Source organism: Paraburkholderia tropica (assembly GCF_014171495.1).
Lineage (GTDB): Bacteria > Pseudomonadota > Gammaproteobacteria > Burkholderiales > Burkholderiaceae > Paraburkholderia > Paraburkholderia tropica.
The window spans coordinates 2,004,588-2,062,258 of sequence record NZ_CP049134.1; the positions used below are offsets into that span (position 1 = coordinate 2,004,588).

Consider the following 57,671-nt stretch of genomic DNA (forward strand, 5'->3'; position numbering starts at 1 on the left):
GAACGGATCGATGTCGATCTGCGCCATGCCGAGCGCGTCGGTGGCCTCGTTCACGCCGATCTGGATGCTGTAGAACAGCAGCAGCATCAGCACCAGATCGGGCACCGAACGGATCAGCGTGGTGTAGGCCGTCGCGCAGGCCGCGAGCGGCCGGTTGAACGAGAGCTTGGCCGCCGCGCCCGCGAGGCCGAGCAGCACGGCCACGCCCAGCGACAGCAGCGAGAGTTCGATCGTCTGGATCGTGCCGGCGAGCAGCACCGGACCAAAGCCGTAAAGCATCACGCGCGTCTCCGGGGAAGTCGTGGTCGAGATGCCGGGCGCGAAAAAGCCCGGGAAGTGGCGCGGATCGTCGCAGCGCCAAATTGTTTGCTCAAACGCGCCCGGCGCACGTGCTGCATTGCAACAATTCGCGTCGGCGCAGGCTGCCGGGCCCGGCGCGACGGCGTTTCGCCCGCACTGTCAGGGCGCGATGCTTTTGGAAGCTGCAAAGACAACGCCCCGCCAGGCGCAAGCCCGCGGGGCGTTTTGACAAGTTTCGGGTCGCTTTTTCGATAGACGGCGCGATGCCGCGGATGTCAGGCGCCGACGCGAGGCGGCGGTCGAGCCCGCCCTCCTCAGTCGATCCCCAACTGCGCGCGGATCGCGGGCAGCATGTACTGGACCGCCGCGCGGCCCTCGGCGATGGCCGGTCCGGCGCGATGAAAGTCGAAAATCCCCATGCCGCCGAGGCGCGGCTGGATCAGTACATCGGCGGGTTCGCCCGCGAGACGGCTGCGCGTGATGCGCACCTGCATGATGTCGATGCTTTGCGCGATCGAGCTGAGCATCGACGGCACCCGCGCCGAAGGCGGCGGCGCCACGCGCACGTCCGGACCGCCCGCCCCGCCCGGCCCCGACGGTTGCAGCCAGCCCGGAAAACGCTTGCCGTTCTTGCGCATCAAGGGCGCCGGGTCGGCCGCGCCGGTGATACCACTCGCGCCGGTCACGTCGCCCGCCGCTTCGCCCGCTTCCGGCAACACGCCGTCGGTCACGGCGCGGCGCGCGGCGCCCGGCACCGCGCGCGGCACCGTGTCGATCGCGCCGCCCAGATCGCGGCCATTGAGAATGTCGTGATTGAGATCGATGGCGATCACCGTGTCGGCGCGCATCGCGCGCGCGGCGGACACCGGCACCGGATTGCTGAGGCCGCCGTCGACGAGCCAGACGCCGTCGTGCCAGATCGGCGTGAAGATGCCCGGAATCGCAATCGAGGCGCGCACCGCGTCGACCACGCCGCCCTCGCGCAGCCAGACCTCGCGGCCCGTGTCGAGTTCGGTCGCGACCGCCGCGAACGGCATTTTCAGGTCGTCGATCGCGCGGCCGTTGAACTGCTTCGCGAACAGGTCGATGACCTTGCGCCCGCCCAGCAGCCCGCCCGAAAAGCGCAGATCGAGCAGCCGCACCACGGTCTGCCACGTGAGCTTGCCGACCCAGTCCTCGAGCCAGTCCAGATCGCCATTGGCATAGACCGCGCCCACCAGCGCGCCGATCGAGGTGCCGCAGACCACATCGGGCCGGATGCCCGCTTCCTCCAGCGCGCGGATCGCGCCGATATGCGCCCAGCCGCGCGCCGCCCCGCCGCCCAGCACGAGCCCCACGCGGCGGGCGCGTCGTCGTTGCGTCACCATGCCCGCCTCCCGCGTGCCTGTTGCCTGTCTTGTTTCAGAGTCATGGCGTTTTGTCTGTGTTTTGCGCCGATTCGTTCAATGTCCGCGCTTAGTGTCCGCGCTTAGTGTCCACCTTAGTGCCCACCTTAGTGTCCACGTATCACGTCCGAGCGCGATGTCGTCGAGACCAGGCCGTCCGGGCCGAAATGCACGTTGAAATACGCCTCCGGCGTCACGCCGCCCTCGTACCATTTCCAGCTCCAGACGGTCTCCTGCTTGAGCCGGTAGGCGGCTATCTGCCCCGGTTTGCCGAGCAGCGCGCGCACCTCGTCCTGACTCATGCCGATACGCACCTTCGCGAAGTTTTCCGCCGTGAGCGCCTGGCTGATGGCCACGAGCCGTCCGTTCGGGCCGATGTCGACCATGAAGGTCTTGAGGCCCTGCGGGCCGCGCGGATATTCGAGGCGGCGCGAGCCGTCGTCGAACAGGCGCTCGGTCTCCGGCTTGCCCATCTGCTCGCGCACCTGCTCGAGCGTGGACACGCCGGGCGTGAGGCCCTTGAGCAGCAGCGCGTCGGGCTTCACCGAATCGAAGAAGGTCTTGAAGCTCTGGCGGAGCGAATCGAGCATGGCGTCGAACTGGCGGTCGTCGCAGCCGGCGAGCGTGAACGCCGCCAGCGCGGCGCACGCAGCGCTGAGCGTCCGCGTGGATCTGAATGGGGAAGGCATGTTCGGGTACGGCATCAACATGGGCTTGCGCGTGCGCGGCCCCGAGGCCCGGCGCACGCCGGATAGCCACAATGTACCGTCAATGACGCCGGTCGTGTCCCGAAGCCCGCTTCGAAGGTTCGGCAACGCGCGCAACGGCGCGCAGCCCGACGCGCTCCGGCGCGCCGCCGTGCAGCGCGCGGCGCGTGCGCACGATCTCGGCGGCCTGCCAGGAAATCAGCGCGATCACGCCGAACACCACTTCGCGCATGCGCTTGACGAGCGCGAGCGAGAACGCCACGTCCTGACTCACGCCGAACAGTTGCGCGAGCAGCACCACGGCGACTTCCTGCACGCCGAGGCCCGCGGGCACCATGAAGGCGGCGTGGCGCACCGCCTGGGTGATGGCTTCGATGGCGAGCGCGTCGCCGACCGAGACCGGATGGCCGAGCAGCGAGAGCGCCCACCAGGTTTCGAACGCGCCCAGCATGTAGCCGCCAAGCTGCCAGAAGAACGCGCGGAACATCAGGCCCGTGCGCGACATCAGCGCATCGAGATCGGCGTCGAGCCGCTGGCCGTCGATGCCGAGCTTCTGCCACGTTGCTTCGCCGAACAGACGCGCGGCCCAGCGCTCGATCGCATGGAACACGCCGCCGCGACGCAGCAGCACGATCGCGAGCACGGGCAGCGGCGCGCTCAGCACGAGCGCGAGCGCGATCGTGACGATGGTGCGCAGCGAACCGCCGTCGCCGGTCGCCGCGACGATCAGCACCACGCCGAGCGCCGAAAACGCGTACTGCACGGCGATCGTCACGAAGACCTCGACGATCACCGACGCCGTGACCTCGCTCGCCTCGTGCGGCTCGCGCAATTTCCAGCGCGCAAGGCGAATGCCGACCAGCTCGCCGCCCACGCCCACGACGGGCAGCAGGCGGTTGACGGCTTCGCGCACCGTGGCGACCCACCAGAGGAAGGCAAGCGGCGCGCGCCGGTCGAGCAGCAGACGCCACGCGTGCGCGTCGAGCAGCAGCGGCAGCGCATGGAACGGCACGAGCCAGAGCAGCACCGGACCCGCCGCGCCGATCACGCGCATCACGTCATGCGCGCCGTCGTGAACCACGAGGCCGATCAGGATCGCGATCCCGACCGGCAAACCCAGCCATTGAAGCCACTTCATGATGACGCCCGACCCTCCGCCAGCCCGGCGCGCGGCCGCGTCGCTGCGTGAACATCATGACCGTCGCGACCATCGCCGCCATCGAAAAACACGTCGGTGAAGCCGCCGTGACGCACGCCAGCACGCGCGAGCGCGGCGGCCACGCGCGGCGAGACCAGCGCGGCGAGTTCATCGGCGTGGCGATAGCGTTGCATCGACGCGGTGATCGGCCCCTCGCCCACCGCCGGCGCTTCGGCCGGGTGGCAGTAGATTTCGCCGACGCCCTGCGCGGGCAGGCGCGCGATTGCATCGAGCAGCACGGCTTCGTCCATCGCGCCCGTGTTCGCGATGCCCACCACGTAATCGTTATGCGCGATGCCCGCCCGTGCGAGGCGCGCGCGCACGAGCGCGAGCCACGGCTTGAGCGCGGCTGGCGCGCCCGCTTCCAGCGGCAGACGCACCGCGCGCAAACCATACTCGCGGCCGATCGACAGGATCAGCGAAAGCACCGTGGGATGCAGATGGAAATGCTTGTGCGTGTTCACGTGATCGAGCGCGAGGCCCGTCGCCGCGAACGCCTCGAACTGCGCGCGGATTTCGAGCGCGAGCTGCGCACGCACGTGCGGCAGGAAGAAGAAGCGAAAGCCGTCGCGCACCATGTTGTCGCCGAACCGGCCTTGCGCGTCGACGAGCGCGGGAATGCGCGCGCGCGGCAGCATCGACGCGCCGTCGGCCAGCACGAGATGCAGGCCCACGCGCAGCGTCGGCAGGCGTTGCGCGCGCGCCACCGCGTCGGCCGCGGCGGGCGCGGCCACCATCAGGCTCGCGGCATTGAGCACGCCGTCGCGATGCGCGCGCTCCACCGCCGCGTTGACCCGCTCGTGCAGGCCGAAGTCGTCGGCGGTGAAAATCAGCGCGCGCGCGGGCGGCTGCATCATGCCTCGTGGGCGCGCAGGAAGCGGAAGAACTCCACGCCTTCGCGCAGACGGCGCTTCATCATGTCCCAGCTCGTCAGCATTTCGCGGACGATTTCCCAGATCTTCGACGGCCGGAAATAGAACTGGCGATAGAACTGTTCGAGGTGGTGATAGATCTCCTCGCGCGACAGATGCGCATAGCCGATCGCCGCGAGCTGCACGCCTTCCTTGCTCACCAGATTGATGGTCTTGTTCTCTTCCATCCAGCCGTTTTCGACGGCCTGCTTGTAGAGCGTCGTGCCCGGATACGGCGCGGCGAGCGAGACCTGGATCGTGTGCGGATTGATTTCCTTCGCGTACTCGATGGTCTTCCTGATGGTCTCCTGCGTCTCGCCCGGCAGACCCAGAATGAAGGTGCCGTGAATCTTGATGCCGAGGCTCTTGCAGTCCGCGCTGAAACGGCGCGCGAAGTCGGTGCGCACGCCCTTCTTGATGTTCACGAGAATCTGGTCGTCGCCCGACTCGAAGCCCACGAGCAGCAGGCGCAGGCCGTTTTCCTTCATGACCTTGAGCGTCTTGTACGGCACGTTGGCCTTCGCGTTGCACGACCACGTCATGCCGAGCTTGCCGAGGCCGATGGCGATGGCTTCGGCGCGCGGCAGGTCGTCGGTGAAGGTGTCGTCGTCGAACATCAGCTCTTTCACTTCGGGCATGTTGTCGCGAATCCACTTCGCTTCGGCGATCACGTTCTCGACCGAGCGCGTGCGATAGCGATGGCCGCTGACCGTCTGCGGCCACAGGCAGAACGTGCAGCGCGACTTGCAGCCGCGCCCCGTGTAGATCGACACGTACGGGTAGTTCAGATAGCCGATGAAGTAGTTGTCGATCTTCAGGTCGCGCTTGTAAATGGGCGCGACGAACGGCAGCTCGTCCATGTTTTCGAGGATCGGGCGCGCTTCGTTGTGCTCGATCGAGCCGTCCTTCGCGCGCCAGCTCAAGCCCTTGATCTCGGGGAAAGGCTTGCCTTCGGCGATTTCCTTGCAGGTGTAGTCGAATTCCTCGCGGCAGACGAAGTCGATGGCGTCGGACGCCGTGAGCGAGTTGTGCGGATCGACCATCACCTTCGCGCCGACCATGCCGACCAGCAGCGACGGCTTGCGCTTCTTGAGGTCCTCGGCGAACAGCGCGTCGGTCGGAAACGAAGGCGTGCTCGTATGGATGATCACGAGGTCGTAGTCCATCGCGATCTTGAGCGTTTCCTCTACGCCGATACCGTCGGCGGGCGCGTCGAGCACGCGGCTCTGCGGCACCAGCGCCGCGGGTTGCGCGAGCCAGGTCGGATACCAGAACGAGCGGATCTCGCGCTTCGCCTGATAGCGCGAACCTGCGCCGCCATCGAAGCCGTCATACGACGGGGCCTGCAAAAACAGCGTTTTCATGAGATGAATGCTCCGGCAATCCTTGAGTCAATTGTGCTTGAAAGCGTGCGCGCGCGAACGCCGGTTCCAGCCGGCGTGCGCGCGCGACGAGTGGTGCGTATGCGTGTTCTGTTCAGCGCCATCCGTGTCCATCAGCGCCCATCCGTGACCTCGACGACCGCGCGCCGCCGCGACGCGCTCACACGCGGCTCGCGCGCAGTGGACACGGTCGGCGTGACAAGCGTGTGTCCGGGCCCGGCCGCCTCGCCCGTTTCGGGATTGGCCACCGGCACGCGCACGCCGCGCCAGACCACATGCGAGCCGAACACGGCCGCGAGCCACTGCAAGAGCAGCAACGCGTCGCGCAGCGGCACGAGCGGCAAATCGCGCCAGAACACGCGCCAGCCGCCGCTGCTGCGCGCATGCAACGCTATGCGCGCGATGATACCGCCGACCGTGCTGGTCGCCAGCGCGGCCATCGCCGCCCGCGCGCCGGCGCACAGCGCGACGCCGCTGCCGCGAACCGGCAGCAGACCCGCGAGCAGCGCATAACCGAGCGCGCCCGCGACGAGCCACGGAAACGTGAACGTGATGAACAGCGAGGCGAAGCCCGCCGGATTCACCGAGCGGATCGTGCGCAGCCAGCGCGTTTCGCGCAGCCACAGCGTGCGCAAGGTCGGCTCGATCACGTCGGTCGCGACGAGCACGGGCGCGAGCACCGTCGCGAGGCCGTGATCGCGCGCGAAACGGGCCAGCAGATAGTCGTCGGCGAGACAGTCCTTGAGCGCCGCGAAGCCGCCGATGCGCTCGAGCGTCGTGCGCGAAAGCGCCAGCGTGGCGCCGAAACCGAAGGCGCGCGAGCCCGTCGAGTGCGCGACGCGCACCGACGGCGCAAACCATTCGTTGATGAACAGCGCGCCGAGGCGCGGCCAGAAGCCGCCGACGCTGCGTGCGCGATAGAGGCAGGTCACCACGCCCACGCGCGGATCGGCGAGCGGCGCGGTGACGATGTCGAGATAGTCCGGTTCGACGGCGATGTCGCTGTCGGCCACGATCAGCAGGTCATGACGCGCGTGCGCCGCCATATTGATCAGATTGCTGACCTTGAGGTTGCTGCCGTGCACGCTCGCGTCGATCACGAGCATGATGTCGTGGCCCGGATACGCGGCCTGTAGCCGCTGCACCACGGCGATGGCCGGATCGTTCGCCGACGACACGCCAAAGATCAGTTGATAACGCGGATGACGCTGCTCGCAGAAGGTCGCGAGGTTCTCGTAGAGACGCGGCTCGGCGCCGCACAGCGGCTTGAGCACGCTCACCGGCGTGGCCGCGCGGGCGCGCGCGAGACGCGCGGCGAGGCGCACCTGCGTGGCGGAGCCGTGGCGCGGCATCGTCAACGCGGCGCTGATGGCGTAGAACGTGGCGGCGCAGCACAACGCCACCAGCAGCCACCACGCGAACGGCCATGCGGAAAAGAGCGAACCTGTCATGCGAACGCGCCTCGCCCGTCAGTCAGGCGGACGCCGCATGGCGCGAATGCGCACACGACGGCCCGGCATACCGCACCGTCCAGATCAAATGTCTTGCCTGGAACCATTTGCCCTACCCCGAAATTCATCAAAAAACAAACGCGCATCGTATCTGCACTACATATTGATCGCCATAAACGTAACGGGCGACGTCATTTTTAGTGACCCAGCGCAAATTTAAATGATGATTTGATTAAACGACGCCTTAAAACTTGATGCGCATCGCGCGAGTTTCGCAATCTGCGCCCTGATTCGGCGCAAAAATTGTAGCAGCAACGTCCTCAAACAACCTTCCAGTCTTCGCAAAAATCCTTCTCAAAGATGAAAAGATCGGAAAGGTCCGCGATTATTCCAACAGCGAATCTTTTCCACCGACAATATTGCTGTAATTGAAAAAATTCGGTAAGCATATCGCAATGCTTCTTTAACACAATTGAATTAGAGATTGTAAAGTCGGAATAAACAAGAATTATTCCGATTCAATTAAACCGCCATGGCGAGCGATGGAACCCACGCCGCCCGCATGGGTTCCTGGCGGCCGTCAGCAGGTTCCGGAGCGCTTTGGCACAATGGCCGCACCTTGCGCGGGCCTTGCCGCCGCGCCTCATGAATTCCGGAGCGCCACGATCCCCATGATTCCCTTCTCCGTCCTCGACCTGTCGCCGGTGCCCGCCGGCTCGAACGCCGGCGCCGCGCTGCGCAACACGCTCGACCTCGCCCAGCACGCCGAGCGCTGGGGCTACCACCGCTACTGGCTCGCCGAGCACCACAACATGACCGGGATCGCCAGCGCGGCCACCTCGGTCGTGATCGGCTACGTGGCGGGCGGCACCCAGACGATCCGCGTGGGTTCGGGCGGCATCATGCTGCCCAACCACGCGCCGCTTCTGATCGCCGAGCAGTTCGGCACGCTCGAAGCGCTCTATCCGGGCCGTATCGACCTCGGTCTTGGCCGCGCGCCCGGCACCGACCAGACCACGGCGCGCGCGCTGCGCCGCGATCTGCAAGCCAGCGCCGAAGCGTTCCCCGACGACGTCGCCGAATTGCAGCGCCTGTTCGGCGAGCCCGTCGAAGGCCAGCGCGTGCGTGCGGTGCCGGGCGCGGGCCTGCACGTACCGCTCTATATCCTCGGCTCCAGCCTGTTCGGTGCGCAGCTCGCCGCCGCGATGGGTCTGCCGTTCGCGTTCGCCTCGCACTTCGCGCCCGATCATCTGCTCACGGCGCTGCGTCTGTATCGCTCTCAGTTCCGCCCGTCGGCGACGCTCGCGAAACCGCACGCGATGGTCGGCGTCAACGTGATCGGCGCCGAAAGCAACGACGAAGCGCGTCTGCTGTTCACCTCGCTGCAGCAGCAGTTCGTGAATCTACGGCGCGGCACGCCGGGGCAGTTGCCGCCGCCGGTCGAGCAGATCGCCGCCAACGATTACGAACTCGCCGGCGTGGCGCATTCGCTCGCCTGCTCCGTGATCGGCGATCGCGAAACGGTGCGCGCGGGACTCGCGTCGGTGATCGAGCAGACCCAGGCCGACGAGTTGATCGTCACCGCGCAGATCTACGATCACGCGAAGCGTTTGCGTTCGTTCGAGATCACCGCCGAGGTGCGCGCGGAGATGGCGGCGGGCTGATCGAATTCGCGCGGCGAGTTGGCCGCTTAAGGAGAAAAGGAGAAAACGGGCGCTCGATGCGCCCGTTTTTTATTGCCGGTCCGGCGCCCCGCCCGCATGCACGCCCACCGACCAGGCAAGCGGCTTGCTTCCCGCTCTGAGGCCGCGCGCGCACACCGGATTCGCACTACCCGCTTTTCGGTGCTAGAACATTCAATGCGCGGTCACAAAACGGACATCGCGGAACCCGGCGGACCTGGCGAACCCTCGCCGAGACCGGCCCGCGACACATCACAGCGAAACCGGGGGCACAACAAGGAGACGTCCATGGAAACTCCGGCAAGCCTCAACGATCTGCAACGCACCACGCTCGCCATCGTGCTCGCGGGCGGTCGCGGCACGCGCCTCGGTCCGCTCACGAACAAGCGCGTGAAGCCCGCCGTCTACTTCGGCGGCAAGTACCGCATCATCGATTTCGCGCTGTCGAACTGCCTGAATTCGGGCATCCGCCGCATCGCCGTGGTCACGCAGTACAAGGCGCACTCGCTGCTGCGGCATCTGCAGCGCGGCTGGGGCTTCCTGCGCGGCGAATTCAACGAGTTTCTCGATCTGTGGCCGGCGCAGCAGCGCGTCGAGGGCGCGCACTGGTATCGCGGCACCGCCGACGCCGTCTACCAGAATCTCGACATCATCCGCTCGATCTCGCCGAAATACGTGGTCGTGCTGGCCGGCGACCACATCTACAAGATGGATTACACGCGCATGGTCGCGGACCATGCCGCGAGCGGCGCGGACTGCACCGTGGGCTGCATCGAAGTGCCGCGTCTGGAAGCGCGCGCGTTCGGCGTGATGGCCGTCGACGAACAGCGCCGCGTCACGGGCTTCGTCGAAAAACCCGACGATCCGCCCGCCATGCCGGGCCGCCCCGACATCGCGCTCGCGAGCATGGGCATCTACGTGTTCGACACCGCTTACCTCTTCAAGCTGCTCGAGGAAAACATCTCCGCGAGCGCCACCGACCACGACTTCGGCAAGGACATCATTCCGCGCGTGGTCAGCGACGGCGTCGCCATCGCGCATCCGTTCAGCATGTCCTGCGTGACCTCGGACCCGAGCGCCGAGCCTTACTGGCGCGACGTCGGCACCGTGGACGCCTACTGGTCCGCCAACCTCGACCTCGCCTCGACCATCCCGGCGCTCGACCTTTACGACCGCAACTGGCCGATCTGGACGTATCAGGAGCAATTGCCGCCCGCCAAGTTCGTGCGCGACCTGAACGGGCTGCAAGGCTCGGGCACGAACCTGATCGTCTGCGGCGGCAGCGTGATCTCCGGCTCGCAGATTTCGCGCTCGGTGCTGTCGTCGAATGTGGTCGTGAAGTCGTTCTGCAACATTGCCGAGGCAGTCTTGTTACCGCAGGTCGAAGTGGGCGCGAGCTGCCGGCTGCGCAAGGTCGTGGTGGACCGCGGCTGCGTGATTCCCGATGGACTCGTGATCGGCGAAGACCCGGTGCGCGACGGCGAGCGCTTCTACCGCACCGAGAACGGCATCGTGCTGGTCACGCGCGAGGCGCTCGACAAGCTTGGCGCGGGAGGGTGACGCGGCGCGCAACACCGCGTAGCACAACGCAGCACCGCGCAACACGTTCGCGAACGTATCGCACCGAACGCCGCCCCGGTTCGCCGCCGCGCGGCGAGAACCGCAGCGCCCCCAAGGCTCAATCGAGGACCTCAGCCCGATGACGATCCGTGTTCTGCATGTCGCCAGTGAACTCTATCCGCTCCTGAAAACCGGCGGTCTCGCCGATGTGACCGCCGCCCTGCCCGCCGCGCTGATCGAACAAGGCGCTGACGCGCGCGTGCTGTTGCCCGGCTTCCCGGGCGTCGCCGCCGATCTCGCCGACCTGCGCCCGGTCGCGCGGCTCGAACGCAGCTTCGGCGCGCCCGAGGCCTCGCTCGAACTCGGGCGTCTGCCGGGCAGCGGCGTGCCCGTCTACATGATTCGCGCCGATGCGTTCTACGCGCGCCCCGGCAATCCCTATCTCGACGCCGAACACGTGCCCTATGGCGACAACGCCGAGCGTTTCGCGCTGCTCGGCTGGGCCGCCGCGCAACTCGCGCTGCATCTCGACGCGAACTGGACGCCGCATATCGTGCACGCGCACGACTGGCATGCGGGCCTCGCAGGCGCTTATCTGCGCGCCGCCGCCCGCGAGCGAGGCGCGGGCAGCCACGGCGCGCGGCCGCCCGCACGCAGCGTGTTCACGATCCACAACCTCGCCTATCAAGGCATTTTTCCGGCACAGCAGTTCGACGCGCTGGGCCTGCCTGCCGACTTCTTCGACATGCACGGCGTCGAGTTTTACGGTCAGCTTTCATTTCTCAAAGCCGGACTCTATTACGCCGACAAGATCACCACCGTGAGCCCGAGCTACGCGCGCGAAATCCAGACCGTGGCGCAAGGCGGCGGCCTCGAAGCACTGCTCAAGGGACGCGCGCACGACCTCGTCGGCATCCTGAACGGCGTCGATTACGCGGTGTGGAGTCCGGCCGGCGACGCCGCCATCGCCGCGCGTTACTCGGCCACGCGCATGAGCGGCAAGCTGCGCTGCAAATCGGCGCTACAGCAGCGCTTCGGTCTGGCCTCGAAGCACGACGCGCCCGTGTTCGCCGTGGTGAGCCGCCTCACCGAGCAAAAGGGCCTCGACCTGCTGCTCGCGGCGCTGCCCGAAATCGTCTCGCGCGGCGGCCAGCTCGTCGTGCTCGGCACCGGCGACGCGAGTCTCGAACAGGGCTTCACGCGCGCGGCGCGTCAGCATCCGGAGTCGGTAGCGGTCGAACTCGGCTTCGACGAAACGCTCGCGCACGAGATCGTCGCGGGCGCGGACGTGATGATGGTGCCGTCGCGCTTCGAGCCGTGCGGGCTCACGCAGCTTTACGCGCTCGCCTATGGCGCGCTGCCGCTCGTGCATCGCGTGGGCGGACTCGCCGATACGGTCGTGGACGCCTCGCTCGAAAATCTCGCCGACGGTCTCGCCACCGGCTTCGTGTTCGAGCGCTTCGAACCGGACGCGCTCACCGCCGCGATCCGCCGCGCCTTCGCGCTCTACGCACGCAGCCGCGACTGGCGCGAGACGCGCGCGCGCGGCATGCATCAGGACTTCGGCTGGGCGGCGTCGGCGCAACGCTATATGGCGCTTTACCGCGAGCTGGCCGACTCGGTCTGACGACGATCGCCCTGACGAGTCAGCGTGGCCACTCCGCGTGACAACTCAGCCTGACGACAAACCGCCGCGCTCGACGATGCCTCGCGACGGCGGCGCGCAACACCGCGCCCGTCGCGCGCACGCGATGATCGACCCGGGGTAGCGAATTCGGTTATCGTTGCTGCACCGCATGCATCGCGCGCCGCCGCCTGGCGTCTCCGTGCCCCGCGCTTTGCGCGTCATACGGACACCCTCCTTCAAACAGGCCGCCACGCGCAGGACCGAACCGTTGCGCACCGGCCGACAGCCACGTTATGACCGACACACTCGACCGAAGCACCCGCCCGAAACCCAACGGACCGGCCATGAAAAATGTCCTGAGCATCCAGTCGCACGTCGTGTTCGGCCATGCGGGCAATAGCGCGGCGGTGTTTCCCATGCGGCGGCTCGGCGTCAACGTGTGGCCGCTCAACACCGTGCAGTTTTCGAATCACACGCAGTACGGCCACTGGACCGGCAGCGCGATCGACGCGGAGCAGATGGTCGATCTCGTCGACGGCATCGGCGCGATCGGCATGCTGCCGCGCTGCGATGCCGTGCTCTCCGGCTACCTCGGCGCGCCCGAACAGGCGCAGGCCGTGATCGACGTGGTGCGCGCCGTGAAGGCGGCCAATCCGCAGGCGCGCTATTTCTGCGATCCGGTGATGGGCACGCTCAACGCGACCGGCAACGGCTGCAAGGTCGAGCCCGGCATCCAGGAGTTTCTCGTCACGCACATGCCCGCCGTGGCCGACGCGATGATGCCCAATCACAGCGAGTTGCAGCGACTCGTCGGCCGCGAGCTGGAGACCGCCGAAGAAGCCGTCGCCGCCTGCCGCGAACTGATCGCGCGCGGCCCGAAGCTGATCCTCGTGAAGCATCTGCTCGACCGCAACAGTCCCGCCGACACCTTCAACATGCTGGTGGTCAGCGAGCGCGAAGCGTGGCTCGCGCAGCGGCCGCTCTATCCGTTCGCGCGGCAGCCGGTCGGCGTCGGCGACATCACGAGCGCGATTTTCGTGGCGCGTCTGATGCTCGGCGACTCGCTGCGCCGCGCCTTCGAGCACACGCTCGCGGCGGTCAACGCGGTCGTGCGCACGACCTACGACGCCGGTCGCTACGAGCTGGAAATCGTGGCCGCGCAGGACCAGATCGCCCGCCCGCGCGAATGGTTCGACGCCTGGACCGTCGAGCCGGCCTGAGTCCGTTCGCGCCGTCTTCGAGCGCTCGCGCGGTCAGGGTCCGCGGCGATGTAAAAGACGGCGCGAGCGTCGGGTCTCAGTCATCGGGCATATAATGCGGGCCGCACGCGCGCGGCCACCCGCGCCCACCGTTTGAAGAGATTGACCGATGTCCGACCCCATCCGCAGTGAACAGGAAGAGTATTTCGAGCAGTTGTGCATCGCCGTCGATGGCGGCGAAACGCACGAGCAGGAAGCGATCGAATACTTCGAAGAGCAAAGCCACGAGGCCGATTTCGACGCCGCCCAGTGGCTCGACATCGCGCTCTACCACGCGCCCGACGTGGCGCGCGGCATCATCGACTTCGTCGACGCGGAAGACCGCGCGCGCAGCGATATCGCGCAGACGATCGCCGACAACCTCGACATCGCGTACGGCGACGACGACTGCCAGCGCTTCGAGTCGGTGATCCGGTTCGCGCTCGCCAACGGCGTGCCGGTCGACTTCGACGTGGTGCTCGACGGCTGCAACCGCGCGCTCGACGACCTCGAAGGCTGGGCCAACGACGACACGATGGCGCCGCTCGTGCAGTTGCGCGAATCGCTGCTCGCGCTGCAGGCGGAGTACTGATCCGGCCGCCGGTCGCCGGCGACCGGCACACGACGGCTGACCCCGATGCCAGCCTGTTATATTGCTTGCAAACACCTGTCGCCGGCCCCGCGCCGGCGCCCCGAGGGAGTCCGCCGGGCCGTAGACCGCCCGCGCGCGACACGAGCGCAACGTACAAGAAAGCACACTGCCGCGCCCGCCCGGCGCCAGGAGTCACGATGAGTCCGCGCCACACACCCCGCCTGGCCGCCGTCGCGCGGCCACGCCGCGCCGTCTTGCGCACGCTCGCGCGCCTCGCCCTCGCCGGCACGGTCGCGGGCGTCTGCGGCGGCGCGCTGCTCGCCTTGCCGGACGGCGCGGCCTACGCGGCGGGGCCGCTGACCGTGCGCATCGGTTTCGTGGCGGCGATCTCGGGCGACTACGCGAACTATGGCCGCGACCTGCAAAACGGCGTGCAGCTCGCGCTCGACGAAGCGAACGCCCAAGGTCTCCGGATCGGCGATCAGGTGGCGCATTTCGAACTCGTCGCGCTCGACGACCGCGCCGATCCGCGCCTCGGCGTGCAGTCGGCGGCCCAGCTCGCGAATCAGGGCGTGGCGGCCGTGATCGGCCATTTCAACTCGGGCACGGCGATTCCCGCCTCGCGCATTTATGAGAGCGCCGGCATTCCGATGCTCGACCCCGCCGCGACCAACCCCGTCATCACGGCGCAGGGCTTCGCGAACACCTTCACGGTGATCTCGAACGACGCGCAGAACGCAGGCATTGCCGGCGCGTGGGCCATCGACGTCATGAAGGCCAAACGCGTGGCGATCATCGACGACCGCAGCGCCTTCGGCCAGGGCGAGGCCGACGTGTTCGAACGCACCGTGAAGGAGCACGGCGGCAACGTGGTCGCGCGCGAGTTCGCCGCCATGGAATCCGACGACTTCGGCCCGCAGCTCTCGAAGATCAAGGCCGCCGACGCCGACCTGCTCTACTTCGGCGGCCTCGCGCACCAGGCGGCGTCGCTCGTCAAGCAGATGAAGGCGCGCAGCATGAACACGCAGTTCGTGGGCGGCGGCGGCGTGGCGAACCCCGACTTCGTGCAGCTCGCGGGCGCGGCCGGCGAAGGCGCGATGGCATGGGAATACGGCCGCCCGCTCGCGCAACTGCCCGATGGCCCGCGCTTCGCGCAGAAGTACCGCAGCCGCTTTGGCGCCGACGTGCTCGCTTACGCGCCCTTCGGCTATGACGCCGCGTGGGCCGCGATTCACGCGATGGTCGCGGCGAAGTCAGCGAAACCGGACGTCTACCGCCCCGTGCTCGGCACGCTCGCCTTCGACGGCGTGACCGGCCGCATCGCCTTCGACGAACATGGCGCGCTCAAGAACGGCGCGTCCACGTTGTATCAGGTCAAACAGGGCGTGTGGGTTTCGGTGATGACGCGCGGCGGCTGAGACCGCGCGTTCGATGCCTGTTTTCAGGCGTCCAGAAAATTAATCAGCCGTCCTGATCGATTCATCGCGCACGCACGACGATCTGCGCATGCGTGTCGCGCTGGATGCGCACGAGCGCATCGCGCATCTGCTCGAACTGCTGCGCCGAACACACCTGTTGCCCGAATCGCGCCGACAAGCGCCGCGCAATCTGCACCGTGCGCGTGAGCGGATCGAACACGTAATGCGCGCTGTAGACGATGCGCGCCGCGTCGGCCTGCGTGCTCGCATCGGTATCGCGCGGCAGATCCGTCACGCGCGCGAACGCGGGCAGCGCGATCTGCGCGTCCTCCTCGTATTCGCCACCCACGCAGGCCCACGGCTGCGTGCGGCGCGGCACCGCGAGCCAGGTGTCGATCTGCGTCGCGATGCCGCCCGACAGGCTGCTCAGCGCGGGCAGCGCCGTGGTGCCGTCGCGCCAGACGAAGTGGTCGAGCGTGCCCTCGATACGCGTGCCGAGCGGCCCCGACGTGGCGTCGAGCGCGCTCGTCGACAGACGCGCCGTGCCTGCGAGTCCGGTCAACCGCACACGCTGCGCGGCGATCTGCTGCGCGACCTGACGCGTCGCGCGGCGAAACGTGTTGCGCTCCGGTTCCGCGCTCGCGCCCGCATCGTCGACGTGATAGCGAAACGCGGCGTTGCCGTCGGCATTCACGTCGATCTCCAGCCGCGCCGAACGCGCGCGCGGTTGCGTCGCGGGCGTGCGCACGAGCACGCCGTCGTCGACGAGCAGCGCCGGGCGGTCCATCACGCCCGCCGGCAGGAAGCCGAACGCCACGCCGCCCGACGAGGTATCGGCGAACACGTTCAGATCGGGCAGATACGCGATGACGTGGTTGATCGCTTCCGCGCCATAGCCCGGCACGTCCGGCAAGCTGTAGACCGGCCCGAGGCTCACGAGCGCGGCCTCGGCGCGCACGCCGACCGCCGCCAGCAGCGCCGTGAATAGCGCGACGTGATCCTTGCAGTCGCCATAACGGTCGCGCAGGATATCCGCCGCGCGATGCGGCGCGGCCTCGGTCTCGCCCAGAAACAGCGCGACGTAGCGAATGTTCAGACGCATCCAGTCGTAGATGCGCGCGGCCTTCTCGCGCGGATCGCTCGCGCCCGCCGTCAGCGATTGCGCGAAGGCCGCGATGGCCGGACTCGTCGCCGACGGATCCGCCGCCGACTCGCGGTAGCGCGCCGCGAAGGCCGCGAAGCCCGGCACCGTCGTCACCATCAGGTGCGCACCCCAGTTCACGCGCGCGATCGCGCCCGCCTCCAGCGGCGCGTACGGGCCGTGCGCGTAATCGAACGCGTAGCGGGTGCGGCCGTCCTCCGTCACGGGCGGCTGCGCGGTGTAGCCGCGTGCGTCGGCGTAGAGCGGCACGTCGGCGGGCAGATCGAAAATCAGGCGCTGGAACTGCGTGGGCTGATCTTCCGGCACCGCGAAGTACGAGAACGTGCCCGCCTGCAAGGGCTTCGTGCGCCGCTTCGAAAACGCGAGGCGCACGCGCGAACCGGGCTGCACGCCCGGAAAGATCACGGTGCGCAAGACGCCGTCCTCGAAGGTCGGCGCGCCCGCCGAGCGCGGCTCCTGCACGTCGCGGATATTCGCCGGGCCGACCGCGTGCGCGCTGCCGTCCGGATCGACGGTCTGCGCCGCGAGGCCCGTAATCGTTTCGATATCCTTATTGAACCAGACGTAGCGCTGGGCGATGGCATCGACGCCCGCGCCCGTGTTCGCGCGCAAGGCCGAATCGTCGTGCTCCTCGACCGAGCCGTCTTTTTGCACGACGAAAACGTGGACGTCGCGTTCCAGCGTCGCCGGGGGCGTGTCAGCTTCGGTGGACGAATCGGGCGGCGGCGTGGTGACGGGCTGCGCCGATGCCGCCCGCGTCGCCGAGGCCACGCAGAGTGCAAGCGCAAGCGCGAAGATCCGCGCAAAGCCGCCGGGGCGCGTCACGCTCAACGCCGCGTGCGCCGCGCGCCGCGATCACCGAACGATCCCGCCACGACGATCGCGAGACACGCGCGTTCGTGACGTTCCTCGAAGGGCCGGTCGCCAGGGCCGAGCGTGCGGACGCCATCATCGGCGTGCCAGCCCGGACCCGCGGCGAGCGGGCGGCGTTCCGGCTGACGCGCCGCGCCGTCGCGCCGACGCTGCGCGAGCGCACGTTGCAGACCGGCGGCGAGCGACGAAGAGGACGGGGAAAGCGCAGCGGACACGGCGACCTCGCGGAGACGATGGCGTTCGACTTTCGTTGTAGCACATCGCCTGCCGCACCGCCCGCTTCAGACAACCGCTTCAGACCACCCGTTTCAGACCACCCGCTTCAGGCCGCGCGTCTGCCCTGCTCCTCGACGGCCCGCAGCAATGCCAGCGCGATGCCATGCGCCGCCAGCCGCACCTCGTCGAGCGAAGGAAACGACGGCGCAATCCGCAAATGGCTGTCCTGCGGATCGACGCCATAAGGAAACGCCGCGCCCGCCGGCGTCAGCACGAGCCCCGCCTCGGCGGCGAGTTCCACCGTGCGGCGCGCGCAGCCCGGCGGCGCATACAGGCTGATGAAATAGCCGCCCTGCGGCGCGTTCCAGCTCACCTGCGGCACGCCCGCCAGACGCTCGCGAAACACCGCATCGACCGCGTCGAACTTCGGCGCGAGCAAGGCGCGGTGCCGGGCCATCAGCGCGTCGAGCGTCGCGCGATCGCGCACGAAACGCACGTGGCGCAACTGGTTCAGCTTGTCCGGGCCGATCGAGCGCACACCCGTATGGCGCAGCCACCACGCCACGTTGCGCGGCGACGCCGCCAGCCATGCGAGCCCGCCGCCCGCGTAAGTCACCTTCGACAGCGACGCGAACATCAGCACGCGGTCCGCGTGGCCCGCCGCCGCGCAGGCCGCGATCATGTCGTGCGCGGCGCGCGGCGTCTCGACGAGATGATGGAAGCGATAGGCGTCGTCCCAGAACAGGCGGAAATCGGGCGCGGCCGTGGCCATCGCGGCGAGTCGGCGCACGACGTCGTCGGAATACGTCGCGCCCGTCGGGTTGCTGTAATGCGGCACGCACCACATGCCCTTGATCGAGGCGTCGTCGCGAACGAGCGCTTCGACGGCGTCGATGTCGGGACCTTCGTCGTTCATCGGCACGGCGATCATGCGCACGCCCAGCGCCTCGCAGATCGCGAAGTGACGGTCGTAGCCCGGCGCGGGACAGAGGAACGCGATCTCGCCCTGGGCGCGCCACGGCGCGCCTTGCGCGCCCGCTTCGCCCGACGGCACGCCATGCAGCAGTGCGAACACGAACGCGTCGTGCATCAGTTCGAGACTCGAATTGCCCGCCGCCACCACCTGCGCGGCGCTCACGCCCAGCAGTTCCGCGCCCAGTTCGCGCGCCTCGGGCACGCCCGCGCCCAGCCCGTAATTGCGGCAGTCGAAGCCATCGCGCGCGCGAAAACCGGCTGTATCCGCAGCCTCGAACAGCGCCGCCGAGAGATCGAGCTGTTCGGGCGCAGGCTTGCCGCGCGACATGTCGAGGCGCAGGCCGAGCGCGCGGAATCGTTCGTAGTTCAAATCAATAGACGGGGTCATCGACATCGCGGATCTCGTTATGGTTGGCGGCAACGCGCTAGCGGAACGTGAGAAGGGAGCGGACCGAGGACAAAGCGGACGGCTCGTTCCCCAGAATACGGACGTCGCGGGCTTCAGACAAACGCGTTATATTGAAGTTTTCGATCAGTTTTTCTTATACCGATGAAGACCCTCGATCTGGACGTGCTCGCCATGGTGGTGGCCGTCGCCGACGCCGGCAGCTTCGTGCGCGGCGCGGCGCTGGTGCACCGCTCGCAGGCCGCGCTGAGCATGCAGATCCGCGCGCTCGAAGAGACCCTCGGCAAGCCGCTATTCATCCGCGCGCCGCGCAACGTCACGCCCACGCCCGACGGCCATACGCTGATCGCCTACGCGCGGCGCATGCTGGCGCTGCGCGACGAGGCCTGGGCGACGCTCGCACATCCCGAGGTGACGGGGCGCGTCTCGATCGGCATGCCCGACGACTACGCGTCGTCGCTGCTGCCGCCCGTGCTGCGCAAGTTCTCGGCGAACTGGCCGAAGGTGGAGATTCAGGTGGTCGGGCTGCCGAGCAGCGCGCTCGCGCCGCTGGTGCGGGAAAACAAGATCGATCTCGCGTGCATCACCGGCACGACCGGCACCAGCAGCGCGCGCGGTCTGTCCGGCGAATTCATCCGCTTCGAGCCGATGGTCTGGGCCGGGCCGCCCGCCGCCGCCACGGCCGCGATCGGCCGCGAGGTCTGGCGCGAACGGCCGCTGCCCATCGCCCTCTTCAGCGCGGGCAGCGTGGCGCGCGCGAACGCGATCCAGGCGCTGGAGCGTGCGCGCATCACCTATCGCACATCGTATGAAAGCCCGAGCTTGATGGGCTTGTGCAGCATGGTGGCGGCGGGCCTCGCCGTGGCGCCGCTTGCGCGCTGCGCCGTACCCGAGACCTTCGCGACGCTGGGCCGCCCGCACGGCCTGCCCGATCTGCCCGAACTCGAAGTCGTGCTCGCACGCAGCGCGAGTTCAAACCGCCCGCCGTGCGACTTTCTCGCCGAGCAGATTCTCGCGGAACTGCGGGTCTAGCCGATGAAAGCGGTGCGTAATGCGCGGCGTCACTCCTCGCCGAGACGCAGCAGCAGCGCATGCAGCCGCGAGATGTGCCGCAGCAGTAACTCGCGGTGCTTCTCGATCTGCTCGAGCCGCCCTTCGAGATCGGCGCGCACGCTTTCGTCGGGCTCCGCGTAGCCGATCACGTCCTCGATACGCGAGCGCAGCGCTTCCGGATCGACCGGCAGCATGCTCAGGTGGCGTTCGAGCTTGCGCACGTCCTGCGCCGCCAGCTCGCGGATCTTGCGCGTGCCCGCCAGCTTCCGCTGCGCCTGAGCGTCCTGCCCCGCCTCGCGCCTTGCGCCCGTCTGCCCGAAGATGGGCTCGGAGCGCAGCACCGGCGCCTTGCGCACCGGATGCGCCGTGCCGCGAAAACGCGCGCGCGGCGATTCGCCGGCGATGGCCTCGCGGGCTTCGTCGGGTACGTCGGCCGCCTCGTGCGGCTCGTCCATCCAGCCTTCGCGCAAGCCCGTGACGGCTTCCACGCCGCGCACGAACTCCGCGCTGAAGTCGCGCTGACCGGTCACGATCAGCTTCATGTGACTGGCGGAAAACGTCATCATGCGCGCGAGCCGCGTGACCGCGCCGACTTCGCGGGTGAGCAGCGCGAGGTTCGCGCGCCACATGGGCATGAGCGTTGCGCCGGAATCTTCCATTGCGGAGGTCCTCCTCGAAGGCCGCATCAGCGTCGATGCGCCTGGCCGATGCCTGAAGGTTAGCCGCATCGCACGGTGCGATGCAACCCGCCGCAAGACACGTGCCGCGCGGCCGCAACGTTCAAGCGGGGTCGTAACCCGCTAGTGAGCGATGCAGCAGCACGCTCGTGCCATAGGGAGTCATCGCTGCAAAAGGACGGGAGGGATTACTTCGGATTACCAATGAATCCATGTCCGCTGCAACGCAACAGAAAGACGAAGCGCGACTGGAAAAAGCGGCGGAACGTGCCTAGAAATGCCCGGTAAATCGATACCGGCTGCCCGGATGCCAGAGGTTCGCCACCGACGCCACCAGCGCGCGCGACCACGTGCGCCGATGCAGCACGAGACACGGCTCGGACTCGCCCATCGCCAGATGCGCGCGCGTGTCGACTTCGGGCGCAAGCGCCTCGATGCGGTACTCAACACGCTGCAAAGGCGCCACGCGCACGAGATACTGATTCGGCGTGGTCTGCGTGAAATCCTGTCCGGCGTAATCGGGCGCGAGCGCCGGATTGACCCAGCGCTCTTCGAGTTGCACGGGCTTGTCGTTTTCGAAGTGCAGCACGCGCGAGCGAAACACGACGTCGTGCGTGCGCAGGCCCATTTCGAGCGCGAGCGCCTCGTCGGCGGCCATCGGCCCGAGTTCCAGCACTTCGGCGCGATAACGATGACCCCGCGCGACGATCTCATCGGAAATGCTGCGGATGGCCACCAGCGTCGACTCGTACTTCGGCCGCGCGACGAAGGTGCCCGCGCCCTGCACGCGCGTGAGCACCTGTTCGGCAGTCAGCTCGCGCAGCGCGCGGTTCACGGTCATGCGAGCGACCTTGAACTCGCGCGCCAGCTCGTTCTCCGACGGCACCTGGTCGCCCTCGCCCCACTCGCCCGCGTCGATGCGCGCAAGGATGAAGTCCTTGATGCCTTGATACGCGGGCGCGTTCATGCGCGACGCTCGTCGCCCGGCGACGCTCAGTTCGCCTGCGATTCGAACGCGAACGGGCTGTGCGCCGCGATCACGCCGTCCTGCACCAGACGCGTGACGGCCGCGATATCCGGCGCGAAGTAGCGGTCGAGATCGTAGTGCGGAACTTCGGCGCGCACGGTCTGCATCACGCGTTGCAGCGCCGGGCTGGTCTGATGCGGCGCGCGCAGATCGACGCCTTGCGCGGCGGCGAGCAGTTCGATCGAGAGGATGTTGGCCGTGTTGTCGGCGATGTCGGCGAGCTTGCGCGCACCGAAGGTCGCCATCGACACGTGGTCTTCCTGGTTCGCCGAAGTCGGCAGCGAATCGACCGACGCCGGATGTGCGAGCGTCTTGTTTTCCGAGGCCAGCGCCGCCGCCGTCACGTGCGCGATCATGAAGCCCGAGTTCACGCCGCCGTCCTTGACGAGGAAAGGCGGCAGACCCGAGAGCGTCGCGTCGATCAGCAGCGCGATGCGGCGCTCGGCCAGCGCCCCGATTTCGGCGGCCGCCAGCGCGAGATTGTCGGCGGCGAAAGCCACCGGCTCGGCGTGGAAGTTGCCGCCCGAAAGCACTTCGAGCGTTTCCGGAAAGATCAGCGGATTGTCGGAGACGGCGTTCGCCTCGATCAGCAGCACGTGCGCCGCGTGGCGCATCTGGTCGAGACACGCGCCCATCACCTGCGGCTGGCAGCGCAGCGAATACGGGTCCTGCACCTTGCCGCAATCGCGGTGCGAGAGGTTGATCGCCGAGCCTTCGAGCAGGTCGCGATACGACGCGGCCGCTTCGACCTGGCCGCGATGGCCGCGCAGTTCGTGGATGCGCGCGTCGAACGGCTTGACCGAGCCCGCCGCCGCGTCCACGCTCAGCGCGCCCGACACCAGCGCCGTGCGGTACAGGTCTTCGATCGCGAACAGGTTGTAGAGCGCGAGCGCCGTGGACGCCTGCGTGCCGTTGAGCAGCGCGAGGCCTTCCTTGGCCTGGAGCGTGAGCGGCTTGAGGCCGGCGGCGGCCAGACCCGCTTCGGCGCTGGCGCGCTCGCCGCGAATGAACACTTCGCCGATGCCGAGCAGCACCGCCGACATATGCGCGAGCGGCGCGAGGTCGCCCGAGGCGCCGACCGAACCCTTCACGGGAATCAGCGGCAGCACGTCGGCGTTGAACAGCGTGACCAGCGCGTCCATCACTTCGCGGCGGATGCCCGAGTGGCCGCGGCCCATGCTCGACAGCTTCAGCGCCATCAGCAGGCGCACGACCGGACGCGACATCGGCTCGCCCACGCCCACCGCGTGCGAGAGCACGAGGTTGCGTTGCAGCAGTTCGAGCTGATCGGTCGGGATATGCGTGCTCGCGAGCCGGCCGAAACCCGTATTGATGCCGTAAGCGGGCTCGCCCTTGGCGGTGATCTCGGCGACGGCGCGCGCGCCCGCGTCGATGCCGGCGTAGCTCGCCGGATCGAGTTCGAGTTTCACCGTTTCGCGCGCGATCTGGCGCAGTTGGGGCAGGGTCAGATGGCCGGGCGTGAGAAGCATGATCGAATCCTGTCTATACAAGTTGTCGCGCAGTCTAGCCTGGCGCGCCTGTATAGACAACTCTTAGTCGGATCACGCCGCCCTGGGACTATCCATGAGTGCGGCCCCCGCCACGGCGCCGGGCCCCGTCAGGGCAGAAGTTCCAGCCTGCCCCCGATAAACGCGAGAAAGCACTGCACGCGGGCGGCCAGCGCGGCGCTGCGGTAATAGACGGCGTGGATCGGCTGACGCTCGGCGAGCAGCGCGTCGTCGAGGAGCGTGACGAGGCGGCCCGACGCGCGGTCGGCGGCGGTCATGAAGTCCGACAGACAGGCGATGCCCGCGCCGGCGAGCGCAAGTTGCCGGATGGTTTCGCCGCTCGAAGCGGACAGCGTCGGCTGGATCGCGATGCCCGGCTCGGCGGTTTCGTCGAACAAGGGCGCCTGATGCTCGCTGTCCGCGTAGGCGTCGGCGTTGGATTCGCGCAGCGGCCAGCGATTCAGTTGCACGGGCGCCGTGAAACCGATCAGCCGCTGCTCGCGCAAGGCCGCGAGCGAGCGCGGCGTGCCGTGCTCCGCGAGATACGCGGGACTCGCCACCACGCGGCGGCGGCTCACGCCGAGCGAGCGCGCATGCAGCGTGGAATCCTGCAGCGCGCCGATACGGATCGCGATATCCACGCGCTGTTCCAGCAGGTCGACGATGCGTTCGTTGCTCGTCAGTTCGAGCTGAATCTCGGGAAAGCGCGCCGCGAACGCGCTCACGTGCGGAACGATACAGTGCAGCATGAACGGCGTGGCCGCGTCCACGCGCAGCCGCCCCGACGGCTGCTCGCGATGGCGCGTGACGGCCTCTTCGGCATCTTCCATCGCGCCCAGAATCGCGCGGGCGCGTTCGAGGAACAGCTCGCCTTCTTCGGTCAGTTGCAGCCGCCGCGTGGTGCGCAGGATCAATGCCACGCCCAGTTGCTTTTCGAGCCGTGTGAGCGCACGGCTCACGCCCGACACCGTCTGCTGAAGTTTTTCGGCGGCGGCGGTGATCGACCCAGCATCGATCACGGTGACGAATACGAGCAATTCGTCGGTCGACGTTTTCATTATTGATCCGCAGTCAAGATTCATTTGAGACTAACACGGTTTTTGCAAAGCGCGAATGCCGCGATACTCATCGCCAGATCATTCATCACGACCATTCGCCCCCGCTGCCGTTGGCGGCGCCGGGCCAACCAGGAGAGTCCCAATGAAAGTATTCGTGACAGGCGCAGGCGGCTTTATCGGCGGCACGATCGCGGCGCATCTGGCGCGCGCGGGCCACGAGGTGCGCGGGCTGGTGCGCCGCCCCGAACAGTTCGCCGACCTCGAAGCGCTGAACATCGCGCCGGTGCGCGGCGGCCTCGACGACCGCGACCTGCTGATGCACGAAGCGCGCGCCGCCGACGCCGTCATCAACGCCGCCGACAGCGACCATCGCGGCGCGGTCGAAGCGCTGCTCGACGCGCTCGAAGGCTCGGGCAAGCCGCTGCTGCATACGAGCGGATCGAGCATCGTCGGCGACGCATCCGGCGGCGAGCCGACCGACAAGATCTACTACGAAGACGCCCTGCCCGCGCCGACGCCCGACAAGGCGCCGCGCGTGGCCATCGACGATCTCGTGCTCGCGGGCGCGCAGCGCGGCATTCGCAGCGCCGTGCTCTGCAATACGCTGATCTACGGCGTCGGCGCGGTGCCGGGCGCGGCGAGCGTGCAGTTGCCGCGGCTGATTCGTCAGGCGCAGAAAAGCGGCGTCATGCGTCACGTGGGGCGCGGCCTGAACATCTGGTCGAACGTGCACGTGGACGATGTCGCCGAACTCTATCGCCTCGCGATCGAGAAAACCCCTGCGGGCACGTTCTATTTCGTCGACAGCGGCGAAGCCAACTTCGTCTCGATGACCGAAGCGCTCGCTCGGAAGATGGGCCTCGGCGCGCCGCAAGACTGGCCGCTCAAGGACGCGATCGACGAATGGGGTTACGAGATGGCGTCGTACGGGCTCGGCTCGAACAGCCGCGTGCGTGGCGAGCGCGCGCGCACGCTGCTCGGCTGGCAGCCGAAGCGCAACTCGGTCACGGACTGGATTCGCGACGAGATGCCGGTGCCGGCGTCCGGAAAATAACCGGCGCAAAAATAACGTTGTAATGCGCCGTATTGTTGCGTATCCGTAAGGTCGATCCGCTAGAATCGCGCCGGTTTGCACTACCCGCCGGCCCGCCTTCTTCGGATCGGCACCCGGATATGCCGATGCTCCTCGCGCTGAACTTCGACTGGCTGACCAACCTGCTCGCCATTCTGTTCGTCGTCGCTTGTCTCTACGATGCGCGCTACGACGAATACGGCACGCTGACCCTCGCCGCCGCCGCCATGGGTCTGATCGTGATGGCGATTGAAGTCCTGCTGCGCCCCGCGTTCGAGATGTCGCTTTAAGCCGACTCTCGCGTTCGCGACGCCGCATTGCGTCGCTCGCCCCTGGTGCTTTCATTCACGTTTCGCAGCACTTTCCGCGACCCTGCGCAAGCTGACAGACGCATCGTTTCGCGCTGTCTTTAAGCCCCACGCCTTCTTCAGCGCCCGGCCTTGTCGTGCCCGCAGCACGCGTGCGTCTGCGCGCTGTCGCCATAACGATCGTGATGGCGCATCCAGTCGTTCATGTCGTGCGCTTCGTTGCGGCCTTTCGCGGTGAATTCGAGCATCGCGTAGGTCGCGATCGGCAATTCGACGCCGCGCGCGTAGGCCGAATACGTGTGATACACCTGCCCCGCCTCGTCGCGATAGAACGCGCTGATGCCCGGTAATTCGTCGCTCACGTAGTCCTGTTCGCGATAGTTGTAGCGCGCCTTGCCGCGTGCCTTATCGGCGTCGGTGAAGGACACCTCGAAGTCGAAATTGAAGTCGCCGCCATAGGACGACACCCACGGAAACCGCCAGCCCATGCGCTGCCTGAAAGCCTCGATCTTCGCGAGCGGCGCGCGCGAGACGGCCACGTAAGTCACGTCGTGATGCTCCAGATGCGCCAGCATGCCGTCGACGTGATCCGAGAGAAACGAGCAGCCCGGACAGCCCTCTTCCCAGTCCGGTCCGAGCATGAAGTGATACGTCAGCAACTGACTGCGCGGACCGAACAGCTCGGCGAGCGTGCGTGGGCCGTGCGGCGTCTCGAAGGTATAGTTTTTCTCGACTTTCACCCACGGCAGCGCCTGGCGCTTCGCCACCAACGCGTCGCGCGCATGCGTGAATGCGCGCTCGTCTTCGAGCAGCGCCTCGCGCGCCTTCAACCATTCGGCCTCCGAAACAATCTTGTGCGCTTCCATCGTGTCTTCCTCCTTCGGTTGATCGTCGATACCGGCTTGAGTCCGGCCTAGTCGAACAGCTCGCCCAGCCGGTCGAACGCGCTGGACCAGCCTTCGCGATGCGCGTCGCGCGTTGCTTCGTCGAAGAGACGTTCGTGACGCAGCGTCAGCTCGGTCGTTTCGCCTTCGGCGCGCAGCAGCACGCTCACGCGCGATTCGCGCTCGGGCGTGCTGCGCCACGCCCACGTGAACACCAGTTTCTGCTCGGGCACGACCTCCAGATACGTGCCGCTCACATCGTGCTCCTCGCCGTCGGGCGAACGCATGATGACGCGAAAGCGCCCGCCCACACGCACATCCGCTTCGGCATGCAGGCAGGTCGTGTCGAGCGGATGCATCCAGCGCATCAGTTGCGCCGCTTGCGTCCATGCCGCGTAGACCTTGCAGGCGTTCGCGTTGAGACGACGGCGGATGACGAGGACGGCGACACCTCCGGCGGCGTCGGCGCCATCGCTTGTATTGGTGAGAGCGGTTGCAGCGGTGACAGGTTCGGGTCGGCGGGACATGCGTCTTCCTCCACGAAAGCGGCGAGGCGATCGAGCGCCGCGTTCCAGAAGCGCTGATAGTGCGCGAGCCACTGCATCGCGTCCTCCATCGGCCCCGCCGCGAGACGGCACGCGACCGTGCGCCCGGTCTTCTCGCGCGTGACGAGACCCGCCTCGGCGAGCACGTCGAGGTGCTTCATCACGGCGGGCAAGGACATCGCGAAGGGCTGTGCGAGCGCGCTCACCGAGAGCGCGTCCTGCTGGGCGAGCCGCGCGAGCAGCGCGCGCCGCGTGGGGTCCGCGAGCGCGGCGAAGGTGCGGTTCAACGCGTCGTCTTCATACTTAACCATGCGGTTTAGCATAGGACGCGAGACGCGGAAGTCAAGGCGCGATCTTTGCCGGTTCCGGCAATAAAAAATCGCGCCGCAAATGCCGCACGGCCCGCGCCGCCGTCAGGCGAACGCGAGCCGTGAAGCCGCCAGGACGGGCCGCCGTGGGACCGTCCTGCCGATGACCGGGCCAGCGCGACGCGTGCGCGTCAGATGGCCCAGCCGCCCAGGTAGAACGCCACGAGCACCGCGGCGATGATGACCGTGCCGACGTTGAGCTTCCTGAACTCGCCGCTCACCACGCGGCCGATCACCAGCGTGGAGAAGCCGAGCATGATGCCGGTGACGATATTGGCGGTCAGCACGATAAACACGGCGCAAACGAGGCCCGCCATCGAATCGACCATGTCGCTCATGTCGAGGCGCGCGACGCTCGACAGCATCATCAGGCCCACGTACATGAGCGCGGGCGCCGTGGCGTACGAGGGCACGAGGCCCGCGAGCGGCGCGAAGAACATCACCGCGAGGAACAGCACGCCCACCACGGCGGCGGCCATGCCGGTCTTCGCGCCCGCCGCCACGCCCACGGTCGACTCGATATAGGCGGCCGCCGGCGCGCCGCCGAAGAAGCCCGAGAAGATCGAGCTGACCGAGTCGGCCGTCAGCGCGCGGCCGCCGTTGATGATGCGTCCGTTGGCGTCGAGCTGGCCCGCCTGCCCCGCCACGGCGCGGATCGTGCCGGTGGCGTCGAACACGGCCGTCATCACGAGCGCGAGCACGCTCGGCAACACCGTCAGCGAAAGCGCGCCCTTGATATCCATCGCGCCGATCAGCGAGGCATGACCCGGCGCAGACAGCGACGGCCACGCGAACACGCCGTGGAACGCCACGGCCGGATCGAGCGCAAGCCCGAGCGCCGAAATCGCCACGATCACGATCAGGATCGAGCCCGGCACGCGGCGGCGCACGAGGCCGAAAATCGCCGCGAGACCGACCACCGACATGATGACCGGTAGCGAGGTGACATGACCGAGCGAAACCGGCAGACCCGCGCCCGGATTCTTCACGACGAGGCCCACGTCGTTGGCCGCGATCAGCAGCAGGAACAGCCCGATGCCGATGCCCGTGCCATGCGCGATGCCGTGCGGCAGGTTGCGCAGAATCCACGAGCGCACGCCCGTGACGGAAATCGCCGTGAAGACGAGGCCCATCAGAAATACCGCGCCGAGCGCGACTTCCGGCTTGAGCCCTTTGCCGAGCACGAGGCCGAACGCGGTGAACGCCGTCAGCGAAATGGCGCAACCGATCGCGATCGGCAGGCGCGCCCACAGCCCCATCAGCAGCGAGCCGAATGCGGTGGTCAGGCAGACGGCGACGAACACGGCGCTGGTGTCGAATCCCGCCTTGCCGAGCATGCCCGGCACGACGAACACGGAATAGACCATCGCGAGGAACGTGGTGACGCCCGCGATGCCCTCCTGGCGCACCGAGCTGCCGCGCGCGGCGATATCGAAATAGCGGTCGAGCAAGCCCGTCGCGCGGGCGGCGTCGAGGGCGTCGCCGTCACGGGCCACGGACAGATCCGCGGTCAGTTCGGCGGCGTCGGCCAAGGGCCGGACGTGGGGGTCGAGCATGAGTGCCTCCTTTATCAGCATGCTGAAACGGACCGGCGGCTTGCGCGCGGCCCCGTCATCAGGTTCGTCTCGTATGTTGAGTTGTCGTGTCGACGCCAGCCGGGCGCGCCTTGGAAAGCGCTGTCTATGTCGGTGGACAGTTTTTGACATCTTTATGCTGGATCGAAGGTTAGGCGAACCCGTCATGCGCTCCCATCGCGTAAATCGCATTGAGGACATGCCGTGATCCTTATATCGCCGCGAACAAGGCCCGGCGGGCGGGCGGCCCCCGCGTTTACCCCGGCGCTTTTTTCTTCCGCGTTCTGGCCGCGCGCGATGTCGTCCGATGAATGAATCGGATGGGGTCGCCGCGCTCGGGCGTGCGGCTTGCGCTGAGCCGCACGCCTGACAGAACGCGCAGGCAGCCCGAATTGGCACGAACGGCACCCGACGCGCGCCGGCCGGCTCGCGCGAAAAGCGCAGCATCCGGGCCGCCGATGTGCTTTTGTCGTCGAGATGGCGGGTCAATCGGGTTGAAAAGACGCAAAAAGGGCCGTTTTAGGCGGATTGACGCGTTGCGCGGGTTAAACTCTCACGACCCGGTTTGACCCCGCCGCGCGGCGCGCCTGAGCGCAAGCCCGCGCCGGCGCTCCTAGGAGTTTCTGTTGATGAGAGGCGGTTTCGCACGTCCTGTTGTAAATCTTCCGACCCTTTCCGCTCTGCTCGTCGTAGCCGTGCTGTCGGGCTGCAGCCTGTTCCGCTCGCCGCCGCCGCCCGAGCCGGAAGCGCCCGTGGCCGCGAGCGAGCCGGATGTCGCGAGCGAGCCCGAGGCCGCATCGGCGCCCGATGCCGCCAGCGACACCGAAACGCCCGAAGCGAAGCCCGCGCCGCGCAAGCCGCGTCCCGCACCCGTGCGCCGCCGCCGCCCCACGCCGCCGCCGCCCGCGCCCGCCAGCGCGCCCGTCGCGCCGCCGCCGCAGCCGCTCGTGCAGACGAAGGTGATCGAACGCGGCACCTTCCGCACGCTGCTCGACAGCGAAGTGCAGAAAACCGACGGCAAGGTCGTGGGCCGCGCCGTCGACATGGTCGCGGGCCCCGGCGGCAAGCCGCAGGAGGTCGTCGTTAATCTGCAGGGCTTCATGGGGATCGGCGACCGCAAGGCGAGCTTCCCGTGGAGCGCCGTGCGCGTGAATCCGCAGCCGAAGACGCCCGCCATCACGCTCGCGCTCACGCCCGCGCAGTTGCAGCTGACCGACCGGCCCAAGTCGGGCGGCGCGCAGCCCGGCGTCGGCGAGGCCGGCCCGACGCGTCTGCCGCTGATCGACGCGACCGTCGAGCGCGCCAACGGCGCCAAGGTGGGCCGCGTGGTCGACGTGCTGCTTGATGGCGGCGCGGACCCGCTCGCGGTCGTGCTCGACGTGAGCGGCACGCTGGAGAAACGCCACACGATCGCCGCCGACTGGTCGGCGCTGCACTTCGTCACGAAGAACAACGCGCTCGAAGCCCAGATCGAGATGAGCGATCAGCAGGTCGACGCCTCGCCGCCGTATGCGAACGACCAGCCGGTGCGCGCCGTCAGTCCGAATCCGGCCACCGGCGCCGCCCCGGCAGCTTCCGCGCGCGGTGCCCAATGATCGGTAAGACCACGCAATTCACACCCAGTCTGCGCAGCGTGCGTGCGCTCGACTGGCTCAACTTCTTCGTCGCGAACGTGCAGACGGGCTTCGGGCCGTTCATCGCTTCGTATCTGGCTTCGCACAAGTGGACGCAGGGCGAAATCGGCCTTGCGCTGTCGGTCGGCACGATCAGCGCGATGGTGAGCCAGGTGCCGGGCGGCGCGGCCGTCGACGCCCTCAAGAACAAGAAGGCCGCCGCGGCCTGGGCGATCATCGCGATCATCGCCTCGGCCGTGCTGCTGGCGTCGAGCCCGACCGTGATCCCGGTGATGGCCGCCGAAGTGTTCCACGGCTTCGCGAGCTGCATGCTGGTGCCGGCGATGGCCGCGCTCGCGCTCGCGCTGGTGGGCCGTCAGAATCTCGGCGACCGGCTGGGGCGCAACGCGCGCTGGGCGTCCATCGGCAGCGCCGTGGCCGCCGGGCTGATGGGGCTGTGCGGCGAGTACATCTCGCCGCGCGCCGTGTTCTGGCTGACGGCCGCGCTCGCGCTGCCGGCGCTCGTCGCGCTCGCGATGATCGAATACGACAAGCACGCGCACGCACCCAAGCCGCTCAAGGCGAACAAGGCCGATGCCGCGCCCGCCGGCGAAGAGCGCGAGACCATTCTCGATCTGCTGCGTGACAAGCGCATGCTCACGTTCGCGGCCTGCGTGGTGCTGTTCCACCTCTCGAACGCGGCGATGCTGAACCTCGCGGCGGGCGAAGTGACGGCCGGCATGGGCGACAACGTGCAGCTCGTGATTGCGGCGTGCATCATCGTGCCGCAGGCGATCGTCGCGATGATGTCGCCGTGGGTCGGGCGCACCTCGCAACTCTGGGGACGCCGCCCGGTGCTGATTCTCGGTTTCAGCGCCCTGCCCGTGCGCGCGCTGCTGTTCGCAGCCGTGGGCAACCCGTACTTCCTCGTGCCGGTGCAGATGCTCGACGGCCTGTCGGCGGCCGTGTTCGGCGTGATGCTGCCGCTGATCGCCGCCGACGTCGCGGGCGGCAAGGGCCGTTACAACCTCTGTATCGGGCTGTTCGGGCTCTCGGCGGGGATCGGCGCGACGCTCTCGACGGCGCTCGCGGGCTTTATCGCCGATCACTTCGGCAATACCGTGAGCTTCCTCGGCCTCGCGGCCGCGGGCGCGCTGGCCGTGCTGCTGGTGTGGCTCGTGATGCCCGAAACGCGCGAAACGCTCGACGAAGAGCCTGCGCGCGACGCGCCCGCATAAGGCGCGTCCGCAATCGTCAGACGTAAGGCGCGTGAAGCACGGCTGGCCGCGCTCCACGTGACAAACAAGCCCCCGTCGCAGCAATGCGGCGGGGGCTTGTCACATGCGCGCTGCTTTTACGTCGATATCGATGCGTTAGCGTCTCGCGGATTCCCGACGCGAGCGCAGAAGGGATGAACGAAAGGCACAAACGAGACGAGACAGGCCGGACGAACCGGCCTGTCTCTTGAGGAAAACCATGTAGCACGCATGATGCGGGTGCGACTCAACGGCGGCCATGAGCGCCGATTGCCGCTTATCGACAACTTATCGGCCGCTCATCGCCCACCTATCAGCCGGGAATCGACCGCGCGACGCCGCCTGCCCCGCCCCGAGCCGCGGCCCGGCCACCGCTCACGCGGCGAGCGCCTCGTCGAGACGCGCGGCCACGACGCCGTTCGGGAACGCATCGAGCTTGCTCGCGAGGATCATCGCGTCGGCATTGGCCGGACGATGACGGCGATTCGGGCTCGGACGGAACACCGCGTCGCCGCGACGAATCTTCTCGCCGGTCAACGCGCACACCGCACTGCGCCGCGCGGTGCAAACCCGCCACAACTGGTCGGAGTAACGCCCATACGTTGCGTCGCTCCAGCATACGGTGATGCTGTCCGGATCATGACGCCGGATCAAGGTGATGCCCTGCGCATCCCACGACCGCACCGTGGCGCGACGCCGATTGGCCGCTTCCGATGCGCTGCGTGTGATGGGTACCGGTTTGCAGTTTCTGAAGCCCATTGGCTCGACGTCCGGACTTACGGGTTCCGAAGCGGCCGTCAGAAGATCAATGGTTTGTTGCCATGCGCTGCCGGTATCTAATTTCGTCATAATGCACCTCGTGCACGTGGAAACGATTCAAATATGCCGGTCGAATAAGCACTCTGCCACGTCCGGATTATAGCGTGCGATTTCCGCTCTCCACAGGAAAAACTGAATTTTCACACGATAGTTCTCAATTATGAAATTCGAGACGTCGAATTTTCAAGTCAGACTATCTGCGGGCAATGGTGGTTTCTTTACATTCGGAACTTTTTTCGTGGATTTGTTGATTTTTAACATTGCCAACAGGAAAAAGTAACCGCACCATGCGCGCAAAGTGGAACGGTCCCGCCAATTAGCAAGACTATTAAGACATTCAACGGTTTCTTCGCGCACCTGCCGCAACGCCTTATCCGGCGGCCCTGAGCGGGCAGCGCATTGGATCCGCACTAGCAGACGCCGCATGTGCGCAGATGCTTGAGATCGTTGTTCGATCAATGAAACGCATGGATGTCTTAAGCCTTATGCGCAGTGGGATTACGCAAGCAGAAGTCGCCCGTGAGGCGCAGGAATTTGTCGCACGCCACGCCCCAAACCTTACAGATCTGAATTGCGAGACACGCCTCTATTTCAGGCATTATTAATCAAATATCAATTTGGCTTTAGCCGTTTTGTCATGCGGAAATGCACGGCCATTGCAGCGGCATTGCAACGGGATTGCGCCGCGATTCCACGGCGATTGCACCAATTGCGCGCGCCGTCCGTCATCCAATAGACACAGCGATTCCCCGCACGGATAACAACAATTCAAATGGCGGCTAATAGCGGATGAAAGGCGGATAGTGCGAACGACCTCCGCCGCCGCGCTCGCGACATGCGGGCGGCGCGGGTTCGGGCGGTCGGGAAAGGGGAATCGAAAAAGGGAATCGGAAACGAACTTAACCGCGACCCTGATCGAGCCAGCTCGCCGACTGGCGGCGCAACATCGCGCCGAAATCGTCGAGCCAGCCAATCGAGAGACGCCAGCTCTGCCAGTAGAGTTCGACGTCGAGCCCGCGCCCCGGTGTGAGCTCAACGAGTTCGCCGCGTTCGAGATGCGGCGCGATCATGCGTTCGGGGCACATGCCCCAGCCGAGCCCGCTCACGCAGCAGCGCAGAAAACCCGCGACGTGCGGAATCCAGTGCAGCGGCGCGTCCACCTGCGCGCGCGTGATGCGGCGCACGAAGCGCTTTTGCAACTGGTCTTTGGGATTGAATTCGACGCACGGCGCGCGGCGCAGCGACTCGCGGCCCACGCCGTCGGCGAAATAGCGCGCGAAGAATTCGGGCGAGCACACCGCGAGATAGCGCATGCGCCCGAGACGCGTCGAGCGGCAGCCCTGCACCGGCTCGGCCTGGGTGGTGACGGCGCCCTGCACGCTGCCGTCGCGCATACGCTGCGCCGTGTGGTCCTGATCGTCGATCACGAGATCGAGCAGAATGCCGCGCTCCACGCAGAAGGCCGCGACGGCGTCGATGAACCACGTGCCCACGCTGTCGTCGTTGACGGCCACGCGCAAGGTGGGCCGCGCCGCGTCGATCGCGCCCACGACCGTGGGCATGCCGCCGCCCAGTTCCGCTTCGAGCAACTGCACGCGCTCGGTGTGGCGGCACAGCAGCGCGCCCGCGGCCGTCGCCACGCAGGGCTGACCGCGCTTCACCAGCACTGCCCCCACGCGTTCTTCCAGCAGCTTCACGCGCTGCGAGACCGCCGAAGGCGTGACGTTCAGCGCGCCGGCGGCGCGGTCGAACGAACCATGCCGCACCACGGCGGCGAGCGCATCGAGCAGCGCGTAGTCGAGCATTAGCGTTCCTTAATCGGGATTAACAAAAACAGCTTTGCTTAAGACGATTCCGGCCGCAGACTAACGCCATTCTCCGCTTCTGTCCACGCCGCGACGCCCGGAACGCGCAATTCATCGCTCCGCGCCGATCGTCCCGGCCGCTTCGTTTCCGACCATCATGAACTGGCTCGCTTTTTCTCACGGCGCGGCGCTGTGCGCTTCGCTCATCGTCACCATTGGCGCGCAAAACGCGTTCGTGCTGCGCCAGGGCATCTTGCGCTCGCACGTCGGCAAGATCGTGGTGCTGTGCGCGCTGTCCGATTTCATCCTGATCGGCGCAGGCGTGGGCGGCGCGTCCGCGCTCGTCGAACGCTATCCGACCTTTGTGCATCTCGTGCTCTATGCGGGGCTCGCGTGGCTCGTCTGGTTCGGCATCGGCGCGCTGCGCCGCGCGGTCAAGCCCACGCATGCCGTGCTCGACGCCGCGACGCAGGCCAACGCGCCCGAGCAGCGCGCGCTGCCCATCATGCTGATGACGCTCGCCTTCACGTGGCTCAATCCGCATGTTTACCTCGACACGTTTTTGCTGATCGGCACAGCGGGCGCGCGCGAGCCGCAAGGCGCGCGGCTCGCTTTCGCGATCGGCGCGATGTGCGTGAGCGCGGTGTGGTTCGTCGGACTCGGTTATGGCGCGCGGGCGATGGCGCCGTTATTCCGCCGCGCGAGTGCGTGGCGCGTGCTCGATGGCGCGATCGGCTCGATGGTGCTGCTGATCGCGTTCGCCCAGTTGCGTTGATCGCGCGTTGATCGCGCGTTGCTCGCGCGTTGCTCGCTGCCTCAAGCGTTCGTGTTGAACGCTGCCCGGCGTCAAACGCGGCATTTACCGCGCCTTACCCTCGCCATGCCGTATCGCGAGCAATCCTTCGACGAGTTCCGGCGACAGATAATGCGGCCCGTCGAACACATACACGCGATAGCCGCGATACGCCTCCAGTTGCGGCGCCAGCTCGGCCGCGGTGGCCGCGCGGAATCCCCCACCCTGCTTCGGCCTGAACGCCTCCGCGATGACGCGCACGCGCTTCTTGCCCAGATGCGCCGCGAGCGCATCGGCATATTCGCGCGCCGCCGCCGGACCACGCGCATAGACGCCGCAGCCGTCCTGCAGCAGCACGCCCACGTCGCGCGGCAACCAGCCGTCGAGCCACTTCGCGAACGCCTCGCCGCCGATATTGCTGGTGTCGTACACGCTGATCCAGAGCGGCTTCGGCAAGCGTTCGAGCAGCGGACCCATGCGTGCGGCGTCGGCCCAGGTGGGATCGGCTTCCACGGGAAAATACCAGCCGGTGATATGCACGGGCGGGCGCACCTTCGCGAGCCGCAGCGATCGCTCGACGAGTTCTTCCATGTTCGCGCGCGCTTTCTTTTCGTCCGCGAAACCCGCGAGGCCGACGATCACGCCGCGCGCCCACGGCTCGTTCGAGATGCGCACCCAGTCGGGCACACGCGGCGCGGGCAACCCCGCGCCCGCCATGTACGCGACGTCGTCGACGGCGATCCACTGCACCAGCAGTTCGTTGACGCCGAGCTTGTCCCAGTTGCCGCGCAGATCGAGATGATCGTTGTCGGGCTGCCAGACCACGCCTTGCGCGAGCGCGTCGGCGTGCGCAGGCACCTGCAGCGTGCAGCCCGCCGCCGCGAGCGCGCACAGCGCCGCCACGGCGGCGCGCGTGCAGCGCTGCGTGAGACACGCAAGACACGCCACGTGCGTGCGCGCAACCGCACCTGAATACGCGCGGGGCTGTGCGATGCACCTCGCCATATCGGCCTCTCCCTCAGTAAGACAGCACGGCGCCGAAGAACACGCCGCCCGCGCGGTCGTCGCCCGTGAGCCGCCAGCGGTATTGCACGGACACGTCGACATACGAGCGCGGCGAATCGTAGAAGGTATCGCGGAACCAGTAGCGCGTCGACACGCCCACGCCCATGCCCACCGGCACGCTGTGATTGATGCTCGAATCGTAGTCCATGCCGATCACGCCATACGGGAATACGGTCAGTTTCGGGCTGATGCGATCGAGCCGCCACGTGCGCCCCGCTTCGAGATAACCGGTCGCGTAGTTCCAGCCGTTGCTCACGTAATGGCCCACTTCGGCGTAATCCTGCACGGTCCACCAGGACGGCACGTCGAGGCGTCGCTCGGTGCCGAAGCCGCCCGAATACGCGAGCCGCACGAGCCAGTCCGAGGGCGCATGCGAGCCAATCGGAATCAGGCGCTCGAAGGCGATCACCGCGTTGATCGATTCGAACGGCTTCGCGCGCATGCCGATTGCGCCGAGCGCCGTCGAGACGCCGCTCGGTGCGCCGCCCTTCGCGCCGAAGTCCTGGTAAGCGCGCGCATAGACTTCGAAGTTGCGGTCGCCGAGCGAGCCGAACGGACGCCAGTAGCCTTCGACGCCCATCTGCCAGTTGTTGTACGCGCCGGGCACCGAGCCGGTCGTCACGCCGGGCTGCAAACCCGCGCCGCGATAGTTGATCGAGGCGATGAAACCCCAGTCGCGCGTGACGTCGGCGTGCACGTTGCGCAGGTCCTGCAATTGCAGCAGCGTGGCGGGCGCGACGCCGTCCGGCGGCGCGGTGCCGTAGTCGATGGCGCGTTCCAGATAGCGCGCGGCCGCCGCGTCGAACCACGCGCGATAGGCGCTGTAGCCCGCGTCGCCCGCGGCTTGCGGCGGCAATTGGCCCGCTTCGTCGGCTTGCACGAAATACTCGAAGGCGCGCCGGTCCGCGCCCGCGCGCTGCGCGAGATATGCGGCGGACAAAGGCGGCATCGCGTCGAGCAGACCGGCGTCGAGCGCGGCGCGCGCTTCGCGCCGTGCGCCGTCCGGATCGCCCGCCGCGACCAGCGCGTCGATCAGTTCGACGCGATGTTGCGGATTGCGCGGCGCGGCATCAACCGCCGCGCGCGCGTAGTGCACCGCCGCCTCCTTGTCGCCGCGCTGCGCCGCCAGAATCGACGCGCGCCGTGCTGCGAAGCCCGCATCGGCGGCATAGACATCGCACGCCGCGCCGCTCGCATCGACCGCACAATCGAGCACCGGACGCGCCTCGCTCGCCACCTGCTGCGCGCTTTCGGGCGTCGATCGCGCCAACGCCTCGCGCGCTGTGTAGCGCCGCGCCGCGATCCACGCGTCGGTGTCGTCGCCTTGCGTGCCGAGCGGCTTCAGCAGGTCGAGCGCGCGCTGCGGCTCGCCTTGCGCGGTCCACACATCCGCGACGATCACGCGCGCCACGCGCCGCTCACGCGCGCTGCCGTCGTCGGCTTGCAGCGCCTGCGTGAAATCGGCATCGGCCTGCGCCGCTTGTCCCTGCGCCGCGCGCGCGTAACCGCGCATGACGTGGAGCATCATCGTCGGCGTGATGTTGGCGCTCAAGGCGTCGCTGGCTGCTGCGTCGAGTGCGGGCATATCGCCTTCATCGATCAGGATGCCGAACAATTGCAACCGGTAGCCGATCCGGTCCGGCGCATAGGCGATGGCGGCGCGCGCCTGGGTCGCGGCATCGGCGAGATCGCCCCGTTGCTGCGCGTCCTGCGCGGCCGCCGCAAACTTCGGTGCGAGACGCGCGCCGATCTGCGAACGCCGCGCGCGCAACTCGGCGTTGTTGCCGAAGCGCGGTGCGGCGTCCTGCGCCAGTTGCCACGCCGCCGCGTCCTCACCTTGCGCCATGGCCGCGTCGATGGCGAGCAAACGCAGACGCAGCACGTCGGGCCGCAACGCGATCGCGGCGTTCGCCTCGCGCAACGCGCGCGCGTAGTCCTTCGCGTCGTAAGCGCGATAGGCATCCTGCGCGAGCACGAAGGCGCGGCCCGTGAGATTGTCGGGCGAACCCTGGCCCGGCTGAGCAGCCTGCGCAGGCCGCCCCGCGCGCGACGCCTGCGTGGTGCGCGACGCCGACGGACGCGCCGTGGCCGCCGCGATCTGCGTATCGAACGCTTTGCGCCGCGCGACCAGCGACGGCTCCGGACCGAGCTGCGCGATCGCCTCCGAAAGCGTGCGGCTGCCCGCGCGCAGATTGCCCTGCGCGGCCTCGGCATTGGCGAGCAGCAGACGCAGCGACGCCACATCGGGCCGCTGCCGTATCGCCTCGCGCGCGTAGCGCTGCGCGGCGGCGTAATCGTGGCGCGCGAATGCGTCGTAGCCTTGCTGCGCGACGCGATACGCCGCGCCCGAGAGCGGCAGCGCGTGAGCCGCGGCCGGCGCGGCTTGCGCCCGCACCGGCACGTTCGCGCCGAGACTCAGGCACAGCGCGGCCAGCGCAATCGCGCGCAAAGCCGGCTGAGTCGGCTGAGTTGGAAAAGCGTTCGGCATCCGGTTCATGGCGCCGCCTGCGCCTCGGCGCGAAGGCGTTCCTGCTCGGCGATGGCCTGCGCCAGCGCGTCGCGCGAAATCACGCCCTGCTCCACCATGTAGTCGCCGATCCGCCCATGCTCCGCCGGACGATAGCGCTGCAGCGCGTCCTCGAATTGCGCGCGCCGCACGGCGCCCCGCTCGATCAGCAGATCGCCGAGCAGCGGCACCGCGAGCGGCGTCTTCGCCTTCGGCGGCGAAGCGCCTTGCGCCGCGTCGCCGTCGCCCTCGGGCGTCACGGGCACGCCGCGCAACAGCCGCAAACCATCGGCGATCTCGCCTTCGCGCACGATGCGCTGCACGACCGGCATCGCCGTCTTCGCGCGCAGCGTGGCCAGCGCCTCGCTCGTCAGCGGACTCGCGCACAGCAGCACGCAATGGCCCGCGCCATCGTCGCCTTGCGGCAGCACGCGATAGCGCACCGCCAGTTCGATCGGCACATCCTGCGCGTGACGCATGAGCTTCGCGCGGTCGAGCCGCGCGCGCGGCAGGTCGGCCTGAAACGCAATCGCCTCCGCGAGCGTTTCCTCGTCGAGCCAGCCATGCGCCATCAGCACGCGGCCCAGCGGCGCTTCCTGCGCGTGCTCCTGCGCGAGCGCCTTGTCGAGTTCCTCGGGCGCGATGGCCTGCCACGACACCAGCAGTTCGCCGAGGCGCTGACGCCGGTCCTTGAACCCGTCCGACGAAGGAAAGTCGTGCATGGTCTTGTCCCACACGAGGCGCTTGCCCGTCGCCAGATAGTTCAGATACATCTTCCACGCGCGCGAGACCGCCATGAAGTTCACGAAATTGCCGATCACCATGCGCGGCACCGACAGCAGCCCATGCTCCCAGCCATACAGCCGCGAGACGAAGTACACGCGCTGCACCACGCGCAGCAGCAGCGCGATGCCGTTGGCCCACAGCACGAAGGTGAGAAACCGCGAATTCGAAAACGGCGAGGCGATCAGATCGGGCCGCAAGCCGAGCAGATCCGCGTAAGTGAACAACAGGAACTGCACCAGCAGCGCATAGGCGACGATGCCGACGAACGCCGTGAGAATGCCTTTGCGATCGCGCGCGAGCAGATAGCGGTTCGCGAACGAGCCGACCCAGCCGGTCTGCTCCCACCCTTGCAGGCCGATGCCGAGCGTCCAGCGCGCGCGCTGACGATACGCAGTGCGGAACGTATCGGGGAAATACTCGCGCACGCACAGCGGCATGGTGAGCGTGAATTCGCGCATCGGCCCGAGACCGAACCACGACTTGCGGCGCGTGGCGAACTGCACGGGAAAGCGCGCGAAAATCGACTGCATGCCCATGCGCCCGAGCCGCTCGCCCACGTCGTAATCCTCGGTGAGCGTTTCGGTATTGAAGGGCTGATTGTTGGTTTGCGCCGCGAGTCCCGCGAGCGCGCGCCGCGAGAAACAGGTGCCCACGCCCGCCGACGGCACCGCGCCCGCGAGACTCTCGCGCACCACGAGATCCTTCGCGTGCCACTCGGCGAACTCGTCCATATAGGTGCCCGCGACCAGCTCGTACCACTCGCGTTCGAGCGAGGCGACCGGCAACTGGATCATGTCCTTGCGCGGCAGCAGATAGTTGAAAAAGCGCAGTTCGAGCGGATGCAGCACGTCCTCGCTGTCGTGCAGGATCACGCCCGCGAACTCGATGCCCGCCTCGCCTTCCATCCGAAAGATCGCCTGCACGATCCAGTTCAGGCAATCGGCCTTGCAGGTCGGTCCGTCGTGCGGCACCTCCACGCGATGCAGTTGCTTGTAGCGCCGCCGCATGCGCTCGACTTCGCCGATGGTCGCCGCATCGTTCTGATAGGTGCCGACGAAGATCACATAGTTGCGGTAATCGAGCACCTTCACGGCGTTCTCGACCATCGCCGCGATCACGTCCTCTTCGCGCCACGCGGGCACCATGATCGCGAGCCACTGCTGTTCGCGGTCGTAAAGCTGCTCGGCGCGCAGCGGCTGAAAGCGCCGCTCGACCGTGAAATGACGGATCGTGCGGCGTAGCCAGTACCACGCGTCGATGAACAGATCATCCAGGCTCGAAAGCAGGATGATGACCGCCACGGCCGCCGCCAGGTACTCCATGCCCTGGTAATAGCGGCCGGCGACGTAGTTCAGCCACCAGTCGGTCGAGGCCCAGTTCACGCTCAGCCCTGCGGATTCGCACCGCCGCCGGATGCGCCCGGCCCGCCGTCGTCGGGACCGCTGCCGGTGTGGGCGCTCGCACTCTCGGCCTGCGCCGCTGCCGCCGCCGTGCGCTTGCGGGCGCGGCTGCGCGCCCAGGCCGCGCCGACCAGCAGCAACACCAGCAGCACGACCGCGATCGTCGGCACGCCCCAGCCCGCCCAGTGACGCGCGAGCCACACGCGCTGATCGTCGGTCGGCGGCACACCGCCTGCATATTGCGTGTCGAACTGCTTGATCACGCCCGAGCCGTCGACGATCGCCACGTCGCCCTGCAGCAGTTGCAGGCTCGCGGGCAGCACCGGCGGCGCGCCCACGCTCCGGTAGAGCACGCCCGGCGTGCTGCCCGCGCGCGTCACCTCGATCACGCCCACGCGGTCCAGTCCCGCGAGATCGACGAGCGTCGAGCCGCCGCGTCCCTTGAGCGTGATGCGGCCGTCGGCGAAGCTCGCGTGGTTCGCATCCTGATCGAGCGCGACGTCGGCGGCGAGGAACGGTCCCGCAGGCTGCGCGGCCTGACCGTCGGCCACCACCTGCAAGGTCGCGCGCGCCGGCGAGACGCCGGTTGCGTTCGCAAGACGCGCGAGGCGCGGCAGGCTCGCGAGCGGATCGGCCAGATACGCCTGCGGCACGACGATGTTCGACGACTGCGAGAACCGCGCGACCATGCCCGTGAAATCGTCGCCGAGCGGCCCCTTGCCCAGCACCAGATAACTGCTCGGGAGCACCGCCGCCGGATAGCCCTGCTCGCGCGGCCGGCAGCCGCCCGCCGGTTGACGCTGGAACAGCACGCGCAGCGTGTTGGTGGTGCCGAGCGCGTAGACCGGAATATCGGCGCTCACGCGTTGCGCGCGGCCATCGGTATCGAGCAGATGCGAGCCGATCAGCACGCCGTTGAAGAAGATCGACGCGGTCTGCCCGTTGCGATCGGCGGCGGGCGCGGCGGCGAGATCGAGCACCACGCGGCGCGGAATCTTGCCGTTGCCGCTCACGGCGGCGAGATCGAAATGCGCTTCCCACGCGGCGCTCGTCAGCACGCTCAAGGTCGCGGGCGCGCCGCCGATCAGCGAGAGCGCCAGACGGTCGCTCGCCCCGCCCGCGCTCAGATTCGGCGACGGCGCGAGTTCGTGCACGACGAGCCGGTTCGACACGCCCATGCCGCTCCATACGCGCGACAGCGCGCTCACGCCGAGGTCGTCGCCGACCACCACGGCGGGCAGGCCACCGAGATGCGCGAGCGCGAGTTCGCCTTTGGGCGGCGTCGCCGATCCGCCCGAGAGCAGCGCGCCGCCCGCGCGCTTGCGCCAGGCGTCGAACGCGCCCGCCGCATCGGCGGACACGCTCTGCACCTGCGCGCGCAACGCGTCGAACGCTTCGCCCGTGCGTGCGCGCAAAGCCGCATCGGCGATCACGACGTTCGGCGCGAACACGCCGGCGGGCGCCAGCGCGATCAGCGCGCCGAGTTCGGCGGGATTCGCGAGCTTGTGATCGCCGCCCGCCGCGAGCGCCGCGAACGCGGGCACGGCCTGCAACGCGGCAGGCACCTGCACGCTGCCCAGATGCACGGTGTCGCCGACCGCCGGCACGATCTGCGTAACGGGCGTCGCGCCGCCGCGCACCAGCAGCGCTTCGAGCCGCCACGCGGCGTCGTACGCGGCGGGATCGAGCTTGCCCGCGCCGATCGCCACCACGGGTTTCGCCGGCAGCGCGCTCCAGGCGGTGTGGACGTCCTCGATCGCGGAGGTGTCGAACTGATAGGTGAGACGCGTCGTCGGCGCGACGCGCCAGAGATTGGCGATCGCGGTCTGGTCCGTGCAGAACGTGTCGTTGAGCACCAACGACCATTGCAGCCCCACGCGCACGAAGCCCGACGCGCGCGGCGCGCCGTCGACGCCGATGCTCAGCGAGCCATCGCCCTGCGCGTCGCCCGGCGTGCGTGCCTGCACCGGCGAGCCGTCGAGCGACAGCACGAAGGTCGTGCGGCCACCGTTGCCGCGCAGATAGTTCGCGTCGAGTTGCAGCGTGGCGTTCTCGATCGGCAGATTCGCGGGCACCGGCAGATAGAGTTCCTGCGCCGCGTCGGGCGCGCGCAGCACGACGGGTTCACGCACGCCGAGATCCGCGAGCGACACCGTGCGCGATTCGACGCGCCCCGCCCCGAGTTGCGCGAACGCCGCGGCGAGATCGCCGGGCGCGGCCAGCGCCGGCGCGCACCACGCGACGCTCATCGCGCCCAGCGCGTGCAGCAGTGCGCCGTTCAGCCAGACCGGCACGCGCTTCGGGCCGCGCGCGCTCGTCGTCCCCACCGGATGCGAAGTCGAATTCGATATCACGTCATGGACCTCATGTTGGTCGGCGCGGCGCGAACCCCGCACGATGCGATCGGCGCGCTTCGGATGTGCGCGAGGCATGCGCTAGGCATCCGCCCGCGCGGCGAGCACCGGATGCAGATAACCCGGCAACGCGCGGCTCGCGAAAGGCGTGAACGGCTTGCCCACCAGCGCCGCGACGATGCGCTCCGACGCATGACCGTCGCCATAGGGATTCACGCGGCGCGCGAACGCACGACGCTCCTCTTCGTCGTCGACGAGTTCGAGCACGGCGCGCTCGATCGCCACGCGGTCGGTGCCGATGAGCTTCACCGTGCCCGCCGCGAGCGCCTCGGGCCGCTCGGTCACGTCGCGCATCACGAGCACCGGCTTGCCGAGCGCGGGCGCTTCTTCCTGCACGCCGCCCGAATCGGTCAGCACGATCGCCGCGCGCTGCATGAGCCGCACGAACTCGGGATAGTCGAGCGGATCGGTGAGCGTCACATTGGGCGCGTTGCCGAGCGTGGCGAGCACGGGGCCGCGCACGTTCGGATTCAGGTGCACGGGATAGACGATCTGCATCTTGCCGGTCTGCGCCAGCGCCGCGAGCGCCACGCAAATGTGCTCGAAGCCCGCGCCGAAACTTTCGCGCCGATGCCCCGTGACGAGCAGCAGCGGACGGCCCTCGCCTTCGGGTTCGAGAAACGGAAACTGCGCATCGATGCGTTCGCGCATCGCGGTGTCGCTGTCGAGGCGCTCGCACATTAAACGCAAGGCGTCGATCACCGTGTTGCCCGTGACGACCACGCGGCCCGTGAGCGCCTCCGCGTCGAGATTCGCCTGTGAGCTTGCGGTGGGCGCGAACAGCAGATCGCTGACCACGTCCACCACGCGCCGGTTCATTTCCTCGGGCCACGGCTCGAAGAGATTGCCGGTGCGCAGGCCCGCTTCCACGTGGCCGACCGGAATGCGCCGATGAAACGCCGCGAGCGCGCCCGCCATGCTGGTGGTGGTGTCGCCGTGTACGAGCACGCGCTCGGGTTGCTCGGCGGCGAGCACATCGTCGAGACCGGTAAACAGTCGTGCGGCGAGTCCGTTCAGCGTCTGGTTGGTGGTCATGGCGGCGAGGTTGTGCGCGGGCACGATGCCGAACAGGTCGAGCACCTGCTGCAACATGCTCTGATGCTGCCCGGTCACGCAGACGACCGACTGCACGCCGGGCTCCGCTTCAAGACGCTTCACGAGCGGCGCCATCTTGATGGCTTCGGGCCGCGTTCCGAATATCGACAGGATGCGCACGGGCAAGCTTCCGGTTAAGGCTGGCTCCGGCGCCGCGTGCTGCCGCCTTCATGACGACCGCGCTTGCGACGCCCCCTGTTTCGACTGCCTTCTGATGATGAAAAAGATTCGCCGTGTTGCAGCGAATCAAACATCCGCCACAGGCTATATCGAATAGCGCGATGACGCGCTGTATCTGCGCTATTTAATTCCCCGCGATATTTCGGTTTATTTTTCTGGCACGAGATGACTGTCGATATTCGTCTTCATTATGCTTTTTATCGAAACCACGCCGGTTATCGTTCAAGCAAATGCAACGATCCTCACGCGCTCGGCACGCGTTGACGTGAAAAACAGGGTCAAGCTCCAAAGCCCTTGAGCTAGGCGATTTTCTGCCTGAATTCAAGCCGATTCAACTGATCTGGATCGATCGATCTCGCGCGCGACATATGCCGAACGGTGCCACAATTAGCGGAAACGATTGAAGACAGCGATCGAAAAAACCGGCAATCGATCTCAAGCCATCTTTAATCGGCGTGAATCATCCATTCAGGCCGCCACGGTGAGTTCATTCGTTTTTTATTACAGGCGTTTCGGCGTTGTGCTCAACCTGGAGAGGTTTTCTGATGAGCGATCAGGCCATCGACAGCTTCGACACCGCGCGGCTCATCCCGGGCTTCAGCGCGCCGCACTTGCCGCTGCATCATGCGGACCGCCGCACGCTCGAAGCGGCGGACTACACCACGCGCCACTGGACCAGCGATGCAAGCGGCCCGCTCACGCCCGGCACGGATCTGCATCGTCGCGAGACCTGCCGCATGTTCCGCGAGACCTTCAATCCGTACCGGCCCGCCGTGCTCGAATGGCCCGTGCTCGAACCGGCCGCGCTCAAGCGCATTGTCGAACTGCCGATCTGGGACATCGCCGTGCAGACCGAGGGCAAGGCGCGCCTGCGCATGGCCGCCTATGCCGCCACGCTCGACGACCCGGACATGCGCGCGGCGCTCGCGCTCAACGCATGGGAAGAAAGCCGACACAAAGACGTGCTCTCGCGACTCGTCGCGGCCTACGGCATCGCGCTCGCGAGCGAGCCGCCCTACGTATTGCCGAAAGACGCCGAATGGGCCTATCTCGTCACCGGCTACAGCGAATGCGTGGACAGCTTCTTCGCCTTCGGCCTCTTCGAAGTCGCCAAACGCTCGGGCCTCTTTCCGCCCGAACTGATCGACACCTTCGAACCGGTCATGCAGGAAGAGTGCCGCCATATTCTGCTGTTCGCGAACTGGTTGGCGTGGCATCGCGCGCGGCTGTCATGGTGGCGACGAATCCGCTTCGAGCTGCGCGTCGCCGCCGTGTGGGTGTTTCTGTGCTGGGAGCGCGTGGGGCTCGCGCGCGCGATGGACGCCGACGGCAACGAGCATCGGCAAGACAACAACTTCACGATGAACGGCGCGCAGTCAGTCAGCGACGTCGATATCGGCGTGCCGGATCTGATGCGCTTGTGTCTCGCGGAAAACACGCGGCGTTTCTCGGGTTACGACATGCGTTTGCAGCGGCCTGAAACCGTGCCGAAACTCGTGCGTTTCGCCTTGCGTTTTGCGCGCGAGAAACGGCGGTAACCTTTCAAGCTGAACAATAAAAAAACGCCGGGAATTCCGGCGTTTTTTTGCGTTCTCGTCGATTCGGCGGAGGGTGCTTATGCGGCGGCTTTCGTCTCGCCGTGCTCAAACAACGCGCCCACGCGAGCACACTCCGCAATCGCCCAGGCATCGTCGAGCAACGCACGCGCCTGTGCTTCGCTCGCCGCGTGCGAGAACGCCGCGAGACGCACGAACTTCGAAGCAATCTCGTCGCGCGAGAGCGTATTGCCGGGATCGCCCTTCGGTTCGTCGACGCGTCCGTGCAGCGTGCGGCCGTCGTGCGTCGTGACCGTCACCTTGCCGATCCAGCGCGCCGGATACGCGCGATCCACTTCCTCGTCGAGCGCCATCGTCACGCGTTCGCGGAACGCGGCGATATCGGCTTCGGCGTAGCCGTGCTCGAACTCGTTCACGCCCGCATAGCCGCGATACGCGCAGAGGCCCAGCACCGTGCCCATGTTGAACTTCGCCTGGTGCACCGTGCTCGGCACCACCACGTTGCCGAGCACGTCGATGGCGCCCTGATGCACGTGCGCGGTCACGGCGGCGATATCGGCGGGCGTGAGGCGATGCGCGGCCATCACCGCGAGCAAGGCGTCGGCGGCCGGATGCGTGTGGCGGCACGCCGCGTGATACTTGAACGAGGTCTCGACGGTCGCCCAGCGCTCGCCGAGACGATCGACGAGCTTCGCAGGATCGGCGTCGCTCGACATGCCCGCCGCCATCCCTTGCGCGCCTTCGAGAATGCGCTGCGCGCCGCGAAAGCCGTCCGCCGCGAGTTGCGCCGCCATCAAACCATTGGCCGCGGCCATCGCCGTGTGCAGTTGCTTCGAATCGGCGGCGTCGCGCAGGAATTCCCACAGCCCGCTTGCCTGCGTGCCCGCCGAGCCGAACGCGTCGAGCATCTGCCCGGGCGTGAGCTTGAGCAGGCGTCCCGCCGCCGCGGCCGCCGCAATCGTCCCGACCGTGCCCGTCGTGTGGAAGATCTTGTAGTGCGAGCGCCCCATGAATTCGCCGACGCGAATGCCGACTTCATAACCGGCCACCGACGCCGCGATAAATTCCGCCCCCGACGCACCAAGTGATTGCGCCAGAGCGAGCGTCACCGGAAACACCACGGTAGCCGGATGCAGCACGGAGCCGTTATGCACGTCGTCCTGCTCGACGAAATGCGAGGCCGCGCCGTTGATCATCGCCGCGAAATACGGCGTGGTGCGCGTGCGATCGATCACGACATCGCACGCATCGCTCGCGCTTTGCGCGCCGCGCGCCGTGCGCGCAAAACGCGCGATCGTTTCGACCGGACGCGCGCCCTTGCCGCCGAGCGCGGAGCCGAGCCAGTCCACATAAAGATTGACGGTGCGTTCGACAACGTGCGCCGGAATCGCGCGATAGTCGAGCGTCGCCGCGAACGCCGCGAGCGTGCGGCTGGGATGATCGGTCATGAGTCTGTCTGCGTGGAAAATGCGTGAATGAATGGAGCACTCAGGCGAACGTCGCCGTAGCCTGCATCGTCAGATAGCCGTCGTGGTCTTTCGCCCACAGTTCGACGGAGCGGCCGTCCGCAGCGGGCAGCCCGCAAAGCGTGAACGCGTTGCCCGCGAAGGTCGGACGCACCGCACGAAACGCGAAAGTCGCGACCGTTGCGTCGGGCCGTTCGCGATGCACGAGATCGAGCAGCAGCGTGGCGATCAGCGGACCGTGCACGATCAGTCCCGGATAGCCCTCTTCCTGCGTCACATACGGAAAATCGTAGTGGATGCGATGACCGTTGAACGTCAGCGCCGAATAGCGAAACAGCATCACGGCGTCGGCCGTGAGCGTGCGCGACCATGTTTCGCCGACCGGCGCGCTCACGGGTTTCGGCGCGCTCGCGCCAGCTTGCGGCGCGTCGCGATAGACGATGTCGTGCTCTTCCTCGATGCAGAGTTCGTCCGCCGCTTCATAGCGATGCTGCACCGTCACGAACACGAGACGGCCGCTGCGGCCGGTCTTGTCTTCGATGTTCGCAATCGTCGAGGTGCGTTGCGCGCGTTGCCCCGCACGCAGCGGCGCATGAAACGTGAGGCGGCCGCCCGCCCACATGCGGCGCGGCAACGCCACCGGCGGCAGAAAACCGCCGCGCTGCGGATGGCCGTCCGCACCGACTTGCGCGAGCGGCGCGACCGGCAGGAAATACAGCCAGTGCCACAACGGCGGCACATGCTCGCCGGGCGCGTCGCGATCGAGCGTGGCGGCGAGCGCGCGTAGCGGAAACGACGTGATGTCGTCAGCGAGCGTTTCGCTTTTGTCGAGCCACGCGTCAAGCGATGGCGTGGATGAATCGGACACGGTGCTCCTCCCTGCGGCTACGGCCGACGATGCGGCTACTATGCCGCGCGCGCCGCGTTTCGCGAAGTTGGCTTTGCCGAATCGGCCCTTTTGCGTGGCTTAATGCTTGCAGCCGGCTTTCGTCACTTCCTCGTTCAAACATCGTACGCGCGCCCTTCAAACTTCGCCGCGCAAATGCGCCGACGCTTCGTCTTCCACGCGCTGCCACAACTCGAACGACATCGGACGCTCGCCCTCTTCGAGCAGATGACCGACGAGGCCGATTGCGCGCGCCATCACGCCGAAGCCGCGCACGATGCGCCACGGAAAACCGAACTCGCAGCAGATCGCGCCGATCGCGCCCGTCGCGTTGATCGGCAGCGCCTTGCCCGACACGCGCTCCGCTTCCTTGCCGATCAATTGCATGAGCTTCACATAGTCGCCCGACAAACCGTTCTGCGCGGCGAGTTCGAACAGTCGCGGCGTGCGCGGATCGATCGGCTTGTGCAGCGGATGACCGAGGCCCGGAATCGGCGTGCCGCGCGCGCGCCAGGCGGCCACGGTATCGACGGCGAGTTTTTCGAGGTCGTCGCATTGCGTCCCATAGGGCAAGATTTCGGACAACATGCGGCACGCGCCCTCCATGCTGCCGACGAACACCGACCCGAGCCCGCACAAGCCGGCCGCGACGGCGGCCTGCAACGACTCGGGCGCGCCCGCATAGGTCATGCGCGCGGCGATCGCGCTCGGCGTCATGCCATGCTCGACCAGCGTGATGACGATGGCGTTGAACATCGCCGATTGCTGCGGCGTGGCGGCCTGACCGGTGAGTTGCAGAAAGGCGAAATCGCCGAGATTCATATGGCCGAGCACGTCGTCGGGCAGGCTCTTGCCGCGCACGACGATACGATCGGGCGTGCTGTATGCAATATCGGAACGCACCAGCGGTTTGGGTTGACGGGCCATGACTGCGATTCCTTCGAATTCGATTGACAGTGAATGTGCGCCGAACGACGCGTAGTGCCGAACCTCAGCGCAGCGACGCGGTGCCGTTGTTCAACACGATGATATTGCGCTCGACCACGCGCGCGCGAAAGCTCACGGCATTGCCGTCGCGCCAGATTTCGGTGCGGATCGTTTCGCCCGGATAAACCGGCGCGGTGAAACGCGCGTGAAAGCGCACGAGACGCGCGGGATCGCTCGCACACAGCGTCTTGAGCAGCGCGTGCGCCGCCACGGCCCACGTGGCGAGTCCGTGCAGGATTGGCCGCTCGAAACCCGCTGCGTGCGCGATTTGCGGGTCGGCGTGCAAGGCGTTGTCGTCGCCGCACAAACGATAGAGCAGCGCGGTTTCGGGACGCGTCGGCAATTCGCAGACATAATCGGCCTCGCGATCGGGCACCGCGGGCGGCGCCGACGGTGCCTCGTCGCTCGGACCGCCGTTGGCGCTAAACCCGCCATCGCCACGGCAGAACGTGAGCTGACGCAGCGTCGCGTAGCGCTCGCCCGTGGCCTTGTCCGTGAGGCTGCGTTCGATTTCGAGCAGCGCGCCTTTGCCTTCGCCTTTATCGACCACGCGCGTGATACGCGAGCGGCCAATCACCGTGGCTTCGCGCGGCAGCGGCTTGTGAATCTCGATGCCCTGTTCGCCGTGCAGCAGGCGCACCCAGTCGATGCCGCTTTTGGGGTCGCGCGCCCAGAAGCCCGGAAAGCCGAGCACGACGGCGAACGTCGGCGGCACGCGCAATTCTTTTTCGTAGACGAAAGCAAGATCGTCGACATCGACGGGATTCGCGCCGTAGCCCACCGCGAGGCTGTAGAACATCGCGTCGCGCGCGGTATAAGTCTGTTCGACGTCCTGAAACGGCCAGTTGCGCAGCGTGTGATAGTCGATCGTCATAACGGTGCGATGAAAGTGAATGGCGAGATTTTGGAAAGCGAGCGTTCGCTCACGTTTTCAGACCAGCTTATTGACTTACGGGCCACTGAAACAGCGGCGCTTCTTTCTCGCGAAAACGACGCACGGCCTCGCGATGAAACTCCGTGGTAAACGCAATGCCCTGCGCGGCGGCTTCGATGTCGAGCATCGCGCGCAAGTCGCTGCCGAGCGATTGATTGAGCGCGCGCTTCGCCAGTCCAAACGCGACCGGCGAGGCGTTGGCGAGACAAGCCGCGATCTGCGCGGCGCGCGCGTGCAACTGCGCCGCCTCGACGATCTCGAGCACCGCGCCCGCTTCCTTCGCCTCCGGCGCGCGCATCTCGCGCGCGGTAAATACGAGGTCTTTGGCGCGCGCGAGACCGACCACGCGCGGCAGCGTGTAGAACGCGCCGCAATCGGGCACGAGGCCCACTTTCATGAACGGCATGCAAAAACGCGCGCGCTCGCTGGCGATCACGAAGTCGGCGGCCAGCGCGAGACTGAAGCCCGCGCCGTAGCAGACACCGTCGACGGCGGCGATCACCGGACGATCGAGATCGATCAGCATGCTGATCCAGCCATGCAGGTCGTCGATGCGCTCGCGGCCCGCTTGCGCGCTCGTCACGTTCATGCCGCGCACGTCGCCGCCCGAACAGAAGTCGCCGCCCTCGCCGCGCAGCACCACGGCGCGTATCGAACGGTCAGCGCGAATGCGCACCACGGCGTCGTGCAACGCCGTGCGCATTTCCGTGTTCAGCGCGTTCTTCGCTTCGGGGCGATTAAAAGAAAGCGTGACCACGCCATCGTGTTGCGTGATCAGCAGCGTGTTGTTGTCTTCAGGCGCGTTCATGCGGTCGCTCCCGCCGAACCTTCGCGCACACGGTCGTCGGACGAAGCGGCCGATCCCGCCAGTTCGGCCAGCGCCTTGTCGAGCGCGGTCAGCAGATGCACGGGTTCGACGCCCGCGAACTCCACATCCTCGCGCGCGAGAAAGGCTTCGATATGCTGGCCGCACGCGTCACGCGTGGCGGCGAGACCCGCGAATCCGTCTTCGAGCCAGTCCACCGATCGCAGCGGCCGCGGATGCCAGTCGCCGTTCACGATCGCACGCTGCACCACGCCGCCGCGCACGAGCAGGCTCAACCAGATCAGTCCTGCCGGCGCTTTCTCGCGGCCGCGCACCACGCGGTCGCCTTCGCGCGCGTGCGGGCCGTAGCGCGTGGCTTCGCTCTTTTGATGGAACCAGCCGTCGTCGATCAGTTCGCTTTCGTATTGCTGCGCGAACGCGCGTTCATCGGCATTCAGTTCGCCCGCTTCGAGCGCGATATCGCCGAAGATGCGCCGCACGCACGCCTCGACCCACGCACGCAATTCGGCTTCGCTCACCGCACGGCCCAACTCCTGCTCCAGATACGTGTAGCGCGAGCCAAGATCCTTGTGCTTTTTGTCCTTCACTTTCTCGGGCGCCATCGGCATCGCACGCGCCGCGATAGCCGTATCGATGGCCTTCACGTTGAGCAGGATGCGGAACGTGAGCACGCCGCTTTCGATTTTCAGCGACGTGGCGACGAGCTTGCGGCCGTCGATTTCGACGTCGTTGAGCGGACGATAAGCGGCCGCGAGGCCGAACACTTCGCGCAACGCCTCGGCCACGTGACCGAGCACCGTGGGAAACGCCTGCGCGGCCGTCGACGGCACGCCGGGCAGATCGACCGGCAGATACAGCGCGAGAAACGCCGAGCCGCTACCCGCATAAATCGCTCCGCCGCTGCTCACACGACGACGCACCAGCACGTTGTTCTCGCGGCAGAACGGCAGGTCGAGCACCTGGTTCGGATCCTCGTTCACACCGACCGTGATGCTGTCGCTGTTGAACACGTTCAGAAGCACCGTGGGCGGTGCGCGACGCTCGGCCACCGCGCGCTCGACGGCGGGCGAGACCGACGTCGAAAAGTCGGCGTAACTATGGCCGCCCACCACGTAGCGCCACGGCGACGCTGCTGTCTTTGCGTTCATGCTGTCTCTCTCCTGTTGTCTTCGACCAGCGCGGCGCCGTCGAGCTTCTCGACAGTCTCGATCGCGTCGGCATGAATGAGCGTCTGGCGCTTGAAGCGCTCGGCGACGGTGTGCAGATCGGTGGGTGCGCCTTCCACGAGCAGCGTGAGATGATCGCCGCCGTGCGCCTTGCGACTGAGCACGAGCCGATACGCGCCCGTTGCGCCCGGCACGCCGAGCAGCACCGTTTTCAGTTCGGACGGATAGACCTTCACGCCCTTGACCTTCACCATCGAATCGACTCGACCGAACACCACGCGCGGCAGCGCCACCGTGCGTCCGTGCACGGGCGGCGTGCGTTCGAGCACGGTCAGATCGCCGGTGCGATAGCGCACGAGCGGCTGCAATTCCTTCTTCAGATGCGTGAGCACGAGTTCGCCGCGCTCGCCGTCGGGCAGCACTTCGCCGCTATCGGGATCGATCACTTCGGCGTAAAGCAGTTCGTCGAATACGTGGACGCCCGGCGATTCGCTACCGGGAAAAGTCCGCGCGACCGGCAAACATTCGGACAACGAATAACTGTCGATCAGCAGCGTATGGGGCATCGCGGCCCGCACGCGCGCATACAGTTCCGCGTTGCCGCTGAACGCCTCGCCGCCCGCGAAGAACACGCGCGGAATCGGGCAGCCCGCTTCGATCAGCTTCAGCGCATGCGAAGGATTGCCCGCAAGCACCGTCACGCCGCATTGACGCGCGACCTGTGCGGCGCGCTCCGTTTCGCCGGGGCCGTGCGGAATGCACGCCACGCCGCGCGCCTCCATCTGGCTTTGATAGAACAGGCCCGCGACAAACAGGTGATAGCCGAACGTGACCATGCAGACGTCGCCGGGACCGATGCCGCACGCGTCGAGATGCTGCCCGCAGGCCGCTTCGATGGTGCGCAGATCGGCGGTGCTGTGCAGAATGGGCACGAGCGACGCGCCCATCGGCGTGAGATGCACGCGCACGGGCGGCGCGGAGGGCGCGGGCGCGAACGCGCCGTAGCCAGGCTTCGCCATTTCGGCGACGAGTTGCGCGCGCGACATCAGCGGCACGCGTTGCGCGAATTCCGCCGTGCTCGTCACTTCGCGCGGCAAACGCCCCGCATAGAACGGATGCGTGTGCAGGCGCTCAAGCTGCGCATTGAGCCGATGCAGCATGGTTGTCTCCTCCTGTTGATCGTGCCGCGCCCGTCTGCGTCAGACCGCGCGTTCGAAGATCGCTGCGATGCCCTGCCCGCCGCCCACGCACATCGTTTCGAGTCCGTAACGGCCTTTACGGCGCTGCAATTCGTAGAGCAGCGTGGTGAGCATGCGCACGCCAGTCGCGCCGATCGGATGACCGAGCGAAATACCCGAACCGTTCACGTTCAGACGCGATTCGTCGTGCCAGCCCCAGCCCTTGAGCACCGCGAGCACCTGGCACGCAAACGCTTCGTTCAATTCGACGAGATCGAGCTGATCGAACGTGAGCCCCGTCTTTTGCAGCAGTTTTTTCACGGCAGGCACCGGGCCGATGCCCATCGTCGCGGGCTCGCAGCCCGACGCGGCCCAGCCGGTCAGATAACCGAGCGGCGTGAGCCCGAGTTTGTCGAGTTGATCTTCGGCGACGATCAGGCACGCGGCGGCCGCGTCGTTCTGCTGACTCGCGTTGCCCGCCGTGACGGTGCCGCCCTTGATGAGCGGCTTGAGCTTCGAAAGCGACGCCTCGCTCGCGTCGGCGCGGATGCCTTCGTCGCGCGCGAACTGCACGGCATCGCCCTTGCGTTGCGGCACCGAAACCGTGACGACTTCATCGGCGAAGCGCCCGGATTCCCAGGCCGCCGCCGCGCGCTGATGACTGCGCACCGCGTACGCGTCGGCTTCTTCGCGCGTGATGCCGTATTCCTTCGCGAGGTTTTCCGCCGTCTCGATCATTCCCGAGATGTAGCCGAAGCGCGCCTCGGGCTGCGAGCGCTCGCGGCCGCGTTCGAGCCGGTCGTGCATGCGCACTGAACCGGCGCGCGCGCCCCAGCGCATATCGGTGGTGTAGTACTCGATGTTGCTCATGCTCTCGACTCCGCCCGCCACGACCACATCGGCGGCGCCGCTCTGCACCATCATCGCGGCCGTGACGACCGCCTGCAGGCCTCCGCCGCAACGACGGTCGAGCTGCATGCCGGGCACTTCCACCGGCAGTCCCGCTTCGAGCGCGGCCCAGCGGCCGATGCACGGCGTCTCGCTGTTCGCATAGGACTGCGCGAACACGACGTCTTCGATACGCGCGGCGTCGATGCCGCTACGCGCGATGGTCTCGCGCAGCACCGTGGCGGCCAGCGCCTCCACGCTCATGGGGCGCAGACTGCCGCCGAAGGTGCCGACGGGAGTACGGACCGGCGCTACGATTGCTGCTCGTCTCATTTCGGATTCCTTTTTATTCGATTCGGTTGCCGACTTCGTGTTGCGTGAATTCGCGTATCAGGCCGCGACGGTCTCGCGCTGCGCGTGATGCGCGGCGGCCAGCGCCTCGCGCTGTTCGGGCGGCGCAATCTCCAGCATGCGCGCGACACGCTGCGCGAGCGTGAGTCCGCGCAGATCGGCCACGCCATGTTCGGTCACGATGATCGCAGCGTCGCTACGCGGCGTGCTCACGGGACCATTGAGCCGCGCAACGATCCGGCTGCCGTGCCGCGTGCTCGACGCGAGCGCGACGATCGCCATGCCGCCACGCGAACGCGCCGCGCCGCGCATGAAATCGAGCGCGCCACCGACCGCGCCCACGTAGCGCCCCGCCGCGACTTCGGCATTCACCTGCCCGGTCAGGTCGACTTCGAGCGCCGAATTGATCGCGACGAAACGGTCGAGACTGCCGAGCACGTCGATGTCGTGCGTATAGGCGGTCGAACGAAACTGCGCCTGCGCATTGCGATGCGCGAAGCGATACGCGCGGCGCGTGCCCATCAACGTGCCCGCGATGCTCACGCCCGCGTCGCGCGTCTTGCGTGCGTTCGTCACGACGCCCGCTTCCGTGAGATCGGCGAGCGCGTCGCCAAATGCGCCCGTATGCACGCCCAGATCGCGGCGATCATGCAGACGCGCAGCGATCGTTTCGGGCAGCGCGCCGAGCCCCAATTGCAGCGTCGAACCATCTTCGATCAGCCCCGCAACGTGCGTGGCGATCCGCGCTTCGACTTCGCCCGCGAGTGCGAGCGGCGCTTCGAGCGGCATGCGTTCGGTGTGGATCAGCGCGTCGAAGTCGTGCGAGACCAGTACGCGCTCGCCATGCGTCCACGGCGCGGCCGCATTGACTTCGGCGATCACCACGCGCGCGCTGTCGATCAGCGGCACCAGATATTCGTGCGCAACCGAGAGGCTGTAACGCCCCGCTTCGTCGGCGGGCGCGACCTGCAACAGCAGCACGTCGACGCGGTTCGGACCGCGCGTGAGCGTCTCGCGAAACTGCGAGTAGTGGCACGGCAGAATGTCGAGCAGCCCCGCGCGTTCGAGCGCGCGATTCGCGCCCGCGCCGCCATAGCCCGCAAAATCGACGACATCGGCGCAGGCGGGATCGAGTGCGTCGGACCACGTCGCGCCCACGAAGACGCGAAAACGTCCGCCCGACTTCGCCTGACGCGCAATCGCGTGACGCTGCGCCATCAAGCGCGTCGTGAGGGCCAGCGGCTCCGCGCCGCATTGGCCCCACGCCACCGTATCGCCGGGGCGCACGTACTGCGCGAGATCGAGCTGGTCCGCGTCGATCACGCGCGCGGCGCGCGTCATCAGATCGGATCCCAGCTGAACACGTCGGCGGAAACGTCGAGCGTATGGAACGATTTGCGCAGCGCGGGCATGGCGTGCTCGGCGATGCTCTGCGGCGTCCAGCCTTCGCCGCGATGCACCGAGCGCACCGGACGCGGCTGGCTCATCAGGAAGATTTCGTTGTTGCGCACCGCGAAGATCTGCCCCGTGACATCGGCGGCCTCTTCGCTCGCGAGAAACACGGCGAGCGGCGCGATCTTGGCGGGCGTCATCTGCTTGATCTTTTCGACGCGCGCTTCCTGCTCGGCCGAATCGATCTTGATCGAATTGATCATGCGGCTCCACGCAAACGGCGCGATGCAGTTCGAGCGCACGCCGAACTTCTGCAAATCGAGCGCAATCGATTTCGACAGCCCCGCAATCCCGAGTTTCGCCGCACTGTAATTGGCCTGCGCGAGATTGCCGATCAGGCCCGACGTCGACGTCATATGCACGAACGCGCCGCTGCGCTGTTCCTTGAAGTGATCGGCGGCCGCGCGCGACACATAGTACGAGCCGTACAGATGCACCTTCACGACGGCGTCGAATTCTTCTTCGCTCATCTTGTGGAAGAAGCGGTCGCGCAGGATGCCCGCGTTGTTCACCACGCAGTCGATGCGGCCAAACACGTCGAGCGCGTTTTGCACGATGCGCGCTGCGCCTTGCGGGTCGGCGACGCTATCGGTGTTCGCCGTCGCCTGTCCGTCGAACGCGGCGATCTCGTTGACTACGGCCTGCGCGGGACCGTCGTTATGGCCCTCGCCCGCGAGCGACGCGCCCACGTCGTTGACCACGACTTTCGCGCCTTGACGCGCCATGGCCAGCGCGATATCGCGGCCGATGCCGCCGCCCGAGCCCGTCACCACCACCACCTTGCCGTCCAGCATCCGTTGCGTCGTCATCTTTCGTCTTCCTCCAGGCCGCCTTGCGCGGCGCGTTATTCGAATGATTGCCGTTGCCGGTGCGGGTCCGGCGTCACCGGCCGCGCACCGTGTCACAGTCTGCTTGCCAGCTTGACGCAAGGCGCACGCACGCACAATTTGGATATGCCGAACGCCCGTTTCGTCCACGATTAACCCGTGATTTCGCTAATGGCGCATGTTGCAATGCGGCGCAATAATCGCCAATGTGCGTCGATGCGCGCCCATGCTTCACGCATTGGCATACCGTAGACCGAACGGCGCA

Annotated in this window: 48 protein-coding genes (1 of these 48 only partly in view); 13 read left to right on the forward strand and 35 right to left on the reverse strand. The window is 67.3% G+C overall.

What is annotated here, in order from left to right; genetic code table 11:
* The 7 genes from G5S35_RS09050 to hpnI all read right to left on the reverse strand — a co-directional run.
* Positions 1-282: the 5' portion of an ABC transporter permease gene (locus G5S35_RS09050; protein WP_065061188.1), read on the reverse strand. 408 nt of this gene lie to the left of the window's left edge; 282 of the gene's 690 nt are visible here — the first part of the coding sequence; it begins with the start codon at positions 280-282; its stop codon lies beyond the left edge, outside the window.
* A gap of 332 nt (positions 283-614) precedes the next feature.
* Positions 615-1,664, reverse strand: a complete 1,050-nt coding sequence (locus G5S35_RS09055) for a patatin-like phospholipase family protein (protein ID WP_110329369.1) — start codon at positions 1,662-1,664, stop codon at positions 615-617.
* Positions 1,665-1,792: 128 nt separating this feature from the next.
* A complete protein-coding gene (locus tag G5S35_RS09060) occupies positions 1,793-2,374 on the reverse strand; it encodes a hypothetical protein (protein WP_183038831.1) in 582 nt (193 codons plus the stop codon).
* 79 nt (positions 2,375-2,453) lie between these two features.
* Positions 2,454-3,533 (reverse strand): lysylphosphatidylglycerol synthase domain-containing protein, encoded by a 1,080-nt coding sequence (locus G5S35_RS09065; RefSeq protein WP_065061186.1) that lies wholly within the window; start codon positions 3,531-3,533, stop codon positions 2,454-2,456.
* On the reverse strand, positions 3,527-4,447 hold the full coding sequence (gene hpnK, locus G5S35_RS09070; protein ID WP_124260817.1) for a hopanoid biosynthesis-associated protein HpnK: 921 nt from the start codon (positions 4,445-4,447) through the stop codon (positions 3,527-3,529). The genes G5S35_RS09065 and hpnK overlap by 7 nt, the downstream gene beginning before the upstream one ends.
* Entirely contained in the window at positions 4,444-5,865 is a 1,422-nt protein-coding gene (hpnJ, locus tag G5S35_RS09075) for a hopanoid biosynthesis associated radical SAM protein HpnJ (RefSeq protein ID WP_065061184.1), read from the reverse strand. The genes hpnK and hpnJ overlap by 4 nt, the downstream gene beginning before the upstream one ends.
* A 131-nt stretch (positions 5,866-5,996) precedes the next feature.
* Positions 5,997-7,334, reverse strand: coding sequence for a bacteriohopanetetrol glucosamine biosynthesis glycosyltransferase HpnI (hpnI, locus tag G5S35_RS09080; protein ID WP_080180552.1), 1,338 nt, complete (start codon positions 7,332-7,334; stop codon positions 5,997-5,999).
* A 671-nt stretch (positions 7,335-8,005) separates the two neighbouring features.
* On the opposite strand from hpnI, the gene G5S35_RS09085 reads away from it, so the two are divergent.
* The 6 genes from G5S35_RS09085 to G5S35_RS09110 all read left to right on the forward strand — a co-directional run bounded on the left by G5S35_RS09085 (position 8,006) and on the right by G5S35_RS09110 (position 15,451).
* Positions 8,006-8,998, forward strand: coding sequence for an LLM class flavin-dependent oxidoreductase (locus tag G5S35_RS09085; protein ID WP_074986344.1), 993 nt, complete (start codon positions 8,006-8,008; stop codon positions 8,996-8,998).
* A 306-nt stretch (positions 8,999-9,304) separates the two neighbouring features.
* On the forward strand, positions 9,305-10,576 hold the full coding sequence (gene glgC / locus G5S35_RS09090) for a glucose-1-phosphate adenylyltransferase (RefSeq protein ID WP_065061182.1): 1,272 nt from the start codon (positions 9,305-9,307) through the stop codon (positions 10,574-10,576).
* 139 nt (positions 10,577-10,715) lie between these two features.
* A complete protein-coding gene (glgA, locus tag G5S35_RS09095) occupies positions 10,716-12,203 on the forward strand; it encodes a glycogen synthase GlgA (RefSeq protein WP_110329361.1) in 1,488 nt (495 codons plus the stop codon).
* A 344-nt stretch (positions 12,204-12,547) separates the two neighbouring features.
* Entirely contained in the window at positions 12,548-13,423 is an 876-nt protein-coding gene (gene pdxY, locus G5S35_RS09100; protein ID WP_065061180.1) for a pyridoxal kinase PdxY, read from the forward strand.
* Positions 13,424-13,571: 148 nt separating this feature from the next.
* On the forward strand, positions 13,572-14,033 hold the full coding sequence (locus tag G5S35_RS09105; RefSeq protein ID WP_074986345.1) for a hypothetical protein: 462 nt from the start codon (positions 13,572-13,574) through the stop codon (positions 14,031-14,033).
* A gap of 197 nt (positions 14,034-14,230) precedes the next feature.
* Positions 14,231-15,451 (forward strand): branched-chain amino acid ABC transporter substrate-binding protein, encoded by a 1,221-nt coding sequence (locus G5S35_RS09110; RefSeq protein ID WP_082992010.1) that lies wholly within the window; start codon positions 14,231-14,233, stop codon positions 15,449-15,451.
* A gap of 61 nt (positions 15,452-15,512) precedes the next feature.
* On the opposite strand, the gene G5S35_RS09115 is transcribed toward G5S35_RS09110, so the two are convergent.
* The 3 genes from G5S35_RS09115 to G5S35_RS09125 form a co-directional block, all read right to left on the reverse strand.
* The gene (locus G5S35_RS09115; RefSeq protein ID WP_237181274.1) at positions 15,513-17,438 is read right to left on the reverse strand and encodes a transglutaminase family protein; all 1,926 of its coding nucleotides are present in this window, start codon (positions 17,436-17,438) and stop codon (positions 15,513-15,515) included.
* A gap of 2 nt (positions 17,439-17,440) precedes the next feature.
* Positions 17,441-17,701, reverse strand: a complete 261-nt coding sequence (locus G5S35_RS09120) for a hypothetical protein (RefSeq protein ID WP_176081897.1) — start codon at positions 17,699-17,701, stop codon at positions 17,441-17,443.
* A gap of 107 nt (positions 17,702-17,808) precedes the next feature.
* Complete coding sequence (locus tag G5S35_RS09125; protein WP_183038226.1) at positions 17,809-19,065, reverse strand: aspartate aminotransferase type Ic; 1,257 nt, start codon at positions 19,063-19,065, stop codon at positions 17,809-17,811.
* Positions 19,066-19,227: 162 nt separating this feature from the next.
* Between G5S35_RS09125 and G5S35_RS09130 the strand changes: the two genes are divergently transcribed.
* Positions 19,228-20,115 carry a LysR substrate-binding domain-containing protein gene (locus tag G5S35_RS09130; protein ID WP_065061175.1) on the forward strand — a complete coding sequence of 296 codons (888 nt, stop codon included), beginning with the start codon at positions 19,228-19,230 and terminating at the stop codon, positions 20,113-20,115.
* A 29-nt stretch (positions 20,116-20,144) separates the two neighbouring features.
* Here G5S35_RS09130 and G5S35_RS09135 read toward each other — a convergent pair whose 3' ends face one another.
* The 4 genes from G5S35_RS09135 to G5S35_RS09150 all read right to left on the reverse strand — a co-directional run bounded on the left by G5S35_RS09135 (position 20,145) and on the right by G5S35_RS09150 (position 24,406).
* Positions 20,145-20,795, reverse strand: a complete 651-nt coding sequence (locus tag G5S35_RS09135; protein ID WP_065061174.1) for a hypothetical protein — start codon at positions 20,793-20,795, stop codon at positions 20,145-20,147.
* 289 nt (positions 20,796-21,084) lie between these two features.
* A complete protein-coding gene (gene hutC / locus G5S35_RS09140) occupies positions 21,085-21,780 on the reverse strand; it encodes a histidine utilization repressor (protein ID WP_074986352.1) in 696 nt (231 codons plus the stop codon).
* A gap of 26 nt (positions 21,781-21,806) precedes the next feature.
* A complete protein-coding gene (hutH, locus tag G5S35_RS09145) occupies positions 21,807-23,333 on the reverse strand; it encodes a histidine ammonia-lyase (protein ID WP_124260897.1) in 1,527 nt (508 codons plus the stop codon).
* A 125-nt stretch (positions 23,334-23,458) separates the two neighbouring features.
* Positions 23,459-24,406 carry a LysR family transcriptional regulator gene (locus G5S35_RS09150; RefSeq protein ID WP_183038227.1) on the reverse strand — a complete coding sequence of 316 codons (948 nt, stop codon included), beginning with the start codon at positions 24,404-24,406 and terminating at the stop codon, positions 23,459-23,461.
* 142 nt (positions 24,407-24,548) lie between these two features.
* Between G5S35_RS09150 and G5S35_RS09155 the strand changes: the two genes are divergently transcribed.
* Positions 24,549-25,460, forward strand: coding sequence for an NAD-dependent epimerase/dehydratase family protein (locus tag G5S35_RS09155; RefSeq protein WP_110329365.1), 912 nt, complete (start codon positions 24,549-24,551; stop codon positions 25,458-25,460).
* Between the two features lie 125 nt (positions 25,461-25,585).
* Positions 25,586-25,768, forward strand: a complete 183-nt coding sequence (locus G5S35_RS09160; protein WP_027821027.1) for a hypothetical protein — start codon at positions 25,586-25,588, stop codon at positions 25,766-25,768.
* Between the two features lie 137 nt (positions 25,769-25,905).
* Here G5S35_RS09160 and G5S35_RS09165 read toward each other — a convergent pair whose 3' ends face one another.
* The 4 genes from G5S35_RS09165 to G5S35_RS09180 form a co-directional block, all read right to left on the reverse strand.
* The gene (locus G5S35_RS09165; RefSeq protein ID WP_183038228.1) at positions 25,906-26,652 is read right to left on the reverse strand and encodes a DUF899 domain-containing protein; all 747 of its coding nucleotides are present in this window, start codon (positions 26,650-26,652) and stop codon (positions 25,906-25,908) included.
* Positions 26,653-26,699: 47 nt separating this feature from the next.
* Complete coding sequence (locus tag G5S35_RS09170; RefSeq protein WP_197520345.1) at positions 26,700-27,038, reverse strand: SRPBCC family protein; 339 nt, start codon at positions 27,036-27,038, stop codon at positions 26,700-26,702.
* Positions 27,038-27,526: an ArsR/SmtB family transcription factor gene (locus G5S35_RS09175; RefSeq protein ID WP_080180555.1), complete on the reverse strand. Its 489-nt coding sequence runs from the start codon at positions 27,524-27,526 to the stop codon at positions 27,038-27,040. The genes G5S35_RS09170 and G5S35_RS09175 overlap by 1 nt, the downstream gene beginning before the upstream one ends.
* Before the next feature lie 188 nt (positions 27,527-27,714).
* Positions 27,715-29,139, reverse strand: coding sequence for an NCS2 family permease (locus tag G5S35_RS09180; protein ID WP_074986359.1), 1,425 nt, complete (start codon positions 29,137-29,139; stop codon positions 27,715-27,717).
* Positions 29,140-29,786: 647 nt separating this feature from the next.
* Between G5S35_RS09180 and G5S35_RS09185 the strand changes: the two genes are divergently transcribed.
* Positions 29,787-30,752 (forward strand): PRC-barrel domain-containing protein, encoded by a 966-nt coding sequence (locus tag G5S35_RS09185; RefSeq protein WP_110329294.1) that lies wholly within the window; start codon positions 29,787-29,789, stop codon positions 30,750-30,752.
* Positions 30,749-32,008, forward strand: a complete 1,260-nt coding sequence (locus G5S35_RS09190) for an MFS transporter (RefSeq protein WP_065061165.1) — start codon at positions 30,749-30,751, stop codon at positions 32,006-32,008. Before G5S35_RS09185 ends, G5S35_RS09190 begins: the two co-directional genes overlap by 4 nt.
* A 393-nt stretch (positions 32,009-32,401) precedes the next feature.
* Here the strand turns inward: G5S35_RS09190 and G5S35_RS09195 are convergent, their stop codons facing one another.
* Both G5S35_RS09195 and G5S35_RS09200 read right to left on the reverse strand, forming a co-directional pair.
* Positions 32,402-32,710 carry a DUF3331 domain-containing protein gene (locus G5S35_RS09195; RefSeq protein ID WP_161495575.1) on the reverse strand — a complete coding sequence of 103 codons (309 nt, stop codon included), beginning with the start codon at positions 32,708-32,710 and terminating at the stop codon, positions 32,402-32,404.
* Between the two features lie 1,034 nt (positions 32,711-33,744).
* Positions 33,745-34,650, reverse strand: coding sequence for a LysR family transcriptional regulator ArgP (locus G5S35_RS09200; RefSeq protein ID WP_074986365.1), 906 nt, complete (start codon positions 34,648-34,650; stop codon positions 33,745-33,747).
* 157 nt (positions 34,651-34,807) lie between these two features.
* On the opposite strand from G5S35_RS09200, the gene G5S35_RS09205 reads away from it, so the two are divergent.
* On the forward strand, positions 34,808-35,425 hold the full coding sequence (locus G5S35_RS09205) for a LysE/ArgO family amino acid transporter (RefSeq protein WP_074986366.1): 618 nt from the start codon (positions 34,808-34,810) through the stop codon (positions 35,423-35,425).
* A gap of 84 nt (positions 35,426-35,509) precedes the next feature.
* Here the strand turns inward: G5S35_RS09205 and G5S35_RS09210 are convergent, their stop codons facing one another.
* The 5 genes from G5S35_RS09210 to wecB form a co-directional block, all read right to left on the reverse strand.
* On the reverse strand, positions 35,510-36,448 hold the full coding sequence (locus tag G5S35_RS09210; RefSeq protein WP_237181275.1) for an alpha-amylase family protein: 939 nt from the start codon (positions 36,446-36,448) through the stop codon (positions 35,510-35,512).
* 13 nt (positions 36,449-36,461) lie between these two features.
* Positions 36,462-39,005, reverse strand: a complete 2,544-nt coding sequence (locus tag G5S35_RS09215; RefSeq protein WP_183038229.1) for an NfrA family protein — start codon at positions 39,003-39,005, stop codon at positions 36,462-36,464.
* Positions 39,002-41,122, reverse strand: a complete 2,121-nt coding sequence (locus tag G5S35_RS09220) for a glycosyl transferase family protein (RefSeq protein ID WP_183038834.1) — start codon at positions 41,120-41,122, stop codon at positions 39,002-39,004. Before G5S35_RS09220 ends, G5S35_RS09215 begins: the two co-directional genes overlap by 4 nt.
* Before the next feature lie 62 nt (positions 41,123-41,184).
* Complete coding sequence (locus G5S35_RS09225) at positions 41,185-43,632, reverse strand: cellulose biosynthesis cyclic di-GMP-binding regulatory protein BcsB (protein WP_183038230.1); 2,448 nt, start codon at positions 43,630-43,632, stop codon at positions 41,185-41,187.
* Between the two features lie 3 nt (positions 43,633-43,635).
* Positions 43,636-44,829: a non-hydrolyzing UDP-N-acetylglucosamine 2-epimerase gene (gene wecB, locus G5S35_RS09230; protein WP_202034980.1), complete on the reverse strand. Its 1,194-nt coding sequence runs from the start codon at positions 44,827-44,829 to the stop codon at positions 43,636-43,638.
* Between the two features lie 605 nt (positions 44,830-45,434).
* On the opposite strand from wecB, the gene G5S35_RS09235 reads away from it, so the two are divergent.
* On the forward strand, positions 45,435-46,427 hold the full coding sequence (locus tag G5S35_RS09235) for a ferritin-like domain-containing protein (protein ID WP_183038232.1): 993 nt from the start codon (positions 45,435-45,437) through the stop codon (positions 46,425-46,427).
* Between the two features lie 77 nt (positions 46,428-46,504).
* Here G5S35_RS09235 and G5S35_RS09240 read toward each other — a convergent pair whose 3' ends face one another.
* The 10 genes from G5S35_RS09240 to G5S35_RS09285 form a co-directional block, all read right to left on the reverse strand.
* Positions 46,505-47,893, reverse strand: coding sequence for an MmgE/PrpD family protein (locus tag G5S35_RS09240; RefSeq protein ID WP_183038233.1), 1,389 nt, complete (start codon positions 47,891-47,893; stop codon positions 46,505-46,507).
* Positions 47,894-47,933: 40 nt separating this feature from the next.
* Positions 47,934-48,779 (reverse strand): HTD2 family dehydratase, encoded by an 846-nt coding sequence (locus tag G5S35_RS09245; RefSeq protein ID WP_065061159.1) that lies wholly within the window; start codon positions 48,777-48,779, stop codon positions 47,934-47,936.
* 156 nt (positions 48,780-48,935) lie between these two features.
* Complete coding sequence (locus G5S35_RS09250; RefSeq protein ID WP_065061158.1) at positions 48,936-49,724, reverse strand: citryl-CoA lyase; 789 nt, start codon at positions 49,722-49,724, stop codon at positions 48,936-48,938.
* 64 nt (positions 49,725-49,788) lie between these two features.
* Positions 49,789-50,658 carry a MaoC/PaaZ C-terminal domain-containing protein gene (locus G5S35_RS09255; protein WP_065061157.1) on the reverse strand — a complete coding sequence of 290 codons (870 nt, stop codon included), beginning with the start codon at positions 50,656-50,658 and terminating at the stop codon, positions 49,789-49,791.
* Positions 50,659-50,725: 67 nt separating this feature from the next.
* On the reverse strand, positions 50,726-51,526 hold the full coding sequence (locus G5S35_RS09260; RefSeq protein ID WP_074986373.1) for an enoyl-CoA hydratase/isomerase family protein: 801 nt from the start codon (positions 51,524-51,526) through the stop codon (positions 50,726-50,728).
* Positions 51,523-52,692 (reverse strand): lipoate--protein ligase family protein, encoded by a 1,170-nt coding sequence (locus G5S35_RS09265; RefSeq protein WP_183038234.1) that lies wholly within the window; start codon positions 52,690-52,692, stop codon positions 51,523-51,525. Before G5S35_RS09265 ends, G5S35_RS09260 begins: the two co-directional genes overlap by 4 nt.
* Positions 52,689-53,870: a phenylacetate--CoA ligase family protein gene (locus tag G5S35_RS09270; protein ID WP_074986375.1), complete on the reverse strand. Its 1,182-nt coding sequence runs from the start codon at positions 53,868-53,870 to the stop codon at positions 52,689-52,691. Before G5S35_RS09270 ends, G5S35_RS09265 begins: the two co-directional genes overlap by 4 nt.
* A 39-nt stretch (positions 53,871-53,909) precedes the next feature.
* Positions 53,910-55,109 (reverse strand): acetyl-CoA C-acetyltransferase, encoded by a 1,200-nt coding sequence (locus tag G5S35_RS09275; RefSeq protein WP_065061153.1) that lies wholly within the window; start codon positions 55,107-55,109, stop codon positions 53,910-53,912.
* Between the two features lie 57 nt (positions 55,110-55,166).
* Complete coding sequence (locus G5S35_RS09280; RefSeq protein WP_183038235.1) at positions 55,167-56,468, reverse strand: acetyl-CoA hydrolase/transferase family protein; 1,302 nt, start codon at positions 56,466-56,468, stop codon at positions 55,167-55,169.
* Entirely contained in the window at positions 56,468-57,373 is a 906-nt protein-coding gene (locus tag G5S35_RS09285; RefSeq protein WP_124260900.1) for an SDR family NAD(P)-dependent oxidoreductase, read from the reverse strand. Before G5S35_RS09285 ends, G5S35_RS09280 begins: the two co-directional genes overlap by 1 nt.
* Positions 57,374-57,671: the final 298 nt, after the last annotated feature.

Bases quoted from the DNA above. Each gene is read 5' to 3' on its own strand.
- G5S35_RS09060 (WP_183038831.1), bottom strand. From the start codon at position 2,374: ATGCCTTCCCCATTCAGATCCACGCGGACGCTCAGCGCTGCGTGCGCC.
- hpnK (WP_124260817.1), bottom strand. From the start codon at position 4,447: ATGATGCAGCCGCCCGCGCGCGCGCTGATTTTCACCGCCGACGACTTC.
- hpnJ (WP_065061184.1), bottom strand. From the start codon at position 5,865: ATGAAAACGCTGTTTTTGCAGGCCCCGTCGTATGACGGCTTCGATGGC.
- hpnI (WP_080180552.1), bottom strand. From the start codon at position 7,334: ATGACAGGTTCGCTCTTTTCCGCATGGCCGTTCGCGTGGTGGCTGCTG.
- G5S35_RS09085 (WP_074986344.1), top strand. From the start codon at position 8,006: ATGATTCCCTTCTCCGTCCTCGACCTGTCGCCGGTGCCCGCCGGCTCG.
- glgC (WP_065061182.1), top strand. From the start codon at position 9,305: ATGGAAACTCCGGCAAGCCTCAACGATCTGCAACGCACCACGCTCGCC.
- glgA (WP_110329361.1), top strand. From the start codon at position 10,716: ATGACGATCCGTGTTCTGCATGTCGCCAGTGAACTCTATCCGCTCCTG.
- pdxY (WP_065061180.1), top strand. From the start codon at position 12,548: ATGAAAAATGTCCTGAGCATCCAGTCGCACGTCGTGTTCGGCCATGCG.
- G5S35_RS09105 (WP_074986345.1), top strand. From the start codon at position 13,572: ATGTCCGACCCCATCCGCAGTGAACAGGAAGAGTATTTCGAGCAGTTG.
- G5S35_RS09110 (WP_082992010.1), top strand. From the start codon at position 14,231: ATGAGTCCGCGCCACACACCCCGCCTGGCCGCCGTCGCGCGGCCACGC.
- G5S35_RS09125 (WP_183038226.1), bottom strand. From the start codon at position 19,065: ATGACCCCGTCTATTGATTTGAACTACGAACGATTCCGCGCGCTCGGC.
- G5S35_RS09130 (WP_065061175.1), top strand. From the start codon at position 19,228: ATGAAGACCCTCGATCTGGACGTGCTCGCCATGGTGGTGGCCGTCGCC.
- G5S35_RS09135 (WP_065061174.1), bottom strand. From the start codon at position 20,795: ATGGAAGATTCCGGCGCAACGCTCATGCCCATGTGGCGCGCGAACCTC.
- hutC (WP_074986352.1), bottom strand. From the start codon at position 21,780: ATGAACGCGCCCGCGTATCAAGGCATCAAGGACTTCATCCTTGCGCGC.
- G5S35_RS09150 (WP_183038227.1), bottom strand. From the start codon at position 24,406: ATGAAAACGTCGACCGACGAATTGCTCGTATTCGTCACCGTGATCGAT.
- G5S35_RS09155 (WP_110329365.1), top strand. From the start codon at position 24,549: ATGAAAGTATTCGTGACAGGCGCAGGCGGCTTTATCGGCGGCACGATC.
- G5S35_RS09160 (WP_027821027.1), top strand. From the start codon at position 25,586: ATGCTCCTCGCGCTGAACTTCGACTGGCTGACCAACCTGCTCGCCATT.
- G5S35_RS09165 (WP_183038228.1), bottom strand. From the start codon at position 26,652: ATGGAAGCGCACAAGATTGTTTCGGAGGCCGAATGGTTGAAGGCGCGC.
- G5S35_RS09170 (WP_197520345.1), bottom strand. From the start codon at position 27,038: ATGCGCTGGATGCATCCGCTCGACACGACCTGCCTGCATGCCGAAGCG.
- G5S35_RS09175 (WP_080180555.1), bottom strand. From the start codon at position 27,526: ATGGTTAAGTATGAAGACGACGCGTTGAACCGCACCTTCGCCGCGCTC.
- G5S35_RS09180 (WP_074986359.1), bottom strand. From the start codon at position 29,139: ATGCTCGACCCCCACGTCCGGCCCTTGGCCGACGCCGCCGAACTGACC.
- G5S35_RS09185 (WP_110329294.1), top strand. From the start codon at position 29,787: ATGAGAGGCGGTTTCGCACGTCCTGTTGTAAATCTTCCGACCCTTTCC.
- G5S35_RS09190 (WP_065061165.1), top strand. From the start codon at position 30,749: ATGATCGGTAAGACCACGCAATTCACACCCAGTCTGCGCAGCGTGCGT.
- G5S35_RS09200 (WP_074986365.1), bottom strand. From the start codon at position 34,650: ATGCTCGACTACGCGCTGCTCGATGCGCTCGCCGCCGTGGTGCGGCAT.
- G5S35_RS09205 (WP_074986366.1), top strand. From the start codon at position 34,808: ATGAACTGGCTCGCTTTTTCTCACGGCGCGGCGCTGTGCGCTTCGCTC.
- G5S35_RS09210 (WP_237181275.1), bottom strand. From the start codon at position 36,448: ATGGCGAGGTGCATCGCACAGCCCCGCGCGTATTCAGGTGCGGTTGCG.
- G5S35_RS09215 (WP_183038229.1), bottom strand. From the start codon at position 39,005: ATGAACCGGATGCCGAACGCTTTTCCAACTCAGCCGACTCAGCCGGCT.
- G5S35_RS09220 (WP_183038834.1), bottom strand. From the start codon at position 41,122: ATGGAGTACCTGGCGGCGGCCGTGGCGGTCATCATCCTGCTTTCGAGC.
- G5S35_RS09225 (WP_183038230.1), bottom strand. From the start codon at position 43,632: ATGCCTCGCGCACATCCGAAGCGCGCCGATCGCATCGTGCGGGGTTCG.
- G5S35_RS09235 (WP_183038232.1), top strand. From the start codon at position 45,435: ATGAGCGATCAGGCCATCGACAGCTTCGACACCGCGCGGCTCATCCCG.
- G5S35_RS09240 (WP_183038233.1), bottom strand. From the start codon at position 47,893: ATGACCGATCATCCCAGCCGCACGCTCGCGGCGTTCGCGGCGACGCTC.
- G5S35_RS09250 (WP_065061158.1), bottom strand. From the start codon at position 49,724: ATGGCCCGTCAACCCAAACCGCTGGTGCGTTCCGATATTGCATACAGC.
- G5S35_RS09255 (WP_065061157.1), bottom strand. From the start codon at position 50,658: ATGACGATCGACTATCACACGCTGCGCAACTGGCCGTTTCAGGACGTC.
- G5S35_RS09260 (WP_074986373.1), bottom strand. From the start codon at position 51,526: ATGAACGCGCCTGAAGACAACAACACGCTGCTGATCACGCAACACGAT.
- G5S35_RS09265 (WP_183038234.1), bottom strand. From the start codon at position 52,692: ATGAACGCAAAGACAGCAGCGTCGCCGTGGCGCTACGTGGTGGGCGGC.
- G5S35_RS09270 (WP_074986375.1), bottom strand. From the start codon at position 53,870: ATGCTGCATCGGCTCAATGCGCAGCTTGAGCGCCTGCACACGCATCCG.
- G5S35_RS09275 (WP_065061153.1), bottom strand. From the start codon at position 55,109: ATGAGACGAGCAGCAATCGTAGCGCCGGTCCGTACTCCCGTCGGCACC.
- G5S35_RS09280 (WP_183038235.1), bottom strand. From the start codon at position 56,468: ATGACGCGCGCCGCGCGCGTGATCGACGCGGACCAGCTCGATCTCGCG.
- G5S35_RS09285 (WP_124260900.1), bottom strand. From the start codon at position 57,373: ATGCTGGACGGCAAGGTGGTGGTGGTGACGGGCTCGGGCGGCGGCATC.